Genomic DNA, 57,671 nt, shown 5'->3' with positions numbered 1-57,671 from the left:
AAATTTATGGAGTCCCCCAAAAATACTAAACTTCCATCATCAAAGTTTAATTCTACGTTAAATACTTTGGACTGATTTTTTAGTATTTTAGCTTTACAAAAATTGGTGAATGAACTATTTGCACTCCATTGGAGAATATTTTTTAATGCTGAAAGGGGTCTTTGGCAGAATGACCAAAAGATCGGTTTTAAAAGATCTTATTTTCAAAGAGATAGATGATCTTATAATAAGCTCTATCGGAATCGTAGCTTTTCTTTCCTTTTTCATCGGAGGTGTAGTGGCAATTCAAACTGCTCTAAATCTTACCAATCCTTTAATCCCTAAGACCCTGGTAGCCTATGCAGCAAGACAATCGGTAATATTGGAGTTCGCCCCGACTTTTATCTCCATAATTATGGCCGGAAAAGTGGGCTCTTATATTACTTCCAGCATTGGCTCTATGAACGTTACTGAACAAATAGATGCGCTGGAAGTAATGGGAATTAATTCCCTTAATTATCTGATTTTCCCTAAAGTGATAGCAATGCTCACTTATCCTTTCGTAATAGCTATTTCTATGTTTTTGGGAATCGTGGGAGCTTATGTAGCAGCGGTTCTCGGCGGATTTGTAGGGCCTGACGCTTTTGTTGAGGGACTCCAGGAAGATTTTGATCCCTTTCATCTTACTTATGCTTTTGTAAAAACCTTTTTATTTGCTTTTATCCTTGCCACAATCCCAGCATATCACGGATATTATATGAAAGGTGGAGCCCTAGAAGTTGGTCAGGCCAGCACCACATCGTTTGTATGGACCAGTGTAGTGATAATCGTAACCAATTATATTGTAACTCAATTATTATTAAGTTAGGCGATGATAGAAGTTAAAAATTTACATAAAGCATTTGACGGAGAAGAAGTTTTAAAGGGAATAGATTTCGTCTTTGAACGAGGGAAAACCAATTTAATCATCGGCCAGTCCGGATCGGGAAAAAGTGTTTTATTAAAATGCATGTTGGGCCTCTTTGTACCTGATCAAGGGTCCATTGAATATGATGGTAAACCTTTTTCGGAATTCAGTGAAGATGAAAAGAAAGATCTTAGCAAGGAAATTGGGATGGTTTTCCAGGGTGGAGCATTATTCGATTCGATGACAGTTGAAGAGAACGTACTTTTCCCCTTAAGAATGTTCACCAAACAGAGCAAAAAGAAGCTACTTGTCCGGGTTCGGGAAGTACTGGAAAGGGTGAACCTCAATGGAAGTGAACAAAAATATCCATCGGAAATCAGTGGAGGAATGCAAAAGCGTGTTTCCATTGCCAGGGCGATTGTAAACCGTCCAAAATACTTGTTTTGCGATGAACCAAATTCTGGACTAGATCCAAAAACCGCAACAGTAATCGATAACCTCATTCAGGAAATCACACGGGAATATGACATTACTACAGTTATTATTACCCATGATATGAACTCTGTTCTTGAAATAGGTGAAAATATAGCATTTTTAAAGGATGGCGTCTTAGCCTGGAAAGGCGACAAAAACCAAGTATTTAAAACGGAAGATGAATCAGTAACTGATTTTATCTACTCCTCCAACCTTTTTAAAAAAGTTCGTACGGCGCAGTTGAAAGGCCTTTAGTTCACTGTTTTTACCGAAAGGGTATCAAGCTGGAGTCGTACTTTAAGCCAGGATTCAATCTTTTCTTTCTCCTGGTTTCTTTTCACGGCTGACACACCTGGTTTCCATGATACCGTAAATGTTGGGATCGTATCGATCTTTTCAAAATTTGTAGAAATAAGATTCGAATATCCTAGCTCCTGAACCTCGCTGTAATTGATCTTAATTTCTCTACTTAAATCGGGAAATGAAAAATTATCACCCCGAAATTTACTAAGCTCATTTTCCAAAAGCACAATTCGGGCATCTTTATCCTCAATAATCTCCTGGTTTTTTACGTAGAGATCTTCCAGAATTCCACTTCGAACCTGGTTACTCAATTCATTAATATCACCACCTCTTTCCCCCTGATGAACAATAAGCTGAGATTCCTTTAAAGCCTCTACATTCCCCATTTGTTCCTTCCAGGTGTCAATGGTACCTTGAGGCACCCTTTGCCCAATTAGATAAACATCAATGGTCTTATCCTGATAATCGTGTGTATATTTTATAGTCTCTGCTCCACTATAACGAACTACCTGGTTGATGAACTCTCTTGATTTAGATTCAAAAAGTTGTTTCTGAAGAAGATTTACAAAAAGAATTACACTTGGAATCATTACAATGATAGCAATAGTTGATGCAATCTGGGCCGTACGTCGACGCTTTCGACTATTGGCATATTTCACAAGTGGAAAACCTAAAAGCTTGGTGACCACAAAAGTAGAAAGCGCAATAAAAACAGCATTTATGGAAAATAAATACAATGCCCCACCGGCATAAGACCAGTTCGCAATTGCAAGACCATAACCCACAGTACATAAAGGAGGCATAAGGGCAGTGGCGATAGCCACACCAAGAATTACACTAGCAATAGTGCCTTTTTTGGTTTTGGCAATTATTAAGGCCAAACCACCAAATATAGCTACCAGTACATCCAGAATAGTAGGATATGTACGCGCAATCAGTTCCGGTGTTTCTTCTTTTACTGGGGATATAAGAAAATAAATATAAGCGGTTAAAACACTTAGCCCGACCATTAACCCAAGATTAATGAAAGACTTTCGTAGGGTGATCACATCATTGATTGCTACAGACATACCTACCCCGACAATAGGACCCATTAAAGGGGAGATTAACATCGCCCCTATCACAACTGCAGTGCTACTTACATTTAGTCCAACAGAAGCCACGAAAATAGAAAAAATAAGGATCCAGGCGTTATGACCTTTAAAGGAGATGTCTTTTTTTACAGCTTCTACAGTAGATTCCCTATCAGTATCACCCCTAATTTCCAGAAGGTCAGTGATGAATATTTTTAGATTCTCAAAAAACCCATGTGCATTTTTCCGAAGTTCGGTGACATTGGCTTTATCATTCCCGGGTTGATTGTTTTCCATTTAATCAGCCTAAATTATTTCCAAACCGCTCCTGAACTTTTTCCCTGAGCTCTTTTATGGTTTGTTCCTTGTTTTTTGGAAGTAATAATAATACTTCCTGTGTTTCTACAATTATAAAGTCATTAACTCCATCGAGTACCACCACCTTTCCGCTTTGGGTACTCACAATATTACCGGAAGAGTCCATCGGCAACAATCTGGAGTTCACTACGGTATTTTTAAACTTATCCTGCGGAAGTTCTCTTTCAAGACTGCCCCAGGTGCCCAGATCGTTCCATTTAAAATTTACCGGGATTACAAAGACCTGATCTGATCTTTCTAAGACACCATAATCAATCGAAATATTATCTGCCCGACCATAATTTCTCTCAAGAAATTCCTCTTCCTCAGGGGTATTCCAGAGCTCGTTACCTTTTTCAAAGAGCCGACTCATTTCAGGAAGGTACTTTTCAAAAGATTCGATAATATAATTTGCACTCCAAATGAAAATTCCTGCATTCCAAAGATATTTACCACTCTTTAGAAATTCTTCTGCTTTTTTAAAGTTTGGTTTTTCAGTAAAATCGTCAACCTTGAAAAGTTTCTTATTCTCTTCAGGCTTATATTTAATGTAACCATATCCGGTATTAGGAAAATGAGGACTAATGCCCAGAGTAATTAACTTGTCATCTTCAGCCACTGCCTTAAATCCCATCGCTACGTTTTCAGAAAACTCTAAATCATTATCGATCCAATGATCACTCGGAGCCACCAGGATAAGTGCATCTTTATTTTTATTTTTTATCTTAAGAGCTCCTAGTAAAATACTTGGAGCTGTATTTCTCATCGCAGGTTCAGGAACTATTTGTTCATTCTTCACCTGGGGCAATTGTTCTTTTACAAGATGCGTATAATCCTTATTGGTCAGAATATAGATATTTTCCTGAGGAATAATTTTGGAGAGCCGGCCAAAGGTCGTTTGAATAAGACTTTTTCCAGAGCCTAAAATATCCTGAAATTGCTTGGGATTTGCCTGGGTACTCGCAGGCCAGAAACGGGAACCTACTCCCCCAGCCATAAGAATTGCATAATAATTTTTGTTTCTCATACATCAGGCTTTTAATAATTCTACTTCGGCATTTGGCTGAAACAGATAGATTCTACCTGTATTAATTTCCAGGCATTCATACCTTTTAATCCTTCTTGGGCCTTTTTTAAAGGTTTTACCATTGTAAATTCTGAAAATACCACCAGTAGGAATTTCAAAAATAAAATTTTTATCATTTTCAGGATCAAAATGCTTCAAGGCTACCGAAAGTTTTGCATCGGTATCACTACTGGCACGTGGATTTCGGAAATGATGGGCAATAACTGGTAAAAGACGTTGAGGAAATACCTCGGGCCTTATAAAAGGCAGCATCAATTCTCTAAAGGTGGATTTCCATTCAATTCCATGTGGTTTAATATTGCGACCATATTTTTCGAAAGCTAATAAATGTGATATTTCATGCACCAATGTTATCAGAAACCGGTATTTATTTAAATTAGCATTTACGGTTATTTGTTGCGAACCATTTGGAAGTCTCCTGTAATCACCGTGTCTTGTCTTGCGTTCATTGACAATTTTCAAATGAACATTGTTTTCCCTAATGAGGCTAAAAACAGCAGGTATAGCCTGCATAGGTAGATATTTCTCAAGGATTTGCTTCATTGAGTTTTATGGGGTACTATTGGAGACCTGGAGTAATTTTCCGTTATAATATTTATTACCAGTAAGGCTGAAATCCATTATATACTGTGCCATCTCCGCAGCCGTCAGGGGAGCCCTATATCCAGGGAAAGCTTCTTCCAACATTTCAGTCTGTACCGCTCCGAGAGCCAAAACATTAAAAGAGGGCCCGGTTTCCTTATATTCTTCAGCCAGTAATTCGGTTAAAGTAATAACTGCCGATTTACTAGAGCTATAGGCAGAAAGTCCAGGGAACTTCACGCTTCCCTGGACTCCTCCCATTGTACTGATATTTACTACATGAGAATTTTTATGAAAAAATGGAAGTAGTTTTTGAGTTAAACCTACCACCCCCATTACATTGGTTTTATAAATTTTTTCAAATTCCTCCAGGCTTATATCCTCAAATGCCTTCTTGACTAAAGCACCAGCATTATTGATAAGAATATCAACGGTATTTGTATGGTTTTGTAAATATTCAACGGCTTTTTCCAAACCAGCAGTTTCTGTTATATCGCAGGAAAGGCTGTACACATTTTCAAGCTTAAGATCCAACACCGGTTCTTGGTTTCTTGATAATGCTAAAACCTTGTGTCCAGCCTCGGCAAAAAGCTTTACTAGTTCAAAACCTATTCCTCGACTTGTTCCTGTTATTACAACTTGCTTCATTGCTTGTTTAATTTTATTTCTTTCTGCCGGGTATTGGCCATTTTTTCAATACCTGGTATAACCGATTTTATGAAATCGTTGAGGTGTTCATAATCCAAATTCCCCGCTTCGTCCATAACATGATGATAATATTGGTAATTGGTAAAATCAAAGGTGCTAATAGTCTGAGCGGGTACTTCAAATTCCATATAGAATGGATAATTATCACTCCTTTGAAATAACCTGTATTCCTTCGCCTGGGGAAGAAATCCTAATACCGCTTCTTCTGAATACTCATTGAATTTATCAGCAAGGTTAGAAGTTTCATAACCCGTTACATAGGCCAGGTAATCCTTACCATCCATTGGCACTCCCACCATCTCGAAATTAAGAACGGCATATAAGTCAATTCCTTCTTGTTTCATCTTTTCCGCAGCATATTTGGAACCGCGCAGCCCCATTTCTTCCGCAGAAAAAAGCATAAAAACCAGGCTCCTTTTATTATTTTCTATTTCAGCAAAATGCTTAGCAAGCTCTACAACGGCAACTGTTCCGGCAGCATTGTCATTAGCTCCATTTGCTATAATGTCCCCGTTTACCTCTTTCCCTTCTCCAATATGGTCATAATGAGCTCCAAGAATAATAATTTCATTTTTCAAATCAGGATCGGTACCTTCAACAAAGCCAACTAGATTGTAAGCATATCGATCTTCCACCTCGAATGTATCACGATAAGATTCATAAAAGGGTTGCACCCGATGCTCCCTAAAAATAGTCTCTATTTTTTGAGCAGCAAGGTCAATGCCTTTAGACCCGGTTTGGCGACCTCTCAATTCATCTGAAGCAAGGTAATGCAACAAGGATTTTGCTTGGTCACCCATAGCATTATAAGCTTCCGGTTGGGGGTTTGAACTTGTGGTCTGGGATATTCCCTTACAGGCAAAAAGGCTCAAACCTGCCGTTACTGTCAAAAAAAGTAGAAATTTTCTCATAAGGCTAAAGATAAAAAAATCCCGCAATTAAGCAGGATTTTAAAGTTATAGAATGTGCTCAGTACAGCTTTTAAGCCAGCATGGTCACCGGACTTTCAAGATAAGTTTTAAGGGTTTGCAAGAACACAGCTCCCGTTGCGCCATCTACAGTGCGATGGTCACATGCCAGGGTTAATTTCATGGTATTCCCGACCACTATCTGTCCATCTCTAACTACCGGTTTTTCCACGATGGTTCCCACCGACAGAATTGCAGAATTAGGTTGATTGATGATACTGGTAAATTCAACGATCCCAAACATTCCAAGGTTAGAAACTGTAAAGGTACTCCCTTCCATTTCGTTTGGCTGCAGTTTCTTATCCCGCGCTTTCCCAGCAAGATTTTTCACATTCCCTCCAATTTGGGTCAAGGACAACTGATCAGCAAATTTGAGTACAGGAACAACTAGACCTTCTTCAACAGCTACAGCAACCCCCATATGAATGTGTTTGGCTATTTTGGTAGAATCCCCAGTCCACTGACTATTTACTTTCGGATGTTTACGCAGAGCCATAGCGCTGGCCTTTATAACCATATCATTAAAGCTCACTTTAACATCTGGAATATTATTAATCTCTTTACGGGAGGCCATTGCATTTTCCATGTCAACCTCAATGGTCAGATAATAATGGGGGGCATTAAATTTGGATTCTGCTAAACGCTTAGCAATAGTCTTGCGCATTTGTGAGTTCTTGACCTCTTCAAAACTTTCTTCCCCAGCAGGTACATAGCTTTGGACCGCAGCCGCTTTTTTCTCAGCTGGAGCCTCAGCTTTTTCAACATGTTCTGAAGGTTTGAAATCTTCAATGTCCCGTTTCACAATACGTCCGTTCTCGCCACTTCCCTGAACATCAGAAAGGTCTATGCCTTTATCTTCTGCCATTTTTTTGGCAAGGGGAGAGACAAAAATCCTTCCTGAAGATTTTTTAGATTTCTCTTTCTCAGAAGTACTTTTAGAAGCTTCTTCTTTAGTCTCTTTCTTTTCTTTTGGCTCTTCGTCCTTTTCAGCAGCTTTAGGCTTAGGTTCGCCTGTTGAGATTCCCGAAACATCCGTTCCTTCAGGACCTATAATAGCTAAAAGACTGTCTACCTTGGCGGATTCTCCTTCCTGAATACCTATTTTAAGCAAAGTACCCGAGTAGAAAGATTCAAATTCCATAGTAGCCTTATCCGTTTCGATTTCGGCTAGGATATCTCCTTCTTCTACCTTATCTCCTTCCTTTTTAATCCATGAGGCTACAGTCCCTTCTTCCATAGTATCACTCAGCCTCGGCATCGTGATTACTTCCACACCTTCGGGAATTTCATTACCCTCCTGTTTTTTGTCATTTTCCTTATCTCCCGGAACATCTTCTTTTTCAGATGAAGTCTTTTCTTCTTGTTCATCACCTTTATCTGACGAGCCCCCACCTTCAATAAGCTCAGAAATATCCTCACCTTCTTCTCCTATTATCGCTAAAAGTGTATCAACAGGAGCGGTTTCACCTTCTTCAATACCAATATGCAAAAGCGTCCCCTCATGAAAGGATTCAAATTCCATAGTGGCCTTATCGGTTTCGATTTCGGCTAGGATATCTCCTTCCTCTACTTTATCTCCTTTTTTCTTTAACCACTTAGCTACCACACCTTCTTCCATGGTATCGCTCAAACGCGGCATATTAATTACTTCTGCCATAATTTATTCGGGTTTATGTGATAAAAACGGATAGTCTTTCTGCTCGTATACAACGTCATACATTACATCTTTCTCAGGCCAATCAGACTCTTCAGCGAATTTTTCGCATTCTGACACTTTATCCTTAACGCGCTTATTGATAGCTTTTATTTCGTCCTCGGAAGCATATTTCTTTTCCTTAATCACATCCAATACCTGGGTGATAGGATCTATTTTTTGATATTCTGCTACTTCTTCCTTTGTACGATATTTTTGAGCATCACTCATGGAGTGACCCCGATAACGGTAGGTTTTCAATTCCAGGAAGGTTGGGCCATCCCCTTTTCGCGCTCTTTTAATCGCTTCATCAAGGGCTTCAGCCACCTTAATTGGATTCATGGCATCGACAGGACCACAAGGCATCTCGTAAGCATTACCAAGTCTCCAAATATCCAAACTCTTTGAAGTTCTGGCAACTGAGGTCCCCATTGCGTAACCGTTATTCTCCACACAAAAGACGACCGGAAGATTCCATTTTACGGCCATATTAAGCGTCTCATGAAGTGAGCCCTGGCGAGCTGCACCATCTCCTAAAAAGGTCAGGGTAACAGCTTTTCGTTTAAAATATTTATCGGCAAAAGCCAATCCAGCACCAAGAGGAATTTGTCCCCCAACAATCCCGTGACCTCCATAAAATCGATGTTCTTTTGAGAAAATGTGCATGGAACCTCCAAGTCCTTGAGATGTACCTGTACCTTTCCCATACAGTTCAGCCATAACTTTTTTTGGATCTACACCCATTCCAATAGGCTGCACATGGTTACGATAGGCAGTAATCATCTTATCCTTCTCCAAGTCCATCACATGCAGGGCTCCGGCCAAAATAGCTTCCTGCCCATTATAAAGATGTAAAAAACCTCTTACTTTCTGCTGAATATATACTTGCGCAAGCTTGTCTTCAAATTTGCGCCAAAACAGCATATCCTCGTACCACTTTAAGTATGTGGCTTTTGTTATTTTTTTCATTTATCTCTATTAATTTTAGGCCAGACAGATAGGGTTTGTCAAGCGGGTAACAAAAATACTATTTTCAATAAGAATGGAAAACAGTTTTAACCCAAAAATCACGAAAACGTTATAAGTAGGAATTATCGAATAGAAGCGGAAGCAAATCTTTTATGGATTTAGCCTTTACTATAGCTCCAGACTCGCCCATAAAATAAACTTCGATATTTGACTTCTGTTTGACCTCGTATTCCACAAGAGTCTGCCTACATGCTCCACAGGGAGGCACGGGAGACCTAACAGGTCGTTTTAATGAAGCAGCCGAGATTGCTAAATATTCTATTGTGGCTTCTGGAAATTTAGCTCCAGCATAATACACCGCGGTACGTTCAGCACACAGTCCGGAAGGATAAGAGGCGTTTTCCTGGTTACTTCCGGTTATAATCTCTCCATTATCTAGTATCAGGGCCGCTCCCACTTGAAACTTAGAATATGGTGCATATGCATTATCCCTGGCTTCAAAGGCTTTTTTCATCAACTCACTTATATTATCAGGCAGCTCCTCAAGGGAATCGAACATTTCAAATTCAGCAGATATATTAAAAGACTTCATTTATTTTATTAAGCATTATAAGACACTTCGTATACATACGAAAGTACCATGGAAAGGAGAAAAACCAAAAAGAATCAACCACTAAAGCTCATTGTAAAAATCTTCGAACCGGGTTCTTTTTAATAGGAATATTGTTCCCCGAAATTAAAAGTAAGACCAAACCTTAAAGTACCTTCTAGAGGACTCTGTACTTTAGATGTCGAAAATAAATAGGAAATATCCACATCAATCATCTCATAAGCAAATCCAGCTCCGAAAGAAAGAAACCTGCGGGAACCTTTGGTTTCACTTTCATTAAAATATCCGGCTCTGAAAGCAAAAGCATCACGATAAATATATTCAGCGCCCAAGGCCCAGGTCACTTCTCTTATTTCTTCACCAAAACCGCCTGGCGCGTCTCCAAATGATTTAAAAATCCCAGAAATTGAACCAATATCATTGTATTCAGTATCATCTTCGGCATTTATAGTTCCATCATTATTAAAATCTTGAGGTGTAGGCACTAAAAGTTTATTGAATTCAACATAAGTACCCAGCCGGTTTTCCGTATCAAAAATAAAATCAAACCCCCCTCCTAACTTTAAGTTTGTAGGGATAAAATTCTCCTGCCCTGCATCATCATATTTCATCTTGGGACCTATATTGGAAATATTCACGCCAGCTTTCCATTGTCCATCAAAAGCTGTGTAGGTCACTTGATTACTGCGGAAGTATGCAGCGATATCGACGCCAAAACTATTGGCTGCACCAAGATCAGCTTCATCCTGCAGACCGAGATCAGAATGCAGGTATCTACCAGCAACAGCCATAGAAAAATGATCACTAAGCCTCAATGCATAAGAGAGGTCCAAAGTGAGTTCATTAGGATTTACCAAAAGCGGCTCCTGTTCTCTTGTACCTCTTGTTTCTATTGACCCAAGACTAAAATAACGCAGACTCGCCCCAAAAGCGCTCCTTTCATTGAAACGATTGAAGTAATTTATATTTCCAAGAAAGATATCATTGACGATATCACTTAAATAGGGAGTGTAGGAAACCCCTACTCCGTGCTCAGAATCAGCAAAGGCATATTTGGCAGGGTTCCATTGCTGGGAGAATACATCGGGAGAAGTAGCCACACCCTGGTCACCCATTCCCGCCGCACGAGCGTCAGCCGCTACCATTAAAAACGGTACTGCTGTGGTTATCACCCTGTCTCTTTCCTCATCCTGGCCGATGGCCATAAAACTATTTCCAAGAAAGACCCCAAGCAGTAAGATTGTAATTTTTCTCATCACATTAGTTAATGATTAACAAATATATATTAATATTCTAGTTAAGAAAGTGCCTTTGCGCTAAAATATACATCATAAGCTTATATCTGTTGTAGATAAACTTGGGGAGATCATTGGGCACTGGTAATTAATAATAACTTAAATTACAGATAATTATTGTATTCTTTATAAATACACCATATAAATTTTTATTCTTTCTAAGTAGCTTCGATAAAAAACCATTAATTTTGCGCCACCTTAAGCGAAAACCGGCTGTAATATAAAGCTTATGGCATGGTGTATAAAAAGTGTCAAAGTCTCAACAACATCAGGGACTTATAAGATTTGAAGGTATTCTGATTAAAATAAAATAATCTTGTACATTTATCGTTAATTACTATATTGCAAAGCCTAAATTTCTACCAAAAGAGAGGATTAATATGAGAATCAATGTTGCTTTAAAAGCCTTAATAGCTGTCGCTTTAGCGGGTAGTTTCATAGGCTGTAACAATTCGCGGGATTATAAGAATAATTCCCGGGCTACCGGTTGGGACATCAACTCTAAAGACGGTGGTTTCCAATACAAAACCGATTATAAGGAACAAGAAACCGGTCCCGGCCTCGTCTTTGTTGAAGGTGGAACATTTACCATGGGACGGGTTCAGGATGATGTAATGCATGATTGGAATAACACCCCTACCCAACAGCATGTTCAGTCTTTTTATATGGATGAGACCGAAGTAACCAATATGATGTATATGGAATACCTTGATTGGTTAAAGAATGTTTTTCCTCCCAGCGAAGAAAATTACAGAAACATATATAACGGAGCCTTACCAGATACTTTAGTATGGAGAAATCGACTGGGCTTTAACGAGACCATGGTAAACAATTACCTGCGTCATCCGGCTTATGCCAATTACCCTGTAGTGGGAGTGAGCTGGATCCAGGCCGTCGAATTCAGTAAATGGCGAACAGACAGAGTCAACGAATTAATGTTGGAAGAGGAAGGATATATCAAAGAAGATGCAAGATATACCGATGTAAACGCTGGCTCAACATTTAATACAGAAACCTACCTCAACGCTCCAAGTCAGGTCTACGGCGGTAATACAGAAATTAGCCAGGGAGGCCGGGAATCAGAAAGAATGATAGAGCGCAACGAGAGCAATACAGATGCTGAAGGCAATACTCTTGGAGGACAGACTTTTGTTCAACGAAAAGACGGAATAATCTTACCGGAATATCGCCTACCTACCGAAGCCGAATGGGAATATGCGGCCTTAGGTCTTGTAGGGATCAGGGACTACAATGTTTACCGGGGAAGAAAAAAATACCCCTGGGATGGACAGTATACCCGGTCCGGTGATATTAAAAGTCAGGGTGATCAACTAGCAAACTTCAAACAAGGAGACGGGGACTATGGAGGAATCGCTGGATGGAGTGATGATGGCGCCGATATTACAGCGGAAGTGAAATCATATGAACCAAACGATTTTGGATTATATGATATGGCCGGAAATGTATCTGAATGGGTAGCTGATGTGTACCGACCCATTGTAGACGATGAATTCAATGATTTTAATTACTACAGAGGAAATGTTTACACAAAACATGAAATCAATGAAGATGGAAGTGTGAAAATTGTTACACCCGAAGATGTTCGTTTTGATACCCTTAGTAACGGACAGATCGTAGCCAGAAACCTGCCTGGGGAGATTCTTGAAACACCAGTCACTGAAGAGGACACCTATATGCGCACCAATTATACCGATAGCGACCAGAGAAGCTTCCGTGATGGAGATAAGAGTTCTTCAAGGTATTTCCAACCTTTTCAGGAAATAGATGATCCATCCAAAAGGATGTACAATTCCCCAACCTACGATAATATTACCTTTAACGACAGTACAGGGGCTGCAACCGGAGGCTATGATTCGGAGCGACGTACAACCCTAATCAGTGATGAAGTAAGAGTGTATAAAGGAGGTTCCTGGAGGGACCGGGCCTACTGGTTAGATCCGGCACAACGAAGATTTTTCCCCCAAGATATGGCAACGGATTATATTGGATTTAGAAATGCGATGTCCCGAGTTGGATCAAAATCCAAGGATAAAAATAAAAAAGCTCGGAACTAAAGCTATTTTGTTTAAAATATTCTAAAAAAGCCCAATTTATTTAGGGCTTTTTTTTAGCTTTAATTTTATGAATATAGCCAAACTCCACCAACGCTATCTGGTTTGCAGCGGCGTAAGCACCGACACCCGTAAGATCCTCCCGGGGAGTATCTTTTTTGCCCTAAAGGGCCCAAACTTCAATGGAAACCATTATGCAGCTGAAGCCTTGGAAAAAGGGGCAGCTTGTGTAGTGATAGACCAGAAGGAATTAGCAGTAAAATCGGACAAGTACATCCTTGTTAAGGATACTCTGCAAGCCTTACAAAATCTGGCTACTTTTCATCGAAAATTCCTTGACATTCCGATTTTAGCAATAACCGGAAGCAACGGAAAAACAACCACAAAGGAACTTTTAGAAGCTGTACTTTCTAAAAAGTATAAAACCGTAGCTACGAAGGGCAACCTTAATAATCATATCGGCGTTCCTCTCACCCTCCTAGAAATGGATGAAAACACAGAGATGGGAATAGTTGAAATGGGAGCAAACCATCCAGGAGAAATAGCATTCTTATGCAGGATCAGCAAACCAGATTATGGGTATATCACCAATTTTGGTAAGGCACATCTGGAAGGTTTCGGCAGCCTGGAAGGAGTCATCCAGGCAAAAAGTGAGTTATATAATCATTTGAAAGAAAATAAAAAACTAATTTTCTTACATCTTGATGATGAAAACCAAAGAGCTCAACTACCATACAATCACTATTTTAGTTTTGGTACCGGAAGAACATCCCATGTTCAGGTAGCCTATGGTTCGGGAACTCAAACTGCGAGACTTCACTTTAATCAAACCGATATCACTAGCAAATTAACAGGAATTTACAATGCCTACAATATGGCCGCCGCACTCTGTATAGGCCTTTACTTCAAAGTCTCACAGGATAAGATTAAAGCAGCAATTGAGGAATATACCCCGGAAAATAATCGTTCTCAGATCCTAAAAAAAAATAGCAATACAATTTTTTTGGATGCCTATAACGCCAACCCAACAAGTATGCGAGCTTCCATAGAAAACTTCAGAGAAATGAAGATTCAAGGACAAAAGATCGCAGTTCTAGGAGATATGTTGGAACTGGGAACAACCTCTGAAACAGAACATCAAGATATCGTCAATCTCGTCGAATCCTGCAGCTTCGATGAAGTTTACCTTGTAGGTAATAATTTTAAGAAGACTAAAACTGCAGCTCCCACCATAATTAAATTTGAAACCACCGAAAATCTGAAAAAACATTTCAGCATGACAGAATTCAGGAATTGTAATTTTTTTATAAAAGGTTCCCGCGCAATGGCCCTTGAAAATCTGGTAAGTGTTTTATAAAACTAATTAATTTATTAGAAAAAGGGAGTCCCCCTTTGGGCATTCAAGAACTCCCTCGATACTCAAATAAAAACTTATAAAATAAACATTTCTATATCTGTTCAAATTTTTGCTGTACGCAGCCTTAGGGCATTTGCAATTACTGAAACAGAACTAAAGCTCATAGCTAATGCAGCAATCATTGGTGATAATAAAAGTCCGAAAACCGGGAATAAGACACCAGCAGCAATAGGCACACCAAGAGTATTATAAATAAGAGCAAAAAACAGGTTCTCTTTAATATTACGCATTACTTTTTTACTTAAAGTTTTGGCTTTTTTTACAGATTTCAAATCGCCTTTAACCAAAGTTATTTCTGCACTTTCTATAGCAACATCGGTTCCCGTACCCATTGCAATACCTATATCTGCCTGTGCCAGGGCCGGGGCATCGTTAATTCCATCTCCAGCCATAGCCACTTTTTTACCCTTCTCTTGCAGTTTTTTAATTTGATTTTGTTTGTCCTCTGGAAGCATACCTGCTTTATACCCGGAAAGACCGAGTTCATCAGCAACCGATTTTGCCGTTTTTTCATTATCACCGGTAAACATAAAAACTTCAACACCATCATCCATTAAGGACTTTAAAGCTTCTCGGCTAGTTTTCTTTATAGGGTCGGTAATGGTTAAATACCCTGCAATTTTTCCATCTACAGCCACATAAGAGACAGTTTTACCTTTTTGTTGTTCAGCAATTACTTTTTCTTCTATTTCCGAAGAAATATGTACTCCTTCCGACTGCATTAATTTTTCATTTCCAATAGCTACTTTCTCATTGGAAACCACCCCAGAAACTCCCTTTCCCGTTACGGCATTAAAATCTGAAGCCTCTTTAAAATTCAAGTCATTTTCCCTGGCAAATTCCACAGTTGCTTTAGCCAAAGGGTGCTCGCTCTGGGAATTTATCGATGCGATTAACCTAATTAATTCTTCCTTTTTTACCTCTAAAGTGGGCTCGACCTTCTCCACTTTTGGTTTTCCCTCAGTTATAGTTCCGGTTTTATCGATAATTAAGGTATCGATATCATCCATATGTTCAAGAGCACGAGCATTTTTGATTAAAACTCCATTTTGTGCTCCTTTTCCAACACCAACCATCACCGACATGGGAGTGGCAAGACCCAGGGCACAAGGACAGGCAATGATTAAAACAGCGATTGCATTAACAAGAGCGTATACATAGGAAGGTTCAGGCCCGAAAATCGCCCATACAATAAAAGTGATTACGGAAATTATCACTACTACTGGTACAAAATAACTGGAAATCCTGTCAGCCAGTTTCTGAATGGGAGCTTGAGAGCGACTGGCATCATTTACCATTTTAATTATCTGAGAAAGTAAAGTTTGCTCCCCAACTTTTTCAGCTTTCATAGTAAAACTTCGATTCCCATTAATGGTTCCAGAACTTACCTTATCTCCTTCACTTTTATCTACCGGAATAGGTTCTCCGGTAATCATCGATTCATCAATACTCGAATTCCCTTTTTCAATAATCCCATCTACCGGGATCTTATCCCCAGGCTTAACTCTTAAAATATTTCCAGTATGGATCTCGTTGATGGAAACCTCCTTTTCCTCCCCATTCACCACCTTAATGGCCTTATTAGGAGCCAGTTTCAGCAATTCTTTTATTGCAGAATTAGTCTTGCTGTGAGCCCGCGCTTCGAGTACCTGGCCTAGTAAGACTAAAGTCAGTATCACCGTTGCCGCTTCAAAATAAACGTGCACTGTACCCATTTCGGTCTTAAATTGTTCAGGAAAGAAACCGGGGAAAACCAGGCCAAAAACACTGAACACCCAGGCAATACCCGCTCCAATTCCAATAAGTGTAAACATATTAAGATTCCAGGTCTTAACGGAGCGCCATGCACGCTCGAAAAACATCCAGGTGGCATAAAAAACTACTGGTATTGAAAAGACCAACTGCACCCAATTCCAATATTTCATTTCCATAAGATCATAAAGCGGATTGCCCGGGATCATTTCAGACATCGCTATTATGAAAATAGGTAAAGTAAAGCCAACAGCTATTTTGAATTTTTTCAGAAGTTTTTTATAAGATTTACTTTCTGAAGATTCCGGCTCCATGGGCACTAGTTCCATTCCACATTTAGGGCAGGATCCCGGCTCATTTTCCACAATCTCGGGATGCATTGGGCAAGTATATTGCGTAGAGGCCGGTGTTAGGCGGGCTTCCTCCACAAGGTCCATCCCGCATACCGGGCAGTCTCCGGGCTGATCATAAGTTTTATCTCCTTCGCAGTGCATGGGACAATAATACACCCCGGCACCTCCTCCCTGAGTTTTTTTCTTTTCAGTCTTTACCTCTTCCCCATGCTTATGAATCTGATAAGTTCCAGCATCATCTTTCAGTTCCTTTTGAAACTTCTTTAGCGGGATGTGTTTCTTCATTCTTATTTCCACCTCAGCTTTCTCCAAATCTACCTTAGCATCCTCAACGCCATCCACTTTCTTAAGGATTTCCTCCACATGGGAACGACAACCATTACAGCTCATCCCACTAACGGAAAAATTCTTTGTAACAGGCGCTGGTGGGTAAATTTCATATTTACCCCCATCCTCCTTAAATGCTTGCTGTAACTTCTCAAGAGGAATTTGGCTTTTCATTTTGATCGTAGCTTCCGCCTCTTCCAGGTCGACCTTTGCTTGCTCAACACCCTCTACCTGGTTCAAAATTTCTTCAACATGGGAACGACAGCCATTACACGTCATCCCGCTGACTGCATAGGTGTGAGTCACGGGGCCAGGTTCCTGAATCCCATAATTTCCTGGAATATTTTTAAGAGCCTGTTGGAATTTTTCAATTTGAATATGGTTTTTCATCTCAATTTCAGCCTCTTGGTTTTCGAGATCTACCCAGGCATCCTTAACGCCTTCGACATTCCTAAGCGTTGTTTCCACCTGTGACCTGCAACCAAGACAGGTCATTCCAGTTATTTTATAGCTGTGCTTCATTTTATATTTATACTTAAAAAAACCCCTTTTTATCGGGGTTTGAATTAATTCCGGTTTTATGCCAAATAGGCCCTGCACGCATCCACGCAATGCTGGCAAGCTTTTGCGCATTCCTGGCAGTGATCGTGTTCGTGTTTACTGCATTCATCTGCACAGTCCATACAAACTTCAATGCAATAATTCACCAATGCCTCTACATTTTTGTAATTAGTGACTAGTACCTGGTTCAGGGTTGAACAGACCTCGGCACACACCTTATCAATTCTAATGCAGGTCGTCATGGCTTTAACATCCTCTTCATCCAAACAGGCATCGGCACAATAATTACAATGATTTATACAATTTCCCAATGCATGAATCAACTTCTCATTTCTCATAACTTTCATTTTTATTGGTTTACATCAAAGATAACCACCCAAAACCGAAAAGGGTTTTAAAATTATGGTAAGAAGTTATAAGAAAATCGAAAATAAATCTGTCTCCTAAAGTGTATCCATCTGAAAATCAAAGTGGCTGACACGACAGCAAGCAGTAGATTAAAATATGATGTTTTCAGAAATTACAAAACCCCAGATTCTGAAGTTAAATACTATCCAGGGTATCTCGGGAAGTAAATTCCTGTTTATATTCCGAGGGTTTTAATCCAGTCTCTTTTTTAAAAAAAGTAGATAGGTAAGCTGCGCTACTGTATCCCATTTCATCAGCAATTGCAGTCATACTCAGTTCATCATATTCAAGAAATTCCTTGATCCTTTCAATTTTAATCTTATTCAGAAAGCTCTGAATACTTTGATTCTCTGCTTTTGAAAAAATTCCGGTTAAATGACTGTAATCGTAATGAAGTCTTTGGCTTAATATTTCTGAAAGTTTCTTGTTTTCGAAATCATGCCGATGGTAAACCATTTCAATAATTACAGCCTTAATTTCGTTAACGATTTTTTCACTACGCTCTAAGACCAGCTCAAAACCGGTGCTATTCAGTTCTCTTTCAAGGTTTCTCAATTGTTCAATGGAAATTTCCTCTTGCAACTCAATCCTGCCAAGGCTTACATTTTTATATGATAAATTTTGGGCCACCAGTATATTTTTCACACTGGTGAGGCAGCGGTCACAGACCATATTTTTAATATGCAGGATTTTATAAGTCAAATTTCCAAAAGATTAAAGAAAACCTTCAGGGCCTTCCCACCCTGAAGGTTAATCAAATTATTTAATGGTAGCATCAACCCTACCGCATTTCAACATTTTTTCACCATAATAAGGGTTGAAGATGTCTTTGGAGTTAGAAAACCAGTAATCACCTTTTCCCTCAAAGGCCATTGGACAGTATTGTTTGTAAATTTCACCTGAAGCAAGGGCTCCTTCAAGTTGTTTTTCCATAGCTGCTGTAAGATCAGAAAAAGCCTCTCTTTGTTTATTTATCTCCTCAGAAGATGCGATTTCCTCCGCAGCTGCAATAACCTCTGCTGTGGCTTTAGTCTGGCTTAATTCCTGAGCCTTGTCCTTGGTGGTTTTAGCATCAGTATTAACCAAGGCATCCTTTATTCCCACATATAAGGTATAAACTTTAGCTGTGGTTTCATCCTTGAATTCTGCGTTCATTGCTTCACCGCCATATTGCTTCCCTTCCATACTGCTATGGTCCATTCCTTCCATATCCTCTTCCTGGTGCATTTCGTTTTGCATAGGTTCTGCCGGTTCATCTTTTTTATCCGCTGAATCACGGCATGAATTCATGGTTAGCGCTCCTGCCACCAGGCTAAGCATCATTAGATTTTTTAAATTCTTTTTCATCGTTTCTGTTTTTGTTATTATTTGTATTTAAAATTACTCTTATTTGAATCGTTTCTGAAGTTTTCTAACTGAAGGCGAGGAAATATACCATAGTACAAATCCGCTGATTACCGTAATTAATCCCATTAGAGAAAAAATACGAAGTACAAGATTATTAAAATCATCCCTACCTTCATAATCCATAGTATGTGTCATCCAAAGAAAATCGAACCAACGCCAATCTCGGTGACGGACAGATCGGAAGCTAGCATCCTGCACCGAGATATAAGCCTTAAGATCGGACGGTTCCGTATAGGAGATTACATAAGCCGGCAAAGGGCCACCTCGGTATTCGTGATGTTTACCGGTTTCATTAATCAAATCGATACCAGCTACTTCCAAATCTTCCCTCATGTATTTTTTAGCAATTTTTAAGGCCTCCTCCTTGGTCACCCCCTGCCTTTTTTCGCCTGTTTGAGCATCTATCAGACTTTTCCCATTGACAAGATAGAAAGCTTCTCCTCCAATCTCCTTTAGTTCCAGTGAACTAACCGGGATCTCGGATAACACTTCTCCCGGTCCTGAAAGAGTGGAAAAAGAAAGGTTTTTTACAGTTTCCTTCTTGAAATGATCTCCATGGATTTCATCTAGATCTGTCCAGCTGAAGTACATACCACTAACTGTCCACATAATGAACTGAATTCCTATAAAGAGCCCAAGATATCTATGGGCTTGCCTAAGCTTAAGCGCTGTTTTTCGTTTAACCACTTTTCGGTTTTTAGTTCAACAAACTTATATATTTTTTTACTTAAGTGTAACTATTTATTCTACAGTCCCAGTTACTTCCCCACAACTTAGCATGGCACTACCATAGTAAGGGTTTCTTATCTCTTCTGAAAGACTTAACCAATCAGCTCCTCTATCACTATTAGCCATCGGACAATGTTGTACATATAATGTTTCGTTAAAAGGTTTAAAGCTCTGAGCCATTCTTATCATTACTAAGGAAAGCGCATCAAAATCACCTCTCAGTGCTGAAATATCTTTTGCCGAAGCAAGATCTTCAATGTTATTCTCAAGCTGTATTTTATAGCTTTCCATAGCGCTCCAAACCGAATTATTAAACCTGGACATATCCAACTGACCTAGGCTATTCTCAAGTGCTTCAACTTCTTTTTTAGCGCTTTTAAAATTGTCATCTACCAAAGCATTCTTCAGACTTAAATAATTATCAAAAACAGGTTGAAGTGCTGCCTTTTCTTCCTCAGATAGTGCTATTTCTAAAATATTCTCCGGGGAATCTTCATTTTCCGGAGGGTTCATCATACTGGGTTTACCGGCCAATTGCACAGCAGCATCAACGGTAAAAGTGCCATTAACCACAATCTGATCACCCGTCTCCAATCCCTGTTCCACTACATAGGCATCACCCAGGGATGGCCCAAGGGTTATTTCCCTGATTCTGAACCCTGCGCCATTAGAGACTTCTTCCTTCAAATACACTAAACTACGTTTCCCGGTCCATAAGACTGCAGACTTAGGAATAATAATTTCCTTGCTCCCAGATTTCCCAATATTATTTTTCACCACCCCTGATGCGAACATCCCTGGCTTCAACCTGCCGTCACTATTATCTACCTCGATTCTGGCAGTGGCAACCCTAGTTTGAGCATCCAAGACTGGATCAACAAAACTTACTTCCCCAGTAAAGGTCTTACCGGGGAGTGACCGTATTGTATACTGCACTTTACTGCCTTCCTCTATCCAGCCCATATTACTTTCGTAAATATCGAATAGTATCCAAACTTTAGAAAGATCTGAGATCTCATAAATGGGCATTCCTCGTTCTACGTAATCACCAAGATCTACCTTTTTCTCAGTTACTATTCCACTTACATCGGCAGTTATAGGGAAGCGCTCCATTGCTTTACCATTAGATAAGATCTGCTGAATCTGACTTTCACTTATCTTCCAGGTTCGCAATTTCTCTTTTGCCGCTTCAAACAAATCAGGTTGATGCTCTCTAATTGAATATGATTGCAGTAATTCCTCTTGGGCCGTTACCAGTTCTGGGCTGTAAACCACGCCAAGTCTCTGGCCTCGATTTACCTTTTCTCCGGTAAAGTTCACTCCTAAAGCTTCAATTCTCCCGGGAACATGAGTCGACTGGGAGTAAGCATTTCTTTCATCAATCACCACTTTCCCATTTAATCTTATTTCACGAGAAATACTGCCTTGCCCCACCTCTATTGTACGTACATTAGCAAGTTTCATAGCATCCTCACTCATCTTGTAAACCCTGGAATCGGTGGAATTTTCCTCACCTTCGAGAGGAATGAGATCCATTCCACATATTGGACAGGCCCCAGGCTCATTTTGCCTAACGGAGGGGTGCATGGAGCAGGTCCAGATAGTTTCCTCTCCGGTATCTGTATGATCATGTTGAGAAGCTTCGTCAGAACTTTCACCGAAAATTGCCCAGCCTAGCAAGACTCCAATAACCAGGATTCCAACTCCTCTAATTATATTATTTGTTTTCATTGTAATTTTCTGTTTTAGTAGCTAAATATTCTAGTTTTGCCTGAGCGATAAACCCGTTTCTTAGTGCAGCCAATTTCTGGGTATTCAACAATAAAATATCCTGATTCATCCCAAGCACCTCTTCAAAATCTTCAGTATTATTACCAAAGCCCGAAACAAGTAAATCATTGGCCTGATTTGAGCTTTTGATCTGCCGGTTATAAAGTTCCAGGAGCTTCTCAGCTTTATTGAGTTCATAGCGGGCTTGTTCGTACATACCTAAGAGTTCGTTCTCTCGAGCTTCCCGATTCTGAAGGGTCGCTGTTTGCATCAATTCAGCCTCTTTTTCCGCGGCTTTATATTTCTTTCTAAAAATTGGTATGCTCACTGAAAACATAGGCATAATGGCATCCTCTCCATTTCGTCGAGGATTAGAATCCGTACGTCTGGAAATAATGGAATAATCCACCCCCAAGCCCAGTTTCGGTAAGCCATCCTTTTGAGCAACTTCAGCCCTGTATTGATAAGCCTCGAATTCCTGGTCATATTTTACCAGTTCAGGATGGAACTTTAAGTCTATCTCTTCAATATTTGAGACTCCCTCAGTATTTAGCACCAATGTGTCCTGAATATTCACAGTTGCTTCGGCCTTACGATTGAGCAAATAATTAAATTGTCTTTTGAGATTTTCCAATGCCTCTTTCTCTAACTCGATCTCAGTTATGGCCTGCTCTCGTTCAATATCTACCCTTACCACATTTACCATCGAGGAACTCCCGCTTCTAAACTTACTAAGGGAAAGCTCCCTGTAAGAATCCAGTATGTTAAGGTTATCTTCTTTTAGTTGAATCGTATTTTCCAACTCATAAAGTTTCGCATAAGCCTTTTTCACCTTATAAAATAGGTCTCCACGTATCGCTAGAAATTCCTGAAACCTAGCCCCTGCCATTAGGTCAGCCGCTCTGGATTTGGCCTTTAGGGTTCCAAACCAAGGGAACATCTGCATGAGGTTAAATCGGGCTTCCTGGGCTCCCAGTCTAGTCTCTATCATTCTTCCAAAAGCACTTACAGTAAGTGTGGGATCGGGAAGTGAAGCGACTTGCGGTGATTCCAATAAAGCAGATTCAAATTTAGTATAAGCCGATTGCACCTCTGGATTGTTTTCGGCCGCTATCTGAAGATAGGTCTCCATTTCCTGTGCCTGAGTCTTATTTCCTAAGAAAAGGACCAGAAATACCCATATTATTTTTACTGACTTTTTCATCTTAAATAATAGTTTTCTCAGTTTTATTTACCACTGTTTCCCTCCAATATGCCTGTAAAACCGGTACTACGAAAATCGTCATAATTTGAATAACCATACCGCCCACAATGGGAATGGCCATGGGAACCATAATATCCGATCCCTTCCCGGTGGAAGTAAGAACTGGAAATAGCGCAATAATTGTCACTGCGGTAGTCATCATTGCTGGGCGCACTCTCTTTAAACCAGCCTCCATAACCGCAGATCTGACTTCTGGAACAGTTTTCGGATTTTTCCTCTCAAAAACCTGATGAATATAAGTTCCCATAAGAACTCCGTCATCAGTGGCAATACCAAATAGTGCGATGAATCCAACCCAGACTGCCACACTCAAATTGATTGTGCCCATCTGGAAAAGATCACGAATATTGGTGCCTGCAATACTAAAATCCATAAACCATCCCTGGCCATAGAGCCAAATCATTATAAACCCACCTGCAAAAGCCACAAAAACCCCTGAAAAATGAATGGTTGAAGCAATTATGGTCTTAAATTGAAAATACAGCAAAAGGAAGATGATGAGCAAACAGATCGGGATAAGGATGGCCAACCGCTTTACTGCCCTTACTTGGTTTTCATAATTCCCCGAAAATTTATAACTCAGCCCGGCAGGTACTTTTAATTCCCCCGAAGCTATCTTATTCTCAATATGTTCACGTGCATCATTCACCACATTAACCTCAGCGAAACCATCGCGTTTATCGAAGAGCACATAACTAGTAAGGAAGGTATCTTCACTTTTTATCATTTGCGGCCCCCTCATATAATTGAGATCAGCTAACTCCCCCAGCGGGATTTGAGCGCCTTTAGGAGTAGGAATCAAGATTCTCTCCAGGCTAGAGGGGTCATCCCGTAATTCACGGGGGTAGCGTACCCTGACCGGAAAACGCTCGCGACCTTCAACCGTAGAAGTTATTTCCATCCCCCCAATTGCAGTCTCTATTGTTTGCTGCACGGCTTCAATACTAAGCCCGTAACGAGCAATGGCGTTTCGGTCGATTTCGATCTCCAGGTAGGGTTTCCCAACCACGCGATCCGCAAAAACAGCTTCTGCTTTAACGGAAGGGACTTCCTTGAGGACACTTTCAAGTTCCATTCCAAAATCCTGGATAGTTTGAAGATCGGGACCAAATACCTTAATCCCCATAGGAGCCCGCATCCCGGTTTGTAGCATTACCAAGCGGGTTTCTATAGGTTGCAGTTTGGGCGCCGAGGTCACTCCCGGAAGCTTGGTGCGTTGCACGATTTCATCCCATATGTCATCAGGATCTTTAATATGCTCTCGCCAATTCCGATAGTATTCCCCGTCCTTATCAATTATCAAGTCATCTATAGAAATATTTCGTTGGATTGCCTCTTCATTGGTTAAACTGTCACCGCTTTTGGTGATGAAACGCTCCTTTTGATCCACCTTAAATGACTGAAGTTTTCCAGTCTCATTAAGGATATATTCAGGTTTATAATTGATAATATTCTCGAACATAGAGATAGGCGCTGGATCCAGAGCGCTTTCTACCCTTCCTAATTTTCCTACTGAAATCTCGACTTCCGGAATACTGGTTACCGCAATATCGAGCTGCCGGACTGTTTTCTTCGTTTCTTCAATCCCGGCATGTGGCATGGTTGTAGGCATAAGAAGGAAACTACCTTCATTAAGCGAAGGCATAAATTCCTTTCCAACTCCTGGAAAAGTATGAACCATTCCACTCCATACTGAGGTAGTTCTTACATTCCAACCTACCTTATCAAAACCATTAGCTACAAAACCGAAAATCTTCGGAAACCCAAACCAGATCATTACTCCAAAAAATATGGTGATCACTGGCAAAAGAAGGAATGTCCCCTTATTGAGCAGACACCAGTTTAGAATGGGTCGGTAGAATCTTACAACTGCCATTAGTACTGCCAGGGTAATCCCCAGAAGGATGATCACGAAAAAATAATTCGTAAACAATGAAATACCAAAGCCAAGGGGCATCCATTCCTCTGCCAAAAACAGAATGGTAACCAAAAGAATGACCACCATTGTAATTTTTTCTGAATATCTTCCCAGAAATTCAGGATTACGGCTTTCCAGTAGTTTTAATGTGCCTATTAAGGTAAGCGCAAGGGGAAGCCAGAACATAAACCAAATGGCCAGGATAATGCCTGAAGCGATTAAAATTATATACCATGTCTTACGGCTTCTTTCTTTGGTCACTTTGGTATTGAAAGCAAAATAAGAAAGCATTGGAAGAACAAGGACTCCAACTAGAAAGGCAGCTACTAAGGCAAAAGTTTTTGTAAAAGCCAAAGGCCGAAAGAGTTTACCTTCTGCATTTTCCATAAAGAAAACCGGGATAAAACTTACAATAGTTGTTGCCAGTGCTGTAGTAACTGCAGGAGCTACCTCGATTGTAGCTTTTTTAATCACTCCCAGGAGCTTTTCACCTCTGGCCCTTTTATTTTTCTGCATTTCCAGATGACGTATGGTGTTTTCTACAAACACAATACCCACATCTACCATTACCCCTATGGCAATAGCTATCCCTGAGAGAGCTACAACGTTGGCATCCACACCAAAGTAGCGCATGGCAATGAAGGTCATAAGCACTCCTATAGGAAGTAGCGTCGAAATTAGAACGGAAGCTCTTAGATTGAGCACCAAAACCAATATCACTATAATACTTATGAGTACCTCGTGGGAGAGGGCTCTCTCTAATGTACCGATAGTTTCGTGAATAAGCTGTGTACGATCATAAAAAGGTACAACCGTGAGTTGACTTTCAGTGCCATCGGCAAGCGTTTTATTTGGGAGCCCGGAAGAGATTTCATTGATCTTTTCTTTAGTATTCTCTATCACCTTAAGAGGATTTGAACCATAACGAGCTACTACAACTCCACCAGTTACATCAGCTCCTCCTTTATCCAGAATACCACGTCTTTCAGACGGGCCCAGTTGAACTTCGGCAATATCACGAATCAACACCGGAGTGTTTTCGGAAACCGAAACCACGGTATTTTCAACATCCTCGACAGATTCGATATATCCAAGCCCCCGTACCAGGTATTCCACTTTATTTATTTCCAAAGTCTTTGCCCCTACATCCCTATTGGAATTTTTAACCGCCTTCATAACCTGGTCGATTCCAATATTATAAGCCTTCAAAGCATCTGGATTTACATCGATCTGGTATTCCTGGACGTAACCGCCCACCGAAGCTACCTCAGCAACCCCTTCTACCGCACTAAGCGCTGGTTTAATATAATAATCCTGAATTGTGCGTAGTTCATGAAGATCCCATCCGCCAGTTACGTTACCTTCACGATCTCTTCCTTCAAGGGTATACCAGAAAACCTGGCCTAAAGCTGTTGCATCAGGTCCTAAAGCAGGCTTAGCATCATCCGGTAAAAGACCAGAAGGGAGGGAATTGAGTTTTTCCAAAACCCGGGAACGGGACCAATAGAATTCGACATCCTCCTCAAAAATGATGTAGATACTTGAAAACCCAAACATAGAATTTGAACGCACCGATTTCACTCCAGGAATCCCCAAAAGAGAGCTGGTAAGCGGATAAGTGATCTGGTCTTCGATATCCTGTGGTGACCGCCCAGGCCAATCGGTAAAAACAATTTGTTGATTTTCACCAATATCCGGAATGGCATCTACAGGTACAGGATCATTAGGAAGAAATCCAGTATCCCAGTTAAATGGTGCAGTAACTAGTCCCCAGCCGATCAAAAAGACAAGTAAAATTACTGAGACCAGACGGTTATAAAGAAAGTATTGTATAAGTTTATTGAACATTATTCATATAATTTATTGACGTGATCCTAAAAAAGCGGATCTCTGATTATAAAAAGTCAGTACGGAGCTGATTTCCTGAAGAGGGAAAAGCTACGATCATCAATAAAATCAAATAAGAAAAACCTGGTCTACCAACTGTATGTTAGTGACCAAAAGAGGAGGGGAATAATCTTTAAAGGGAACTTCTTCTTTTGGAAGCGTTTCAAAAAGATTGAAGTAAAAAATACTAAAACTGGCAATAAATAACTTTTGTCCAAAATCGAGAGACTCCAAAGAAGGTTTGAGTTCATCCTGTCCATCTACCACCACTTTTTCATTAGTGCAGCAGTTATCTGCAGCATTCTCCATATCCATTCCACAGGTATCAGCCTCAGCAAAGATTGCTTTGTCTACCAAAAAACTTCCACAGAAATGCTTATCTACCGTAAAAGAAAAGGTAGAAAACAACACCAATAGTGCTAGTACGACAGAACCACTATTTTGAAAAGCTTTTTTCATCAGGTACAAAAATAGATAATTTTTTGATATAAAGGCATTTTCAAAGATACATACATTCTTTTTAATTGGAACTTCGGGATTATGGGGAATAAATTTAAAATTATGGCTTGGCTCTTCCTTTAAGCCGATAATAATAAAAGGCAGGAAGCAAGATGAGTATAAAAATCGGATGAATGAGAAACCTCCGCACATAAAACAGACTCATGACATGCCCACTATCAAGGTTTAGCAGTAAATACCAATAAGCGGTTACGCCAAAGAGGTAAAAAGCAAAGAATAAAATAGCAGCAAACTTGACAATATTCTTATCCAAGAATGCTATATATAGTATGAATAGGGAAATCAGCGAATTCAACCAGAATCTGAAACTTAAATTAATTAATAATTTGGGCCATTGATAATCAGGTAATTGATCCAGCATATACAAACCACTTCGATAGAATTCATTAATAGGATCGTAAAAAAGTTGCTCTTCGAAAACCCTTACCAGAGCTAGAACAACAACCAGTAAGAAGATAATTAATATACGGTAGCCTGGTTTCATTTCGCAGGATTTTTAGAATAGATATAAACCCAAAGAATCCAGAGAAGGAAAACTGTTCCGTAGATAATGAGAGGGAATATAATGGTATGAAGAAATTCTGCATGGTGGGGCAATTCGTATATACCTATTGAAAGAACGGCAATACGAACTATATTCATTAAATAAATAATCACCAGTCCAGCAATTAGAAAGAAAAAAGTCGTTCTTGGTTTACCAAAAAAAGCGAGGATAAAGGCTACAAAAAGCACCATTATACTCATCGCATTACATCCTTCAACGATTTGGGCCAAATATTTATCGTTGATCAGCAATTTCATGGAAAGATGATATTGATGTGGCTCAATCTGGGCGGCATATCCAAAAGCTTTTATTAACATTTCCGTTTGCCGAGCGACCATATGCGTAACATAGTCCGGGTAATAAACCTCAGACCTAAAAAGATCCAGATACCAACTATAGAAAAGACTTAAAATAAAATAGCTCCCCAGAAAAATGAGGATAAACCGAAGAACCGATTTATATTTTATGAATAGTTTAAGCAAGGCTAATTAAAGGCTTTTTAACAAATTTATACAAATAAGCCAGCCAGCCTGCGCAAATTTTTAAATACTTTTGCAGTAAAACACATTGTTATGCCATTTCAGAAATTAAAACCCGCAGTAGAGAAGATTTTAAGTAACGAAGAACTTTCTGTAGACCATCGTTTGGAGCAGGTGTGTGATCTTCTAAAGGAAAACATTCCTTATTATGACTGGGTAGGTTTTTATTTTAAAAACGGCGACAAGGAAGAATTAAAACTTCGTGCTTTTGCAGGGGAGCCCACCGACCATACGATCATCCCTTTTGGAAAAGGTATTTGTGGCCAAGTGGCCGTTTCTAATAATAATTTTGTTGTCCCTGATGTTAAAACACAAACGAACTATATTGCTTGTAGTATCAATGTTAGGGCTGAAATTGTTATCCCTTTATTTTTAAATGGTGAAAACATAGGTCAGATCGATATCGATTCACACACCGAAGATCCTTTCAATATCGAGGATGAAAGATTTTTGGAATGGGTGAATGAGAAAGTAGCAGAAGTATTAAAGTCTCCCTCCACCTAAGAGAATACTAGAGTAAAGAGATAATTGCCTTACATACCTGTTCTTATGGCTTCCACAGGATCTAATTTTGAAGCAGAGATTGCGGGAATTATTCCTGAAATTAGCCCGATGACGGCAGCAACAATTGTTCCCAGCATAAGATTCCAGGGAGAGAGTACAAATTCGAAATCACCAGTAAATTGGGAGGCGATAATTGAAACAACCCATACCAGAAACAGGCCTATTAATCCCCCAATTACAGATAAAATAACGGCTTCAAACAAGAATTGAAAAAGGATAAATTTATTTTTAGCTCCTAATGATTTCTGTATCCCGATAAGATTAGTGCGTTCCTTAACACTGACAAACATAATATTGGCAATCCCAAATCCCCCAACCAGTAAAGAAAAACCACTAATTATTAATCCAATGATATTCATTTGCCCTGTTATATTATCTATAAAATCCGCGAAACCTTGAAGTTGATTAATAAAGAAAGTGTTGGTTTCTCCGGGTTTGATTGCACGATAATTTCTAAGTTGTTGTTCCACAATAGCCATAAATTCGGCATTATCAACTCCCTCTTCTGGTTTAAGTATGATTTGTGGGAAGACCCCTTTATTGTTATCGCCATAAATTCTTCTTACCAGATTGACCGGCAGAAATGCCTGGCCATCCCGGGAATTTCCAAAAAGAGAGGCGCCTTGTTTCTCTAAAACACCAATGACCTGTAGCTTGCGACCATAGAGTCTTACTTCTTTCCCCAGGGGACTGGAATTTCCAAACAGATTAATGGCTATTTCATGACCTAATACCACCACAGCCGAACCACTCACGGATTCAGATTCATTAAAAAATCGCCCTTCATTCAATTCGAAAGCTTCAATATCATAATATTCACTGGTGACAGCACCTACATCAACATTTTCGCTGGTTACATCCTGGTACTTTATCGATTCAGAAGGGACACCAATGACGTAACTTACTGCATCAAGCTCAGGCAGGCTCCTTTTCAAATGCTGATATTCATCATAAGAGACATCCGGGAATTGCTGACGCTTCCATTGTGGAACATCAGTAGGACCAAATGAGAAACGCATAATAATAATAGTGCTGTTATCCAATGAACTCAAACTGCCTTTTATCTCCTTTTCCAGAGAATCTACAGCAGCCAAAACTGCGATTATTGAGAAAATACCAATGGTAACCCCCAATAAGGAAAGAAAAGTCCGCAGCTTATTATTTCTAAGCGCATTTACTGCAAAAGTGAAACTTTCTTTTAAAAGTCTAAGATATATAAACATACAGTTATCTGCCGTATTTAAAGGAATCCTAAGATAAGACGATGATGTTGAAAATTCGTTACAATTTTATTGATAAATAAATTCATTCGCTTTTATGTTTGCCCGTGAAATACTTACTTTTGCCACTTCATCAAACACAACAAAATGAGCGACTTAAAACAAGCAAAATCTGCTTTAATTTCTGTATTCAATAAGGACGGCCTGGCCCCTATCGTCAAAAAACTTAATGAGCTAGGTATCACCATTTATTCTACTGGAGGAACTGAAAATTTTATCAAAGAATTAGCAATAGAAGTTATACCTGTGGAAGATATTACTTCCTACCCATCCATTCTTGGAGGCCGAGTGAAAACATTACATCCAAAAGTATTTGGAGGGATATTGAACCGTCAGGAAAACCAAAGTGATATAAAAGAACTTGCCCAATACGAAATCCCGCAGATAGACATTGTGATTGTGGATCTTTACCCTTTTGAAAAAACCGTTGCTTCCGGGGCTTCTCAAGGAGATATTATTGAGAAGATCGATATTGGAGGAATCTCGTTGATTCGAGCAGCGGCCAAAAACTTTAAAGATGTCTTGTGTGTATCTTCAGTTCAAGATTATAAAGAATTTGAAGATTTACTTAACGAGAAAAAAGGAGAAACCAGCCTAGCTGACCGGAAAAGATTTGCTGCCAAGGCTTTTAATATTTCGTCTCATTATGACACCTCGATATTCAACTATTTCAATACTGAAAATGAAGTAAGCGTATATAAGGAAAGCATTCAACAAGGCACAGAACTTCGCTATGGGGAAAACCCACATCAACAAGGATTCTTCTTTGGTGATTTTGATGCAATCTTCGATAAGATTCACGGGAAAGAACTATCTTACAATAATCTTCTGGATGTTGATGCAGCAGTAAATCTTATGAATGAATTCAAGGGCGAAGCCCCCACTTTTGCTATCTTAAAACACAACAATGCCTGCGGACTTGCCCAACGTGATACCCTGCACAAGGCATATAATGATGCCCTGGCAGGAGACCCTGTTTCGGCGTTCGGCGGAATTCTTATAAGCAATGTTGAAATTGACAAAGCCACAGCTGAGGAGATTCACAAACTCTTTTGTGAAGTAGTGATCGCTCCATCCTTTTCAGCAGAGGCTGAAGAAATTCTAAAGGGAAAGAAAAACAGAATTCTGTTAGTTCAGAAGGAATTAAATCTTCCTGAAAAACAAGTTAGAACCTGCCTGAACGGAGTTTTAGTTCAGGACAAAGATCTAAAAACAGATGCACCTGAAGATTTAAAGCAGGTTACCAACAATAATCCCACCGAAGCTGAGTTATCTGATTTGTTATTTGCTTCCAAAATTTGCAAGCATACCAAATCGAATACTATTGTTTTGGCTAAAAACAAGCAGCTTTGCGCCAGCGGTACGGGTCAAACCTCACGTGTAGATGCGCTTAATCAAAGCATAGAAAAAGCCCGTTCTTTTAACTTTGATCTAAAGGGAGCCGTGATGGCAAGTGATGCTTTTTTTCCATTCCCAGATTGCGTGGAAATTGCAGGAAATGCTGGAATTACTGCAGTAATACAGCCGGGAGGATCCATTAAGGACCAATTAAGTATAGACTATTGCAACGAAAATGATATTGCTATGGTGATTACGGGAACACGCCATTTTAAACATTAATTTTAGTACATTTACCAAACCTCAACACTTAACATACTATGGGATTTTTTGACTTTCTCATTGAAGAAATAGCGATAGATTTAGGAACCGCAAACACTTTGATTATTCACAACGATAAAGTTGTTGTCGATAGTCCTTCAATAGTAGCCCGCGACCGGACATCAGGGAAGATAACCGCGGTAGGGAAAGAAGCTGCCATGATGCAGGGAAAAACCCACGAAAACATAAAAACCATACGTCCTTTAAAAGACGGAGTAATTGCGGATTTTGATGCTAGTGAAAAAATGCTCACTATGTTTATCAAAGAGATCCCGGCGCTGAAGAAAAAAATGTTCACTCCAGCTTTAAGGATGGTGATCTGTATTCCTTCAGGAATTACTGAAGTCGAGATGAGGGCGGTAAAAGAAAGCGCCGAACGCGTTAACGGTAAAGAAGTTTATCTTATTCACGAACCAATGGCTGCTGCAATAGGAATTGGCGTAGATATCATGCAACCCAAGGGTAATATGATTGTAGACATTGGGGGAGGTACTACCGAGATCGCGGTTATCGCGCTGGGGGGGATAGTTTGCGACAAATCCATAAAAATCGCCGGAGATGTGTTCACCAACGACATCGTCTATTATATGCGTACCCAGCACAACCTGTATGTGGGAGAGAGAACCGCCGAAAAAATCAAGATACAGATAGGTGCAGCCACTGAAGATCTTGAGGTTCCGCCGGAAGAAATGAGTGTACAGGGTAGGGACCTGTTAACAGGGAAACCGAAACAGGTCAATATTTCTTACCGTGAAATAGCCAAGGCTTTAGATAAATCCATTCTTCGTATTGAAGATGCGGTTATGGAAACCCTGTCTCAAACTCCACCTGAACTTGCGGCCGACATCTACAACACCGGAATTTATCTTGCCGGGGGTGGCTCGATGTTACGGGGACTAGACAAACGTTTATCACAAAAAACAGATCTACCAGTTTATATCGCTGAAGATCCACTGAGAGCGGTAGTAAGAGGAACCGGAATAACCTTAAAAACACTGAATCGATATAAGGGAATCCTGATCAAGTAGGAGAAGATAGTTTATGCAGCAAATTTTCAATTTTCTTATCCGCAATAAGAATAATTTACTTTTCTTATTCCTGCTGGCATTATCTGTCTTTTTTACGGTCCAAACTCATTCTTTCCATAAAAGCAAATTTATAAGTTCTGCCAATGCTGTTACCGGTGGGATATTCTCCTGGACAAGTGATATTAAAGACTACCTTTATCTGGAAGAATACAATAAACGCTTACTCGAAGAGAACAAAGAGTTACGTAACATCCTTACTAATCTTAACGATACTCTTTCAATTGAAAATTATCAAGATAGCACTTCCTTTGACGGGACCTATTATTTTAGAGCCGCTAGAGTGATCAATAATAATTACGCCAAGGCAGATAATTATCTTACCATTAATCAAGGGGAGGAAGACGGCATTAAACCTGAATTTGGCGTAGTAACCAGCAAGGGGGTAATAGGTATCGTAGATCGTGTTAACAGCAGGTTTTCAAGGGTGATTTCAATTTTGCATACCGAATCCAGGATCAATGCGCAACTGAATAAGACAAATCATTTTGGAAGCCTGATATGGGATGGCAGAGACCCTAATCTGGTTCAACTTATAGATGTACCAAGACAAGCTCCTGTAAAACAAGGAGACACAATAACAACCGGAGGACGATCGCTGATATTCCCTGAAGGTTTACCTATTGGAAGTATTGAGGATTTTGAGATGGATGAAAGCGGAAGCTATTATAAAATTAATGTACGCTTATTTAACGACATGACTAATATTGGTTTTGTATACGTTATAGAAAACCTGGATCGAGATTTAATTCAATCATTAGAAACCGAGGATGAGTAATAGTATATTTTCAAATACCGCCCGTTTTGTTGGTTTGATTTTACTTCAGGTTCTGATTCTCAACAATATTAATTTTATGGGTTATATAAATCCATACCTGTATGTGCTTTTTATTCTTTTATATCCTTTTAATAGTAATCAGAGTATATTTTTAATCCTTTCATTTTTACTGGGACTCGGCATCGATATCTTTGAGGACAGCGGGGGGATACACGCTGCTGCCTGTTTAATTGCGGCTTTTGTGCGCCCAAACCTATTAAGGTTTTCTTTTGGGGTAAGTTATGACCACCAGAATATCAGGCTTTCTGCAACCCCGTTTGGGGCCCGATTAAGCTATATTCTTTTAATGATCCTCATCCATCATTTTGTCTTATTTTCTTTGGAAATGTTCAGCTTAAGTCATATAATATTGATCTTGAAAAAGACGTTATTTTCAAGTATATTCACCGTGATTCTGGTGATCTTAAGCCTAAGCCTTTTCAGCAAAAAATATAGATGAGAAAGTTACTTCTCTACATAATAATTCTTACAACCGGCCTGATCTTTTTGGCAAGAGTCTTCTATCTTCAAATCATTGATACCTCCCTTGTCCTCCGCTCCCAGGATAATGCTATAGAAATTAATTACGATTATCCACAGCGCGGCTACATTTACGATCGTAATGGAGAACTGATGGTTTCAAATCAACCTTCCTATGATGTGATGGTTATCCCCCGAAACCTAAAACCATTTGATACCCTGGAGTTTTCAGAAATACTCAATATCACGCCGGAAGAACTGGGCAAAAAACTGGATAAAGCTAAGATCTATTCTCCCCTGCTGCCATCGGTAGTCATACCTCAGCTCACTAAAAGTGAGTATGCTTTTTTGCAAGAAAAGATGAGAAAATATGAAGGTTTTTATATTCAGAAACGTTCTTTAAGAGATTACCAGGTAGATCACAGCGCCAATGTACTTGGATATATCGCTCAGGTGAACAAACAAATCATTAAAGATAATCCCTATTACATTTCTGGTGACCTTATTGGGCGTAGCGGTGTGGAAAGTGTATATGAGGAAATACTACGAGGTGTAAAGGGAGTAAAATACATTCAAAAAGATCGGTTTAATAGGGATATTGGCCCTTATAAAGATGGAATTTTCGATACCCTGCCTGAAAAAGGTAAGGATATTAATATCACAATTGATTCCAAGTTACAGGAATACGGGGAAAAACTTATGCAGAATAAGCGCGGAGGAATTGTAGCCCTTGAACCTTCCACCGGGGAAATCTTAGCCTTAGTGACGGCTCCAAGTTATGATCCCTCCTTGCTTGTAGGCCGAAAGAGATCACCTAATTACACAAAATTATATTATGACTCTATTGCCCGCCCATTGTATGATCGAGGCCTTTTAGCCGAATATCCCCCAGGGTCACCCTTTAAAGCAGTCAATGCTCTTATTGCACTCCAGGAGGGAGTGGTAACCACCCAGGACAGGTTCTATTGCAATAATGGATACACTTACGGAAGAGGTCGTAGAATGGGTTGCCATCCCCATGATAGCCCTTTAAATATGATTCCTGGGATCGCAACTTCCTGCAATGCCTATTTTGCCAATGTCTACCGAAGAGTTATTGAGAAATACCCAAGCCCACAGGAAGGAATTGACACATGGAAAAATCATTTAGAGAGTTTTGGCCTGGGCCAATTCATGGGAAATGACCTTAGTACGGGACGACCGGGTAAAGTTCCGGATTCTGATTATTATAATAAGATATACAACTATCCAACTTATAAATGGTATTCGACGGCCACCATTTCTAACGCAATCGGACAGGGTGAAGTCCTTATGACCCCAATTCAACTGGCTAATATGACGGCTACAATTGCCAATCGCGGTTGGTATTATACTCCGCATATTTTAAAAGAAATTGAAGGGGAGCCGATTAAAGAAGAAAAATTCACCGTAAAAAATCATACCACTATCGACCCACGACACTTTGACCCCGTGGTGGAAGGAATGCACCAAGTATATAAAAAAGGTACAGCCAGCAGGCTTCAGATTCCCGGCATTGAAATAGCGGGGAAAACCGGGACCGCGGAGAACTTCACTAAAATTGATGGAAAACGAGTTCAGCTTACCGATCATTCAATTTTTGTAGCTTTTGCTCCTGTAGATAATCCTAAAATAGCTATTGCAGTCTTTGTAGAAAATGGGTACTGGGGAAGTCGTTATGCCGGCCGTATTGCTAGTCTTATGATTGAGAACTATATTAAAGGTGAGATCACTCGCAAAGATATGGAAGAGTGGATTCTTAAAAACAGCCTTGAAGATGAATATGCCAAACCCTTAAGTGGCGAACCCTTTACAATTAACCGATAAATGGCCAAAAGCATAACAGGTTACGACTGGATTACAATTTTTATTTTCTTACTACTGGTTGGCTTTGGTTGGGCTAATATTTATTCAGCCTCCCTGGGTGTAAATACAGGAACCTTTTTTGACCTGGAACAGGTATATGGCCGGCAAGGTTTATGGATCGTACTTAGTTTTTTCATTCTGATTATCATACTTTCAATAGAACCTAAATTCTATCAGCGGTTCTCGAGTGTAATTTATATAATTAGCCTCCTAAGTCTCGCAGGGCTATTCATTTTTGGTAAGACCATTGCTGGACAGACCGCCTGGTATGTGATGGGTCCTGTAAGTCTCCAACCGGCCGAATTTGCGAAAGCCGCCACCGCTCTTGCGGTAGCTAAGTATGTAAGTGGCATCCAGGTAAATCTCAATGAATTTGAGCACCAGCTCAAGGTCTTTGTCATAATAAGCTTACCGGTATTACTTGTAATGATGCAACCCGATGCCGGTAGTGCAATGGTTTATTTTGCTTTTATTTTTCCACTTTACAGAGAAGGTTTGCACTTCGCTTATTTACTGTTAGGTTTTTTTGCCGCCATTCTTTTTGTTGCCACCCTGGCATTTGGAGTTCCGTGGGTTATCGGAGGTATTCTGACCATCGGACTTTTAATGTTTTGGAGGAATCGAAAAAAAAGACCTAATACCCTAAAATATATCTTTTTGATGTTGATAGCTGCCGGCTTTTCGCTATCGGTTAATTATGTGTTTGAAAATGTTTTCAAACAACATCACCGGGACCGCTTCAATATTGTACTGGGAAAAGAAGTTGATGCCAGGGGCATTGGATATAATACCAATCAAAGCGAAATTGCCATTGGAAGTGGGGGCTGGTTTGGAAAAGGCTGGACGGAAGGCACCCAAACCAAAGGTCATTTTGTCCCCGAGCAACATACTGATTATATTTTTAGTACAGTAGGAGAAGAATGGGGATTCCTAGGAAGTAGTTTTGTAATAATCCTATTTGTCTTGCTTTTGGTGAGATTATTATTTCTAGCAGAAAGGCAGCGATCACAGTTTAACCGGGTATATGGTTACAGTGTAATAGGAATAATATTTATACATTTTCTGGTCAATATTGGAATGGTAATAGGAATTTTCCCCACAGTGGGAATTCCACTTCCCTTTTTTAGTTATGGTGGCTCAGGACTTTGGGCTTTCACCATTCTTTTATTTATATTTATTAAACTAGATGCCGAGAGGATCTCTTACCATTAATTACAACGTTCGACCAGAAGTAACAAGGCGGCAACCAATAGAATAATAACAGGATAGACATATTTACGTTTCATAGATAAATTTTGATTTTTAAATAAAAAAAATGCCCCGGAATTATCGGAGCATTTATTAAGTTCTACCTTAAATTAATCATTAAGTCTTGCTACTTTGCTTCTTCTCATCTTATCAACATTAAGATCAGAAAGAACGTTAAGAGCTTCCTCAATATAGATGTCTTTACTTAAATTGGTATGCCATCGCTCTCTCTTTTCTTTTAAAATCGTATCGGTTTCAAATAGTTGCTCTTCAAAAGGGAGTGAAGTATAGGTGAGGTTTGTAGCATATTCCTTTAAAGAATCAAATCGTTTGGCTACACGATTATTCTCTTTGGCAGTTTCACTGTATTCCTCAAAATTAAGCGAGTGAATGTTATTATCACTCTGAGTCTTTATCCATCTCGCGTTTTCCTCAATAAGCTCCAACTGCTCATTTTCACTCATTCTTTTTTTGCTGTTTTCTATGGTTTCTTCAAGATTTGTATAACCGTCCCATTCATCATATTCGGCAGGATCAATTTTATCCCAGGGCAATGGGTTCTCCATATCCTTTTCACCAATATCTACAAAACTGTAGCGGTCCGGAACTACAACGTCACTTTTGACACCTTCTAATTGTGTGGAACCTCCATTAACCCTGTAGAACTTTTGAGTAGTCAATTTAAGCGCACCTAAATCGCCATACTCATTGTTTCTCAACCAACGGTTAAGGTCTATTACATTTTGTACGGTTCCCTTTCCGTAGGTCTGTTTACTACCTATGATAACAGCTCTTTTATAATCCTGCATAGCAGCGGCTAATATTTCTGAGGCAGAAGCAGAGAGTTCATTTACAAGAATCACAAGAGGACCATCCCACAATACCGATGAATCTTTATCCTTTAATATTTCTTTTTTCTGTCCGCTTGATTTTACTTGAACAACAGGACCTTTTTCAATAAACAATCCCGCGATATCCACTACGGTTTTAAGTGAACCTCCACCATTATTTCTCAAATCCAAAACAAGACCGTCCATACCTTCTTTTTTAAGGCGAATGACATCTTTTTCAATATCAGATGCCGCATTCCGCTCCGCGTAATTCTCCATATCAAAATAAAATTTTGGCAGGTTAATTACTCCGAAATTTTTACCATCCTTCTTTACCATAGAAGTTTTGGCATAGGTCTCCTCAATTTCTACAATATCCCGGGTAAGGGTAATATTTTCTATGGTTCCCAATAATTTCTTTCTAACGGTAAGGGTGACTTTGGAATCCTTCGGACCTTTTATAAGTTTAACGGCATCGTCCAGACGCATTCCTACTATACTGACAGCTTCTTCTTCATCCTCCTGCTTTACTTTAAGGATCACATCACCTTCACTCAATTCCTCACTCCTCCAGGCCGGTCCACCAGAGATGACTTCCATTATGGTAATATTATCGCTCTTTTTCTGAAGCCGGGCCCCAATCCCTTCAAGTTTACCAGACATTGCCATATCGAACCTATCCTTGTCCTGAGGGGCGAAATAAAAAGTGTGGGGATCAAATTCCTCTACAATTGCATTGATATATACTGAGAAGTAATCCTTTCGTTCAAGATCATCTGTAAAATCATAATATTCCTCAAGAGAGTTAAGCGTAACTTCGCGGGATTCTTTTTCAAGTTCTTCATCGGATTTTACGGAGTATTCTGGGTCTTTTTCCTTTTTTTGTTCCTCCTCTTCTTTCTTGTCATGAAAGGTAATAAGGGTAGAAAACTTAAGTTGTTTTCTCCATCTTTCTTTCATTTCTTTTTTTGAATCGACATAATCCAGGTCTTCAAAACTTGTATTGAGTTCTTCTTTTTTACCGAAATCGAAAGGAGTAGACAAAATTTCCTTATAGATTTCCCGCGATTCATCAGAACGCTTCATCAAACGCTGGTAGGTGAGATCAAAAAAACTGATATCCTTTGCTTTAATATGATCATCAATTCGTTCTTCATATTCGCTAAATTCCTCAATATCACTTTCATAGAAAAACCTTTTAGATCCATCCAGATTTTTTAGGTAATCTTTATAAACTCCTTTTGAGAATTCATCATTAATATCTTTAGCGTCATAATGTCCCTGATTAAGCACATAGGTTATAAGGTCTATTAGCACTTTATCTTTATTAGGGTCATCAAAACTTTTTGTAGTAAAACTACAGGAGGCAACTGCCATTAACAGCAGTACTACAAGAATTTTAGGGTTCCTTTTCATAAATCGCATAAATTTCATCATAATGGCTTACCAAAATACATTAAAAATTGTGCCAAGACACAGGACAGACACTAATAATTTGTTAAACTACTAAGATAGGCTTTCCTTAGGAAATTACTATTTTAGCCATAATAATTTTTAAATGCATGGATAAAGAAAAACCATTGATTCTTGTGACCAATGATGATGGGATCACTGCTCCAGGAATCAGGGCTTTAATCGAAGTGATGAAGGAGCTCGGAGACGTTATTGTGGTGGCTCCGGATAGCCCGCAAAGTGGAATGGGCCATGCCATTACAATTAGTGACACCCTGTTTTGTGAACCGGTGACCATAAAAGAGAACTACAAACATAAAGAGTTCAGTTGTTCCGGAACACCTGCCGATTGTGTAAAAATTGCCACTCAGGAAATTCTTCATCGCAAACCTGATCTTTGTGTAAGCGGTATAAATCATGGATCCAATTCCTCTATAAATGTCATTTATTCAGGGACAATGAGTGCAGCGGTAGAAGCAGGAATTGAAGGAATTCCAGCCATTGGTTTTTCCTTGCTGGATTATTCCCTAACGGCCGATTTCGAGCCCTCAAAAAAATATGTAAAGGCCATTACACGAAAAGTTTTAAAACATGGACTCCCAAAAGGAGTAGTACTAAATGTTAATTTACCTAAATTACAGTCTTCAGCAATTAAAGGAATGAAAGTTTGTCGACAGGCCAACGCTCACTGGGAGGAAGAATTCGATAAGAGGACCAATCCACAGGGTCGTGATTATTACTGGCTTTCTGGAAAGTTTGTCAACAAGGATAAAGGGGAGGACACCGATGAATGGGCGCTTGCCAACGGATATGTTTCAGTGGTTCCAGTTCAATTCGACCTTACCGCACACCATTTTATGGATGATCTTAATAACTGGGAACTCAATGATTAAGCAGAACATATTAATAGGATTTCTTGTTGGACTAGCATTCAATATTGGAGGCATTATTCTTTATATCCTTATTTTTTCAGAACAAGGAATAGACCGAACAATAAATGATGCCATTCTCAATGATTATATCGGAAAGATTATCGCTCTTGGAGCCATTGTTAATTTTCTGCCATTTTTTGTATTCTTGAGAAAGAAACAGCACTACCACGCCAGGGGTGTATTACTGGCCACTATTGTGGCGGCTATAGCTATCGCAATTTCAAAAATATTCTAAATGAAATACTATCTCATTGCCGGGGAAGCTTCCGGGGACCTCCACGCTTCAAACCTTATGAAGGCCCTGAAAGAAATAGATCCAAGGGCCCAATTTCGGTATTGGGGAGGTGATCTTATGGCCCAGCAAGGAGGGGAATTAGTCAAACATTATCGGGAGTTAGCTTTTATGGGGTTTGCTGAGGTAATTGCAAATTTAAAAACCATACTTCGCAATATAAATTTGTGTAAAGATGATATAAGTAAATTTCAGCCCGACGTTATCATATTTGTCGATTATCCGGGATTTAATATGCGCATTGCAAAATGGGCCAGGACAAAGCATTTTAAAACCCATTATTATATTTCGCCCCAAATATGGGCCTGGAAAGAAAACCGCATCAAGGCGATAAAAAGGGATATAGACCAGATGTACGTAATTCTTCCTTTCGAAAAGGAATTCTATGAAAAGAAACATAATTTCCCTGTGCATTTTGTAGGGCATCCACTAATCGATGCCATTTCCAGTCAAAAACTAGTTGATGCCCAGGATTTTAAAAAAGAGCATAATTTAAATGATAAACCAATCATTGCTTTGCTCCCTGGAAGCCGTAAACAGGAAATAGCAAAAATGTTAGAGATTATGCTTAGTGTTAGAGATTATTTTCCTGACTACCAGTTTGTTATTGCCGGAGCGCCTAGCCAGGAAGAAAATTTCTACTTACCTTTTTTGAAGAAAAACAAAGTTGAACTGGTAATGAATAAAACCTATGAAATACTAAGTCTCTCCCACGCAGCGTTAGTTACCTCAGGGACAGCAACCTTAGAGACAGCCCTTTTTAAGGTTCCCGAGGTGGTTTGTTACAAAGGAAGTTTTGTCTCTTACCATATTGCCAAGCAGATCGTGAAATTGGATTTTATTTCCCTGGTAAACCTGATTATGAAACGTGAAGTAGTAACAGAATTAATCCAGCGAAAGTTTAACAGGAATTCCTTAAAAAGGGAGCTTGCTAAGATTTTGGAGGATAGGCATAGAAAAAAGATTTTTGAAGATTATTACCAGCTGGAACAAAAATTAGGCGGAAAAGGCGCTAGTAAAAAGACCGCTCAACTGATCTATGCCAGTTTAAAAACGAACTGAAATGCAGTCAGAGTTAAAAATTTTATTACTCATATTTTCGGGGGTATTGCTCACCTCCTGTGGAGCTTCAAGATCGAAAGAATTATCCACTAACACCCAAGAAAACCATCAGATAACACCGGCAAATAAGCAGGTTTATAATATCATCTCCTATGCCAGGGAATTTGAAGGAACCCGCTACAAATACGGTGGCACCACTAAAAAAGGAATGGACTGTTCAGGCCTTATCTATGTTTCTTTTCTTAAAGAAGATATTCCTATGCCCCGTACTGCCCGTGATCTTTCCCTGGAGGGCAAAAGACTTTTTCTTCGGGAAGTCTCCCCAGGAGATCTATTGTTTTTTGAAACCAACAAAAAAAGAAGGGTTATAAATCACGTTGGCCTGGTGGTGGAAGTCAGCGATGAAATTCGGTTTATTCATTCCTCAACCTCAAAAGGAGTAATCATTTCATCACTGGAGAACAATTATTGGAAAAATAACTTTGTCATGGCCAGAAGGGTGCTATAGATTATAAACTCATCCTAAGCTTTTAACACCAATGGCTATTTACATTTGAGACGGTATGTCTCTTACTGAAATCATTAAAGCGGAGTATTTGGTCTAGCTTTACCCGCCAAAAACAGAAAGTCCCTTTTTACCGGTGGTAAAAAGGGAGCTTTTCCGCATTTCTACAGAACCAAAGGCTCTATATCAACTAACACTTAAACTTTAACTAAAAAGTACCTTCAAAGCTCTCCTGATACTCAGAGAAAGCTTTTTTTGTTGTCATTTTTTTATAATCATCAGTAGCGAATAACTTTAAATAAATCTCCAGTTGTTGAGGAGTACGATAGCCTGTTATCGGGGCAATTAATTTTGCTTCCTCATCGAAAAACACCAGAGAAGGATACCCTCTTACTCCTAATGCTGCCGTAAACTGATGGGTTGTATTTCGCCCCCTCTTTTGAGGATCAAAATTCGGATTGGAAAATTCCTTATCCTGATAATTGATTTTTTCATCTCCTTCGGCGTTAAACTTAACTGCATAAAAATTCTCATTCACATATTCAATCACATTCTCATTGGAAAAGGTATTTCTATCCAGCATTTTACATGGGCCACACCAGGTAGTATAGGCATCCATAAATATTTTTTTAGGTTCTTTTTTCTGTGCCTCCAGCGCTTCGTTCATAGACATCCAATTAATCTCCTGAGCCTGGAGAAAACTTGTAGACATAAAAAAAATAAGAAGGAAAATTTTATACATATAAAAATAATTTAGGTCTTAGTCGTTTCTCAACCATAACCTAACAAAAAGCGCTCCTCAAATTTAAGGAACGCTTCTTTAATTATAAAACCTTTTAACTTAATGCTTTTTTTCGGTATCAGCAATCTCATAATTTTCATGCTCCAGCATTTCATGCTCTTCATCCTCCACTCCATGAGTAAGACGCTTTAAAGGCTTCAACATAATTAAAACAATTACAGCAAAGCTTACTGTAAATATGGTTATTCCTGAGAATATTGCAAAATCCCCTGCTTCGGCGGCAAATTCTCCGAGAATACCCGCTAATTTATTTCCGAGACCAGTAGCCGCGAAATAAACCCCCATCATTAAGGAAGCATATTTCATAGGCGCTAATTTTGTAATGAAAGATAGCGCAACCGGCGAACTACTAAGTTCCCCGATGGTATGGAAAAGATATGCAAGGACTAACCAGTACATTGCAGAAGACCCGTTCGACTCAAACTGCACTGAAGCTGCAGCCATAAAAACAAATCCCAATCCCATTATTATCACCCCTACTGCCATTTTAAAAATGCTCGAGGCCTCCTTATTCTTCAATTTTCTCCTGGCCCAGAAATTAGCCACCAAAACTCCAAAAGTAATTATAAAAAGAGCATTTAAAGACTGAAACCAGGAAGCAGGAACTTCATTCCCTATACCTGGAAGGGAAAATGGCAGAGCCCTATTGGTTTTATCCAGGGCATAAATATTCATCAGTCCACCAGCCTGCTCAAAGGCTCCCCAGAAGACTATTACCAGGATAAAAGATAGCAGCATAACCACATAACGATCCTTCATGACCTGTGTAGTAAGATCCTTATAAACCATAAGCATCATTGCTGTTACAAGGGTAAGAAAGATAAATAACAAACCATAAGCCCAGGATTGAAACACCAGAACATATAAGGAAACCAGCATTAATATCGAGGTAATTACCAATTGAAGTGGAGACTTAAGTAAGTCCGAAAAAAGCCCGGTAAGAGAAGCTCCTTCATCCCTTTCAGCTTTAGACAGAAGGTTTCCTACATTTACTAAATATTTTTGGCCCCAAAGATATACAAGAAGACCAAGAGCCATTGCTATTCCAGCCAAACCAAAGCCCCAGTGCCAGCCAACTTGTTCTCCTACATAACCCACAATCAAACTAGAAAGAAATGCCCCGAGATTTATTCCAATGTAAAAAATAGTAAAGCCTTTATCCCTTCTAATATCACCAGGTTTGTAGAGTCCTCCAACCATTGTGGAAATATTGGGTTTAAGCATTCCCACTCCGGCAATGATAAGACCTAAACCACTATAAAAGGCCCACATTTCTTCAACAGCTAGTATGGTATGACCCGCTACCAGTATAATTCCGCCCCATAGAACTGTTTTTTTCTGCCCAAGGAGTTTATCGGCTATTATACCACCGGGAATAGAAACGATATAAACAAGCATGGTATACCAACCGTATAGCGCCAGAGCCTCTCCCTGGGTCCAGCCAAGACCGGCATTTCCATCAGTCGTTGCACTAACCAGATATAAAACAAGGATTGCGCGCATTCCATAATAGGAAAAACGCTCCCACATTTCTGTAAAAAACAAAATATAAAGCCCAATTGGATGTCCAAATAACTCCTTTTGAGGTGCTGGGGTTGTTGTCGTAGCCATTAACTTAGATTTGATTAAAGATTCTCAGTGATGAAATTGGTCATTTTAGTATAAAGATGACGCCTGGTGTTACCACCATAGATTCCATGGTTTTTATCAGGATATATTGCCCAATCAAACTGTTTGTTTGCCTGAATAAGAGCTTCCACCATTCTCATGGTATTTTGAAGATGCACATTATCGTCTCCTCCTCCATGTATTAATAAATAATCCCCTTTAAGTTTTTCGACATGATTTATCGGGGAATTTTCATCATATCCCGATGGGTTTTCCTGAGGAGTAGTCATGTATCTTTCCGTATAAATAGTATCATAGAACCTCCAACTTGTAACAGGGGCGACTGCAATAGCCAGAGAAAACACATCATTACCTTTGAGAATGGCGTTTGAAGACATAAAGCCTCCGTAGCTCCAACCCCAGATACCTATGCGATCTTCATCGATATATTCCCTATCACCTAGCATTCTTGCCGCTTCTATCTGATCTTCCACTTCGTATTTCCCCAGTTCTTTTTGAGTCACTTTTTTAAATTCGGCCCCTTTAAGACCAGTTCCTCTTCCGTCTACGGCTGCTATGATATAACCTCTATCTGCAAGAAGTTGATACCAGTAATCATTTGTACCAAAGTATGAATTTGAAACAGACTGCGATCCCGGCCCGGAATATTGAAACATCAATAATGGGTAGGCCTTACTGGCATCAAAATCTGAAGGTTTGATCATCCACATATTGAGTTCGTTGCCATTGACCTCAATGGTACTTAATTCCTTCGGAGAGAAATTATAAGCTTCTTCCTTTTCCAGTAAAGCTGTATTATCCTTAATTTTTCTAACCAATTTGCCGTTTTTAGCATGGTGAAGACTGTATTGATATGGAGTCTGTGTATTGGTAAAAGAATTAATGAAATAAGTAAAGTCTGCACTGAAATCTGCACTATTCATCCCCGTTTTATCAGTTAAACGGGTCTTCCTTTTTCCGTTAGGCTTTATAGAATAAACATCCCGGTTCACGCTTCCATTCTCCGTACTCTGATAAAAGATCCTGTTAGACTTTTTATCATAACCATAGTAGTCTGTTACTTCCCACTGACCGGAAGTGACCTGGTTTTCCAATTCGCCATCTTCGTCATATAAATAGATATGATTCCAACCATCTCTTTCACTGGTCCATATAAAATTATTATCTTCAAGAAATGTGAGGTTATCAGTAATATCAATATAAGCCTCATCGGTTTCGGTCATCACTACCTCAGTCTCATTATCCTCGGCATCCACAAAGATCAGATCCAGTTTATTCTGATGTCTATTCAACACCTGTACACTCAACACCTCCGGATCTTTAGTCCACTTTATCCGAGGAATGTAAAAATCCTTGTAATCCGTTAGGGCTACATCCTCCGTTTTTGCTGAAGCCAGATCATACAAATGCAAACTTACCTCAGAATTGGTTTCACCAGCTTTTGGATACTTGAAAACTTCCTGTCTTGGGTAAAGTTCTTCTCCAAATATATCCATAGAGAATTCGGGAACATCTTCTTCATCGAACCTTAGAAAAGCGATCCGATTTCCATTTTTGTTCCATTGGAAGGCTCTTACGAAAGCAAATTCCTCTTCGTATACCCAATCTGTAATCCCATTAATAATTTTGTTCTTCTCTCCATCGGAGGTTACTCTGGTTTGCTCACCTGAATTGAGGTTGTAAATAAAAATATCATTTTCAAAAACATAGGCTACTTTCGAAGCATCCGGGGAGAATGTGGGCTCCTGAACTTTATGATCAGATAGTTTTGTAAGGCTTCCATCGCTTATATCGTAGATATAGTAAATACCTCGCGAGGATCTCCTGTAGATCTGTTCTACTTCCGTTGAAAGCAAAACTTTGCTTTCATCATCGCTAAGCACAAAATCCTGGAAGGAGGAAATTCCATCTATTTCAGTCGTTGAAAGCAAGCTTCTTGATTTCCTTCCGGTTTTATAATCGTACACATCAATGCTGGCAGTCCCATTTTCCCGGTTTAAAACGACATATTCCTTACCATTATTGAGGGATTGAAGTGATTGTAATCGTTCCTGCCTAAAGGTACCATCCCATATCTCTTCTTGCGTGATTTGTTTGTCCTGTCCATAAACAACTGAGGATGCAGCAATTATCAACCCCAGTATAATATTTTTAAATTTCATATTTTTTTAAAATAGGTATCAATGCCCAAGTTTACTAAAATTTCAGCAAAATATGTTAATGAAAAATGTTAAATACTAAGAATTTGTTAAAGAAAATTGAGGTCAAGATGTTTTCAATTTTGCTTGGTAATTTTCTTATTCTGCTATCTAAACATAAGCTTTGTATCTTTGGCCTTCGAAAATTTCATGAACTATGATCTCACCTATAAGCGGTTTTTCCAAATTAACAAAAAAGGAAAAAATAGACTGGCTTGCTAAGACCTATTTAAAAGATCAACCGGAGGATGTGCGGATACTCAGGCAATACTGGAATGAAGACTCCCGCCTGCAACAACTACACGATGAATTCACAGAGAACACCCTTTCGAATTTCTATCTTCCTTTTGGTCTGGCACCTAATTTTCTCATTAATGATGAACTTTTGGCCATACCTATGGCTATCGAAGAAAGTTCAGTGATTGCAGCCGCCAGCAAGGCAGCCAAATACTGGAGATCACGTGGTGGCTTTAAAGCGGAAGTGATTGACACTCAAAAGATCGGGCAGGTACATTTTATTTATTCAGGGAATCCGGTGAAACTTTCCGACTTCTTTGAAATGGTCAAACCGAAAATGATCCAAGCCGTCAAGCCCATTACAAGAAATATGGAAAAACGGGGAGGTGGGATTTTAAATATTAAACTTCAAAATAGAACTGAAAGCTTGAATAATTATTTTCAGTTGCACTGTACTTTTGACACCCAGGATTCTATGGGAGCAAATTTTATCAATTCCTGTCTCGAGAAGTTTGCTGAAGTTTTCCAGGAAGAGGCCAAGGAATATAAAGCTTTTACTGCAGAAGAAAAGCAGATCCAGATTATTATGAGCATACTTTCCAATTACGTACCTCAATGCCTGGTAAGAACAGAGGTTTCCTGCTCTGTAGATGAGCTTTCAGAAGGCGCCCAATTAAGCGGCCAGGAATTCGCTGAGAAATTTATTCAGGCGATCCAGATCGCCGAAGTGGAACCTTATCGGGCCGTGACACATAATAAAGGAATTATGAATGGTATTGATGCCGTTGTACTGGCCACTGGGAATGATTTTCGGGCAGTAGAGGCCGGAATGCACGCCTTTGCCGCCAGGAGTGGAAACTACACCAGTTTATCTCATGCCAAAGTAGAGGACGGGATTTTCACTTTTTGGATGGAAATTCCTCTGGCCCTAGGTACGGTTGGCGGACTCACAAGTTTACATCCACTGGTTAAATTGGCGCTGGACATTCTCCAGCAACCCTCAGCAAAAAAACTCATGAAAATTGTTGCTGTTGCAGGATTGGCGCAGAATTTTGCTGCTGTTCGTTCACTGATCACCACGGGTATCCAACACGGTCATATGAAGATGCACTTAATGAACATTTTGAATCAACAAAATGCAACGCCGGAAGAAAAACTTGCATTAACGGAATACTTTAAGCACCATACTGTAACCCACAGTAGTGTTATGGAGCAACTCGCAAAAATACGCGCACAATGAAACAGTATTACAGCCATGGAAAATTACTGATCACTGGGGAATATGCAATTCTCGATGGCGCAAAAGCTCTGGCTTTGCCCACAAAATATGGTCAAGAAATGCAGGTAAATAGTTCCGAAACCCAGGGAATTTCATGGGTAAGCCTTGATGAAAAAGGGGAACCGTGGTTGAAAGCTAGTTTCATTTTGAAAGATGATAAAGTTATTCTGAGAAAAGATAGTAACAAAGATTCAGGGGCAGTAACCCGACTGCTCCAGATATTAAATGCAGCCAGGAACCTAAATCCTGATTTCCTTTCTAACAACAAAGGTTACCAAATCACTACCAAACTTGAATTTAACCGGAGTTGGGGCTTGGGTAGTTCCTCAACCTTAATAAATAATATCTCAACCTGGCTTGATATTGATGCCTTTAGCTTATTAGAAAACACATTTGGCGGAAGTGGATATGATGTTGCCGCTGCTCAGGAAAATACGGCATTCACCTATCAATTAATACAGGGACAGCCATCGATATTAAAAAGCCATTTTAATCCATCCTTTAAGGACGAACTCTTTTTTGTTTACTTAAATAAAAAACAAAACAGTCGGGAAGCAATTGCTCATTACCGCAAACAACCAGTGAAGAATATTGAAGTCCTTACAGATAAGATTTCAGGACTTACAGAGCAATTCCTTCATTGTGACAGCCTGACTGAGTTTCGTATCTTAATGGATCTTCACGAAACCCTTATTTCAAAAGCGGTCAATTTAACTAAAATCAAAACCAGACTTTTTCCTGATTTCTCAGGTAGCATAAAGAGCCTTGGAGGTTGGGGTGGAGATTTTATTCTCGCAACAGGTTCAGAAGAAGCCCAGCAATACTTCAGAGATAAAAACTATAAAACCATCATTCCTTTCAGTGAAATGATGCTATAAAAAAACGCCTCTTCAGAAAAGAGGTGTTTTTTAATCCATTTTTTTTTTTAAATTAATAGAATCTCGCCCGGTTATCTTCGATATCGGCTTTTTCCTTAAGTGCCTCAAAAGCCCGTTGAGCAGCCTCCTGACGTCGTCTGACAGTCTCCTGATCAGCAAAGCTCTTATAAGAATCCAGGGCAGGAGCTTCATTTTTACTTAACAACTCCACTACATAAACGCCATTTTCTCCCGTAAGGGGCTTACTTACCTGACCAGGTTCCATGGCAAAAACCGAACCTACTACTGCAGGCTCACTTCCAGCACCTGGAAGGGTTGGACTATTCAGGTTGATCGCGTTTGCAGACTGAACCATAGTGTTTTGCGCAGCAGCGATCTCTTCAAGACTATTCCCGCTAATTCTGCTTTTGATGATTTCCGCCTTCTTTTGTCTAGTTAAAATCGGAATTACTTCAGCCGATGCATTCTCTGCACTCATAAGACCAGCATCTCTTTTTGCAGTAACTTGAGCTACAACGTATCCTTGAGAAATATCAAATCTTTTCACCTCGCCTACTTTAACCTCATCTTCAAATGCCCATTGCACAATTCTTCTTTGGCTACCTAATCCCGGAATATTCTCCTCCAAAGCCTTAACATCCCTGACAGTTCTTAACTGAAGATTTTCCGATTTGGTCTGTTCGCCGAAGTCTCCTTCACGAGCAGCGATTTCAAATTTGGTCACCTCATTAAAAAGATTGTTTCTTGAACGTTCAGAAGGTTCAATTTCTCGGGCAAGAGTTGCAATTTTTACAGCTCTTTTCCTGTCACTCTGTTCTTCTATATGAATTACATGATAACCAAAATCGGTTTCAATCACTCCTATATCTCCGGCATTGTTATCAAAAATATACGCATCAAATTCAGGCACCATATCCCCAGGTCCGAAATACCCAAGATCCCCACCATTAGCTTTGTTGGATTCATCCGAAGAGTATTGTGCAGCTAAAGCAGCAAACTGGGATTTATCGCTACGGACCACATTAGCAATGCTATCAGCCAGTTGCTGAGCCTCTTCTTTGCTTCTAGTCACATCAGGAGCAAACTGCAAGCCCTGATAGGACACCAAAATATGACTGGCTTTGGCAGAATCTGCAATTTGCTTTGCCTCTATCAACTTGCTTATTTTGAAATACCCGTCGTGCTGGTAAGGGCCGAAGCTCTCACCCACCTCGAGGTTATATAGATCATCACGAAAATCGGCTGGAAGATCTTCTCTGAACATATAGCGGTCCTGATAAGGAAGATCAGAGTTTGAATTAACAAAACCTTCGTAATCTGTAGTTTCGTTAAAGCCAGGCAAGGTATCGTTTGCTTGTGCCGCAGAATTGTATTCTATCCTGGTTTCCATTAAAGCGGTAAGAGATTCTCTTGCCTCCTTGCGATCCTCTTCTGAGGCATCTTCTTCAAAGAAAACATACTGGATATTTCTTGAGGCCTCAGTTTTAAATTTGGCAGGATTTTTCTTGATATATTCACGGATCTCCTCTTTGCTTACTTCCACATTTTCATCTGGAACGGAGGTATAAGGAACCTGCACAAAATTCATATTTATATTATCATTCTCAAAACGGTATGCCTGTTCACCTTCTGTTAAGGTTGCCCCGACCCCAGCTGCCACCAAAGAGAAATATATATTCTCACGGGCAGAATTACCTAGGCTGTTTTCAAAATCTAACCATTGGCGATAGGCTTCCGGAGAAGTAGCTTTCATAGTAGCAACATATTCCCGAACTCTGTTTTCATCGAACATCCCTGCTTCATTGGTGAAATTGGGATTATTCCCCATTTGTGCACGCATCATCTCCCTGATTTGCGCTTGCTCTGCTCTAATTCCTAACTCTTCCAGTTCCTCACTGATGATTATCTCTCGCAATTTATTTTCCCAAACTTGGTTTACAGCTTGGGTCGTACTTGCATTGGCTCCCATATTTCGCTGGAAGTTCTCTACATTACGGGCAAATTCTTCCCGGTCGATTTCTTCTCCATTTACGGTTGCAATTACATTTTGAGATTTAGCGGAAGAAAAACCCCCGTTACGGATCACATCGGCTAACACGAAAGAAAAAAGTGCTAATGCAATGATAATGATCAAGAAAACAGAACGCTGTCTGATTTTATTTAATACTGCCATTTGTAATTATTATTTATCGGAATATAGGGGGCGAAAATAGCGTTTTTAAGCTAATTATAAAACTTATAATTAGCAAAATATTAAGGAACTCGGATTTAATCTGTAGGTTTGATTATAAGTTCCACTAATTCTATTTTAGTATTGGAAACTTCTTTGATTTCGAACTGGAAATCCTCAATAGAAAGGAGCTCCCCTTGCTGAGGGATTTCTTCGGTGCGGTTCACTATAAACCCTCCAAGAGTCTCATAATTTTCACCTTCGGGAATATTAATCTTGTAAGCCTCATTGAGATAATCTACCTCCAGCCTGGCTGAGAATAAAAAGTGATTGTCGCTTAAGCGTTCTTCAATGAGCACCGGTGAGTCGTGTTCATCTTCTATTTCCCCAAATAGTTCTTCCACAATATCCTCTACGGTTATCATTCCACTGGTACCGCCGTATTCATCAATCACCACGGCAATACTCTTCCGTTTTTTTATCAAACTATTCAATACATCCTTTACCCACATGGTCTCTGGGACGAAAACCACTGGAAGCAATATAGAATTTAATGATTTTGGTCTTTTGAATAATTCAAAACTATGAATATAACCAATAATATCATCTATGGTCTCGTTATAGACCAGGATTTTGGATAAACCTGTTTCTGTAAAGGTTTCAATAAGATCTTTGGGAGCCTTGTCCTTATCGACCGCAATTATTTCGGTTCTGGGAATCATGACCTCCCTGGCTTTAATTTCAGAAAATTCCAGTGCGTTCTGAAATATTTGGATTTCAGTATCTACCTCTTCATCGTTTTCCACTGTTTCCATTTGTTCATTGATAAAATTCCCTAAATCAATTTTGCTAAAAGCCAGCTGGACTTCATCTCCTTCGGTTTTAAAGAATTTTTTCAATACCAAATCTGAAATCCATATGACAAAATCGGAAATAAAGGTGAAGAGGACATAGAAAAAATATGCGGGTATGGCGAAAAATTTCAACATAGAATTCGCATAAATTTGAAAAAAGACTTTCGGAAGGAATTCAGCAGTAAAAAGAATAACTAAAGTGGAAATAACTGTTTGGGTTAGCAGATTAAGATCAGTTATTAAATATTGAAAAAAACCACTTTCTATCGGCTGCAGGGCAATCAACCACTTCATAAGAAGATCTCCCATGAAAAATCCGTAAACCACAAGCGCGATGTTGTTGCCCACTAACATAGTAGCAATAAACTTTGAGGGTTTCCGGGTAAGCCTCCTTAATACATTAGCTAAAAGGTCATTTTGACGCTTTTCAATCTCGATGTAAATTTTGTTGGAAGAAACGTAAGCAATTTCCATCCCAGAAAAGAATGCTGAAAAAATCAGGGAAAGGATGATAATAAATACCTCGTTTTGCATTAGAGTTATTTGTTGCGCTCCTCAAACTTACGCCTAAAACGCCTTTTAAAGAAGAACATAAATATAGAAATTACAACAAAAAAGATGAAAAGGTAGGCTCTGCCGCGTTCAGTGTTCCAGATCCGTATACTTTCAAAAAGAAAAAATGCCCCAATAACTAGGTAAGCATATTCAAAAAACTTATAATATTTACTCATCTTCTTTATCTTCTATAATTTGAACCCCTACGTTGGTACGGGAACGAAAATTACCGAAATTTTGATTAGAATCAAAACCCTGCCCTTCGTTGAGTGCTCCATTGGGGAAGCGTATCCTGTTTGGCCTGTCTGTAAAGACCCATCCTTGGTTTTGATCCCAATAAAGTTGACTGGCCTCCAATCGAGTACTGTCACTGGTATAAATCACTACATCCCCTTGTAAATCTATAAGACCGGTTTTCTCATAGATAACCCCATAATTTGCTCTTACAGTGCTGCGTTTATTCTCCGGGTCAAAAAACTCAACCTCAAGTCCCTCGGGAAATTCACGATAAGGGAAGTGCTTGTTAGTAAAATCCAGCATACGCTCACTTTTCAGAGTAGCCACCAGCCTTCCCGAATCCGTGTATTTAAGATTTAAATCCAGGGCTTCGGCCTGCGGAGCATCACCTTCAAGATCAAGGGCCCTGATTTCACTTAAATTGCCCTGACATGAAAAAAGCATTGTCACGCCGATTAGCGTGACAATGCCTGAAATTATTTGGTTATATGTAATTACCATTTTACAAATTAGGAATGCGAACTGTCTCGCCTATCCAGCAACCAATCTGAATTGCCTCTCCGGCACTTCTTCCTTCCTGGAAGACATCAGATTTTTGGGGCGCTCTTCCCATATAACTACTTGCAGCCTGGCTGGCGTTACTAGCTATAGAAGGATCGACACTGGCAGCTCTTCTTGCATAATCAGCAGCGGCCCAGTAAACAGCTCTTTTCTCAAAGGTTGTATTCCCACAATTGTTGGCACTTTGAGCATACATACTGGCAATCTGAAGGTAGGCGCTACCCAAAGAAGGTCTGGCGTTAACCGCTTTTCTATAGAAGTTTCTAGCTTGAGAAAAACTCCCCTGGTCCTTATAGTTCCCAGCAATTCTATAATAAATTCTTGCTTTCGCAGAGTTATCATTTTCAAGTTCGGCAGCCTCATTATAATATTGAAGGGCTTTAGATCTGTTTCCTTCTGCTTCTGCTAACTGTCCTAAAGAGAATGCTGATTTTGCAGAAGGATCAAGTTTGTGTAGTGCTTCAGAAACCTTCATGAATAAAGGGTCTTCAGTACAATCTTTTGCAGAAAGACGGGCGTTGGCATTTCTCAGCCAATCCACATCAGTTTTCTTACTATCAAAATCTTTGGTATAAAGAGGGATAAGGTTATCACAATCCGCCCGTTGTCCCAGTTTCGCGTTAATAGCATTTTTTACCTGGTTATAAGCTCTTAGATTAATTTCAGAATTCTTCACAAGGGTTTTCTCTTTTGAAGAAAGTTCCTCGGCTTGCTCCTGCTTCTCCAATAGTGGAGCTAGTCTTTCTGCAAGTGCATTTTCTTCAGATTCAACCTTGGCGATAACATCATCATACTTTGAAAACACTTCTTCCAGGCTACGCTCTCCTTCATCCTGCATATCTACAAGAAGGGAAAAGTAAGCATATATTCCTTTTGGACTTGTAAAGTTTTCACGATCTTCGGTGAAGGCTTTATCGAAAGCTTCATATTGATCCTCTTTATCTCCAATCTTATAATCAAATCTTAGCTGAGCAATATCTCCGTAAACTTTACCCTTTGAAGTTTTTTGAGGAAAAAGTTCTAACCGCTCTTCCCAAAGTTCGATGAGCTCTTCAATAAATTCTTCTTTTTCTTCGCCTTCCGCATTATCGATTTTATATTTAAGGGCTCTCTCTCCATACTGGAAAGTAGCTAGACTATATTTTGGACATTCCTTTCTAACCTTCATTAGAGGTTCGTAGGCTGCATCATAATTTTTTGCTTTTGCATCGTCATAAGCCAATGCCGCCATAGTCGCACAATCATTGGATTGTGCATTTACTACACTTGAACCGAATACGGCTCCAAATACTAATGCTATTAACTTCGCTTTCATTTTCTTTAGTTATAGTGGTTAATCAAATTTTCTTCTTTCAAACCATTTTCTGGCTTCCGTCAGGGAAAACCCCACAGAAACCCTGAAAATATCCTCTTTTATCAATCCGGAATCTGTTGTACCGCGCTGTCCATACTCTAATCCAAGGTTGATATTTGAGAAACCTGGTCCTATAGGCAATCCCAATCCAAAAGTAATGCCAAACTCATTGATGTCTTCATTATTGAGACTAAGACCGGTTTCCTCATACCTGAATCCTCCTCTAATTACAACCCTTTTAAAATAGCTGGTAAGGGAATTGTATTGAGGAATATAGTAACCTCCCAACTTATATTGTGTTGCTTCATTATACACTGCGGCCTCATTTATAGTATTGGATCGATCAAGATAAGCATTGCGTCCCATTTTAATATACTCTCCCCCAAAGAACCATTTATTGGGGCGACCAAGTCCTCCACCAACAGTAATTCTTTCTGCAAGATTGTATTTGGAATCGGGTACTTCAAGGTCTCTAACTTCTACCGGTATTTCTCCATTTTGGGTAAAGGCAATTGTAGCTACTTCTCTTTTGTTCTCTGAAGTAAGACTGGTTTCAGGAGAATATGTAGCAGAGGCATGAAGTTTTAGACCATTCGTAAGTCTCATCTGGAAATCACCACCAAAATTAAAACTCAATCCTTTAAGATCTGATCGGCTTATATCCCGGCTACCAAGTTGAATCTCTTCTCTAACTAAGGTTCTTCTATTCTGGAAATTACCGAAATTATAGCGAGCATCTATTCCAATGCTGAAATTTCTATTTATTTCGTAACCACCAGAAAGGTACACCCGATTAAGACCTCCGCGTCCCTGCAGCCTTGTGGCAACATCCTCCTGAATATCAAGAATACGGTAACCTACAGAAGTTTCAGGAATAAGACCAAAACCAAAGCCGAATTTTCCAACTGGGATACCTAAAGAAAGATAATCCAAAGAGGTGATCTTTGCCTTATCACTTTCCATATCTGACTTCAAACTGCTCCGTTCGTGACTTCCTGCTATGGCATAAGTTGTACGTCGTAAGCGTCCATAGCCAGCAGGGTTATTAAGATTAAGGTGAATACTATCCGAAAACACGCTTAAACCACCCATCGAGCGATTTTCTATGGTCCCTTTAAACTTAGTTAAACCAATTCCGTAATATGAATAAGGGGAAGAGATATTTTCCTGTGCCGCGGCAAATGCCGTAGTTAATACAGCTACGATTACTATAAATCGTTTAATCATTGAGTCTTGTTAAATTCTAAAATGTAGTTTAAACCCTCAAATAGAAAATTAGGGTTGGCAAATATGCCATTTTTTAATTGCTTTGACAAAAATAGCATATCCCCACCTGTTAAAATAATTGTTAAATCTTTATTTTCAGTTTTATACGAATTAATAAAGCCGTCGATTTCATAAAGCACCCCATTAACAACACCTGAATTCATAGCATCTATGGTGGAATTCCCTGTAATTCCGGGCTCTGCCGCAGCCTGTCCCATTGGTAAATTACTAGTAAACTCATGCATGGCCCGGAATCTCATTGTGAGTCCTGGAGAGATAGCTCCTCCCAAATATTCATCATCTTTATTCTTAAAATCGTATGTAATACAACTACCAGCATCAATAACCAGAACATTTTCACCCGGATAATTCCTAACCGCAGCAGCAATTAGTGCAATTCTGTCCTTTCCTAATGTTGTGGGGGTAGCGTAATGATTGGAAAAAGGCTGCTTTATATCCATGGTCAAAATCACAAGTGTACTGCGTTGTTCAAGGAAGCGCTCTTCCCTTTCGGTGTTTTTAATCACCGAAGAAAGAATAGAATATTCGATATGAGGGAAAGATTTAAAAATTTCTTCAGTTTTTTTAAAAAAATCTTTTCCCGGTACTGAAACTTTATACTGAAGGCTAGAATTTTGAAAGACAGCCATTTTCACTAGAGTGTTTCCTATGTCTATTACTAAATTCACCGGTTTTTTTTTGAAATAGCTAAATTACAAAAGCATTTTTTCATAAAATCCTTTGTGGGTTAATAAAATTGAAATTATATTTGCAACCGCTTAAAACAAGCAACTGGTGCCTTAGCTCAGTTGGTAGAGCAAAGGACTGAAAATCCTTGTGTCCCTGGTTCGATTCCTGGAGGCACCACTTAAAAACCCGAGACGAAAGTCTTGGGTTTTTTCGTTTATCTACTTCTGACATTGCTTCATTTAGCAGGAAAACGAAGCTTTAAAATGCCGGAGAACAGAGAACAAAAAGGATCAAGCCTAATAGTTGTGTTTAAGCAAAGATTGGATCAAGCCTAATAGTTGTGTTTAAGCAAAGATTGTGGTTAATCTGTATAGAAAGAATTCTACATTTTTCACTCCT

48 protein-coding genes and 1 tRNA gene are annotated in these 57,671 nt (G+C 39.5%); 18 read left to right on the top strand and 31 right to left on the bottom strand.

Going from position 1 to position 57,671, the window contains the following annotated elements:
- The first annotated feature begins 109 nt into the window (after nucleotides 1-109).
- Both ACW6NC_RS14510 and ACW6NC_RS14505 read left to right on the top strand, forming a co-directional pair.
- Nucleotides 110-847, top strand: a complete 738-nt coding sequence (locus tag ACW6NC_RS14510; protein WP_457867101.1) for an MlaE family ABC transporter permease — start codon at nucleotides 110-112, stop codon at nucleotides 845-847.
- A gap of 3 nt (nucleotides 848-850) precedes the next feature.
- On the top strand, nucleotides 851-1,615 hold the full coding sequence (locus ACW6NC_RS14505; RefSeq protein WP_457867099.1) for an ABC transporter ATP-binding protein: 765 nt from the start codon (nucleotides 851-853) through the stop codon (nucleotides 1,613-1,615).
- Here the strand turns inward: ACW6NC_RS14505 and ACW6NC_RS14500 are convergent.
- From ACW6NC_RS14500 to porV, 9 genes are all read right to left on the bottom strand, one after another.
- Nucleotides 1,612-3,033, bottom strand: a complete 1,422-nt coding sequence (locus ACW6NC_RS14500) for a DUF389 domain-containing protein (protein WP_457867097.1) — start codon at nucleotides 3,031-3,033, stop codon at nucleotides 1,612-1,614. The genes ACW6NC_RS14505 and ACW6NC_RS14500 overlap by 4 nt on opposite strands.
- Before the next feature lie 4 nt (nucleotides 3,034-3,037).
- A complete protein-coding gene (locus ACW6NC_RS14495; RefSeq protein ID WP_457867096.1) occupies nucleotides 3,038-4,120 on the bottom strand; it encodes a mannose-1-phosphate guanylyltransferase in 1,083 nt (360 codons plus the stop codon).
- 3 nt (nucleotides 4,121-4,123) lie between these two features.
- Nucleotides 4,124-4,723: a SprT-like domain-containing protein gene (locus ACW6NC_RS14490; protein ID WP_457867094.1), complete on the bottom strand. Its 600-nt coding sequence runs from the start codon at nucleotides 4,721-4,723 to the stop codon at nucleotides 4,124-4,126.
- A 6-nt stretch (nucleotides 4,724-4,729) separates the two neighbouring features.
- A complete protein-coding gene (locus ACW6NC_RS14485) occupies nucleotides 4,730-5,410 on the bottom strand; it encodes an SDR family NAD(P)-dependent oxidoreductase (RefSeq protein WP_457867092.1) in 681 nt (226 codons plus the stop codon).
- The gene (locus ACW6NC_RS14480) at nucleotides 5,407-6,381 is read right to left on the bottom strand and encodes a M20/M25/M40 family metallo-hydrolase (protein ID WP_457867090.1); all 975 of its coding nucleotides are present in this window, start codon (nucleotides 6,379-6,381) and stop codon (nucleotides 5,407-5,409) included. Before ACW6NC_RS14480 ends, ACW6NC_RS14485 begins: the two co-directional genes overlap by 4 nt.
- A 70-nt stretch (nucleotides 6,382-6,451) precedes the next feature.
- Nucleotides 6,452-8,095 (bottom strand): pyruvate dehydrogenase complex dihydrolipoamide acetyltransferase, encoded by a 1,644-nt coding sequence (locus ACW6NC_RS14475; protein ID WP_457867088.1) that lies wholly within the window; start codon nucleotides 8,093-8,095, stop codon nucleotides 6,452-6,454.
- Nucleotides 8,096-8,098: 3 nt separating this feature from the next.
- The gene (gene pdhA, locus ACW6NC_RS14470) at nucleotides 8,099-9,100 is read right to left on the bottom strand and encodes a pyruvate dehydrogenase (acetyl-transferring) E1 component subunit alpha (RefSeq protein ID WP_457867087.1); all 1,002 of its coding nucleotides are present in this window, start codon (nucleotides 9,098-9,100) and stop codon (nucleotides 8,099-8,101) included.
- A gap of 109 nt (nucleotides 9,101-9,209) precedes the next feature.
- Nucleotides 9,210-9,692, bottom strand: coding sequence for a cytidine deaminase (cdd, locus tag ACW6NC_RS14465; RefSeq protein ID WP_457867085.1), 483 nt, complete (start codon nucleotides 9,690-9,692; stop codon nucleotides 9,210-9,212).
- Between the two features lie 119 nt (nucleotides 9,693-9,811).
- Nucleotides 9,812-10,966: a type IX secretion system outer membrane channel protein PorV gene (gene porV / locus ACW6NC_RS14460; RefSeq protein WP_457867083.1), complete on the bottom strand. Its 1,155-nt coding sequence runs from the start codon at nucleotides 10,964-10,966 to the stop codon at nucleotides 9,812-9,814.
- Nucleotides 10,967-11,385: 419 nt separating this feature from the next.
- On the opposite strand from porV, the gene gldJ reads away from it, so the two are divergent.
- Both gldJ and ACW6NC_RS14450 read left to right on the top strand, forming a co-directional pair.
- Nucleotides 11,386-13,080, top strand: a complete 1,695-nt coding sequence (gene gldJ, locus ACW6NC_RS14455; protein ID WP_457867081.1) for a gliding motility lipoprotein GldJ — start codon at nucleotides 11,386-11,388, stop codon at nucleotides 13,078-13,080.
- Between the two features lie 67 nt (nucleotides 13,081-13,147).
- On the top strand, nucleotides 13,148-14,434 hold the full coding sequence (locus ACW6NC_RS14450; protein ID WP_457867079.1) for a UDP-N-acetylmuramoyl-tripeptide--D-alanyl-D-alanine ligase: 1,287 nt from the start codon (nucleotides 13,148-13,150) through the stop codon (nucleotides 14,432-14,434).
- 101 nt (nucleotides 14,435-14,535) lie between these two features.
- Here ACW6NC_RS14450 and ACW6NC_RS14445 read toward each other — a convergent pair whose 3' ends face one another.
- The 11 genes from ACW6NC_RS14445 to xrtF form a co-directional block, all read right to left on the bottom strand.
- Nucleotides 14,536-17,448: a heavy metal translocating P-type ATPase gene (locus tag ACW6NC_RS14445; protein WP_457867077.1), complete on the bottom strand. Its 2,913-nt coding sequence runs from the start codon at nucleotides 17,446-17,448 to the stop codon at nucleotides 14,536-14,538.
- Between the two features lie 56 nt (nucleotides 17,449-17,504).
- The gene (locus ACW6NC_RS14440; protein ID WP_457867076.1) at nucleotides 17,505-17,825 is read right to left on the bottom strand and encodes a four-helix bundle copper-binding protein; all 321 of its coding nucleotides are present in this window, start codon (nucleotides 17,823-17,825) and stop codon (nucleotides 17,505-17,507) included.
- Nucleotides 17,826-18,030: 205 nt separating this feature from the next.
- Nucleotides 18,031-18,525: a helix-turn-helix domain-containing protein gene (locus ACW6NC_RS14435; RefSeq protein WP_457867075.1), complete on the bottom strand. Its 495-nt coding sequence runs from the start codon at nucleotides 18,523-18,525 to the stop codon at nucleotides 18,031-18,033.
- A gap of 129 nt (nucleotides 18,526-18,654) precedes the next feature.
- On the bottom strand, nucleotides 18,655-19,242 hold the full coding sequence (locus tag ACW6NC_RS14430; RefSeq protein ID WP_457867074.1) for a DUF3347 domain-containing protein: 588 nt from the start codon (nucleotides 19,240-19,242) through the stop codon (nucleotides 18,655-18,657).
- 39 nt (nucleotides 19,243-19,281) lie between these two features.
- Nucleotides 19,282-19,989: a PepSY domain-containing protein gene (locus tag ACW6NC_RS14425; protein ID WP_457867072.1), complete on the bottom strand. Its 708-nt coding sequence runs from the start codon at nucleotides 19,987-19,989 to the stop codon at nucleotides 19,282-19,284.
- 54 nt (nucleotides 19,990-20,043) lie between these two features.
- Complete coding sequence (locus tag ACW6NC_RS14420; protein ID WP_457867070.1) at nucleotides 20,044-21,762, bottom strand: efflux RND transporter periplasmic adaptor subunit; 1,719 nt, start codon at nucleotides 21,760-21,762, stop codon at nucleotides 20,044-20,046.
- Nucleotides 21,749-23,005: a TolC family protein gene (locus ACW6NC_RS14415; RefSeq protein WP_457867068.1), complete on the bottom strand. Its 1,257-nt coding sequence runs from the start codon at nucleotides 23,003-23,005 to the stop codon at nucleotides 21,749-21,751. The genes ACW6NC_RS14420 and ACW6NC_RS14415 overlap by 14 nt, the downstream gene beginning before the upstream one ends.
- Nucleotide 23,006: 1 nt before the next feature.
- Nucleotides 23,007-26,831, bottom strand: coding sequence for an efflux RND transporter permease subunit (locus ACW6NC_RS14410; protein WP_457867066.1), 3,825 nt, complete (start codon nucleotides 26,829-26,831; stop codon nucleotides 23,007-23,009).
- 108 nt (nucleotides 26,832-26,939) lie between these two features.
- Complete coding sequence (locus ACW6NC_RS14405; RefSeq protein ID WP_457867065.1) at nucleotides 26,940-27,329, bottom strand: HYC_CC_PP family protein; 390 nt, start codon at nucleotides 27,327-27,329, stop codon at nucleotides 26,940-26,942.
- A gap of 100 nt (nucleotides 27,330-27,429) precedes the next feature.
- Nucleotides 27,430-27,873 (bottom strand): exosortase F system-associated membrane protein, encoded by a 444-nt coding sequence (locus ACW6NC_RS14400; RefSeq protein WP_457867063.1) that lies wholly within the window; start codon nucleotides 27,871-27,873, stop codon nucleotides 27,430-27,432.
- Complete coding sequence (gene xrtF / locus ACW6NC_RS14395) at nucleotides 27,870-28,415, bottom strand: exosortase family protein XrtF (RefSeq protein WP_457867061.1); 546 nt, start codon at nucleotides 28,413-28,415, stop codon at nucleotides 27,870-27,872. Before xrtF ends, ACW6NC_RS14400 begins: the two co-directional genes overlap by 4 nt.
- 90 nt (nucleotides 28,416-28,505) lie before the next feature.
- Between xrtF and ACW6NC_RS14390 the strand changes: the two genes are divergently transcribed.
- Nucleotides 28,506-28,976, top strand: a complete 471-nt coding sequence (locus ACW6NC_RS14390) for a GAF domain-containing protein (protein WP_457867060.1) — start codon at nucleotides 28,506-28,508, stop codon at nucleotides 28,974-28,976.
- 29 nt (nucleotides 28,977-29,005) lie between these two features.
- Here the strand turns inward: ACW6NC_RS14390 and ACW6NC_RS14385 are convergent, their stop codons facing one another.
- Nucleotides 29,006-30,259, bottom strand: a complete 1,254-nt coding sequence (locus ACW6NC_RS14385) for an ABC transporter permease (RefSeq protein WP_457867058.1) — start codon at nucleotides 30,257-30,259, stop codon at nucleotides 29,006-29,008.
- A gap of 144 nt (nucleotides 30,260-30,403) precedes the next feature.
- Here ACW6NC_RS14385 and purH point away from each other — a divergent pair, with 144 nt between their 5' ends.
- The 6 genes from purH to rodA are packed head-to-tail and all read left to right on the top strand — an operon-like array spanning nucleotide 30,404 to nucleotide 37,453.
- Nucleotides 30,404-31,936 carry a bifunctional phosphoribosylaminoimidazolecarboxamide formyltransferase/IMP cyclohydrolase gene (gene purH / locus ACW6NC_RS14380; protein ID WP_457867056.1) on the top strand — a complete coding sequence of 511 codons (1,533 nt, stop codon included), beginning with the start codon at nucleotides 30,404-30,406 and terminating at the stop codon, nucleotides 31,934-31,936.
- 38 nt (nucleotides 31,937-31,974) lie between these two features.
- Complete coding sequence (locus ACW6NC_RS14375) at nucleotides 31,975-33,003, top strand: rod shape-determining protein (RefSeq protein WP_081211824.1); 1,029 nt, start codon at nucleotides 31,975-31,977, stop codon at nucleotides 33,001-33,003.
- Nucleotides 33,004-33,016: 13 nt separating this feature from the next.
- The gene (gene mreC / locus ACW6NC_RS14370) at nucleotides 33,017-33,838 is read left to right on the top strand and encodes a rod shape-determining protein MreC (RefSeq protein ID WP_457867053.1); all 822 of its coding nucleotides are present in this window, start codon (nucleotides 33,017-33,019) and stop codon (nucleotides 33,836-33,838) included.
- The gene (locus ACW6NC_RS14365) at nucleotides 33,831-34,337 is read left to right on the top strand and encodes a rod shape-determining protein MreD (RefSeq protein ID WP_457867051.1); all 507 of its coding nucleotides are present in this window, start codon (nucleotides 33,831-33,833) and stop codon (nucleotides 34,335-34,337) included. Before mreC ends, ACW6NC_RS14365 begins: the two co-directional genes overlap by 8 nt.
- Nucleotides 34,334-36,202, top strand: a complete 1,869-nt coding sequence (gene mrdA / locus ACW6NC_RS14360) for a penicillin-binding protein 2 (RefSeq protein WP_457867049.1) — start codon at nucleotides 34,334-34,336, stop codon at nucleotides 36,200-36,202. Before ACW6NC_RS14365 ends, mrdA begins: the two co-directional genes overlap by 4 nt.
- Entirely contained in the window at nucleotides 36,203-37,453 is a 1,251-nt protein-coding gene (gene rodA / locus ACW6NC_RS14355) for a rod shape-determining protein RodA (protein WP_457867047.1), read from the top strand.
- A 146-nt stretch (nucleotides 37,454-37,599) separates the two neighbouring features.
- On the opposite strand, the gene ACW6NC_RS14350 is transcribed toward rodA, so the two are convergent.
- On the bottom strand, nucleotides 37,600-39,735 hold the full coding sequence (locus ACW6NC_RS14350; protein ID WP_457867045.1) for a carboxy terminal-processing peptidase: 2,136 nt from the start codon (nucleotides 39,733-39,735) through the stop codon (nucleotides 37,600-37,602).
- A 146-nt stretch (nucleotides 39,736-39,881) separates the two neighbouring features.
- On the opposite strand from ACW6NC_RS14350, the gene surE reads away from it, so the two are divergent.
- From surE to ACW6NC_RS14330, 4 genes are read left to right on the top strand one after another with little or no spacing between them, the layout of a single operon-like run.
- Nucleotides 39,882-40,664, top strand: a complete 783-nt coding sequence (gene surE, locus ACW6NC_RS14345) for a 5'/3'-nucleotidase SurE (protein WP_457867043.1) — start codon at nucleotides 39,882-39,884, stop codon at nucleotides 40,662-40,664.
- Nucleotides 40,657-40,938 (top strand): hypothetical protein, encoded by a 282-nt coding sequence (locus tag ACW6NC_RS14340; protein WP_457867041.1) that lies wholly within the window; start codon nucleotides 40,657-40,659, stop codon nucleotides 40,936-40,938. Before surE ends, ACW6NC_RS14340 begins: the two co-directional genes overlap by 8 nt.
- Nucleotides 40,939-42,057 (top strand): lipid-A-disaccharide synthase, encoded by a 1,119-nt coding sequence (gene lpxB, locus ACW6NC_RS14335; protein ID WP_457867039.1) that lies wholly within the window; start codon nucleotides 40,939-40,941, stop codon nucleotides 42,055-42,057.
- Nucleotide 42,058: 1 nt separating this feature from the next.
- Nucleotides 42,059-42,565 (top strand): C40 family peptidase, encoded by a 507-nt coding sequence (locus tag ACW6NC_RS14330; RefSeq protein WP_457867038.1) that lies wholly within the window; start codon nucleotides 42,059-42,061, stop codon nucleotides 42,563-42,565.
- A 205-nt stretch (nucleotides 42,566-42,770) separates the two neighbouring features.
- On the opposite strand, the gene ACW6NC_RS14325 is transcribed toward ACW6NC_RS14330, so the two are convergent.
- The 3 genes from ACW6NC_RS14325 to ACW6NC_RS14315 form a co-directional block, all read right to left on the bottom strand.
- Nucleotides 42,771-43,304 (bottom strand): thioredoxin family protein, encoded by a 534-nt coding sequence (locus ACW6NC_RS14325; RefSeq protein WP_457867036.1) that lies wholly within the window; start codon nucleotides 43,302-43,304, stop codon nucleotides 42,771-42,773.
- A gap of 99 nt (nucleotides 43,305-43,403) precedes the next feature.
- The gene (locus ACW6NC_RS14320) at nucleotides 43,404-44,975 is read right to left on the bottom strand and encodes a peptide MFS transporter (protein WP_457867034.1); all 1,572 of its coding nucleotides are present in this window, start codon (nucleotides 44,973-44,975) and stop codon (nucleotides 43,404-43,406) included.
- A gap of 14 nt (nucleotides 44,976-44,989) precedes the next feature.
- Complete coding sequence (locus tag ACW6NC_RS14315; RefSeq protein WP_457867032.1) at nucleotides 44,990-47,155, bottom strand: S9 family peptidase; 2,166 nt, start codon at nucleotides 47,153-47,155, stop codon at nucleotides 44,990-44,992.
- Nucleotides 47,156-47,348: 193 nt separating this feature from the next.
- On the opposite strand from ACW6NC_RS14315, the gene ACW6NC_RS14310 reads away from it, so the two are divergent.
- Nucleotides 47,349-48,668, top strand: a complete 1,320-nt coding sequence (locus ACW6NC_RS14310; RefSeq protein ID WP_457867030.1) for a hydroxymethylglutaryl-CoA reductase, degradative — start codon at nucleotides 47,349-47,351, stop codon at nucleotides 48,666-48,668.
- The gene (locus tag ACW6NC_RS14305; RefSeq protein ID WP_457867028.1) at nucleotides 48,665-49,585 is read left to right on the top strand and encodes a GYDIA family GHMP kinase; all 921 of its coding nucleotides are present in this window, start codon (nucleotides 48,665-48,667) and stop codon (nucleotides 49,583-49,585) included. Before ACW6NC_RS14310 ends, ACW6NC_RS14305 begins: the two co-directional genes overlap by 4 nt.
- 52 nt (nucleotides 49,586-49,637) lie before the next feature.
- On the opposite strand, the gene ACW6NC_RS14300 is transcribed toward ACW6NC_RS14305, so the two are convergent.
- From ACW6NC_RS14300 to ACW6NC_RS14275, 6 genes are all read right to left on the bottom strand, one after another.
- Entirely contained in the window at nucleotides 49,638-51,758 is a 2,121-nt protein-coding gene (locus ACW6NC_RS14300; RefSeq protein ID WP_457867027.1) for a peptidylprolyl isomerase, read from the bottom strand.
- A 95-nt stretch (nucleotides 51,759-51,853) separates the two neighbouring features.
- A complete protein-coding gene (locus ACW6NC_RS14295) occupies nucleotides 51,854-53,143 on the bottom strand; it encodes a hemolysin family protein (protein ID WP_457867025.1) in 1,290 nt (429 codons plus the stop codon).
- Between the two features lie 189 nt (nucleotides 53,144-53,332).
- Nucleotides 53,333-53,902 (bottom strand): LPS export ABC transporter periplasmic protein LptC, encoded by a 570-nt coding sequence (lptC, locus tag ACW6NC_RS14290; protein WP_457867023.1) that lies wholly within the window; start codon nucleotides 53,900-53,902, stop codon nucleotides 53,333-53,335.
- A 1-nt stretch (nucleotide 53,903) separates the two neighbouring features.
- Complete coding sequence (locus ACW6NC_RS14285; protein ID WP_457867021.1) at nucleotides 53,904-55,277, bottom strand: hypothetical protein; 1,374 nt, start codon at nucleotides 55,275-55,277, stop codon at nucleotides 53,904-53,906.
- A gap of 18 nt (nucleotides 55,278-55,295) precedes the next feature.
- A complete protein-coding gene (locus ACW6NC_RS14280) occupies nucleotides 55,296-56,543 on the bottom strand; it encodes a hypothetical protein (RefSeq protein ID WP_457867020.1) in 1,248 nt (415 codons plus the stop codon).
- Nucleotides 56,540-57,271, bottom strand: a complete 732-nt coding sequence (locus ACW6NC_RS14275; protein ID WP_457867018.1) for a type III pantothenate kinase — start codon at nucleotides 57,269-57,271, stop codon at nucleotides 56,540-56,542. The genes ACW6NC_RS14280 and ACW6NC_RS14275 overlap by 4 nt, the downstream gene beginning before the upstream one ends.
- Before the next feature lie 105 nt (nucleotides 57,272-57,376).
- Here ACW6NC_RS14275 and ACW6NC_RS14270 point away from each other — a divergent pair.
- Nucleotides 57,377-57,449: transfer RNA gene (locus ACW6NC_RS14270), tRNA-Phe, on the top strand.
- Nucleotides 57,450-57,671: the final 222 nt, after the last annotated feature.

The organism is Salegentibacter profundi (genome assembly GCF_054121475.1).
This window is presented reverse-complemented; position numbering and strand designations above follow the sequence as displayed.

Bases quoted from the DNA above. Each gene is read 5' to 3' on its own strand.
- ACW6NC_RS14510 (WP_457867101.1), top strand. From the start codon at position 110: ATGAACTATTTGCACTCCATTGGAGAATATTTTTTAATGCTGAAAGGG.
- ACW6NC_RS14505 (WP_457867099.1), top strand. From the start codon at position 851: ATGATAGAAGTTAAAAATTTACATAAAGCATTTGACGGAGAAGAAGTT.
- ACW6NC_RS14500 (WP_457867097.1), bottom strand. From the start codon at position 3,033: ATGGAAAACAATCAACCCGGGAATGATAAAGCCAATGTCACCGAACTT.
- ACW6NC_RS14495 (WP_457867096.1), bottom strand. From the start codon at position 4,120: ATGAGAAACAAAAATTATTATGCAATTCTTATGGCTGGGGGAGTAGGT.
- ACW6NC_RS14490 (WP_457867094.1), bottom strand. From the start codon at position 4,723: ATGAAGCAAATCCTTGAGAAATATCTACCTATGCAGGCTATACCTGCT.
- ACW6NC_RS14485 (WP_457867092.1), bottom strand. From the start codon at position 5,410: ATGAAGCAAGTTGTAATAACAGGAACAAGTCGAGGAATAGGTTTTGAA.
- ACW6NC_RS14480 (WP_457867090.1), bottom strand. From the start codon at position 6,381: ATGAGAAAATTTCTACTTTTTTTGACAGTAACGGCAGGTTTGAGCCTT.
- ACW6NC_RS14475 (WP_457867088.1), bottom strand. From the start codon at position 8,095: ATGGCAGAAGTAATTAATATGCCGCGTTTGAGCGATACCATGGAAGAA.
- pdhA (WP_457867087.1), bottom strand. From the start codon at position 9,100: ATGAAAAAAATAACAAAAGCCACATACTTAAAGTGGTACGAGGATATG.
- cdd (WP_457867085.1), bottom strand. From the start codon at position 9,692: ATGAAGTCTTTTAATATATCTGCTGAATTTGAAATGTTCGATTCCCTT.
- porV (WP_457867083.1), bottom strand. From the start codon at position 10,966: ATGAGAAAAATTACAATCTTACTGCTTGGGGTCTTTCTTGGAAATAGT.
- gldJ (WP_457867081.1), top strand. From the start codon at position 11,386: ATGAGAATCAATGTTGCTTTAAAAGCCTTAATAGCTGTCGCTTTAGCG.
- ACW6NC_RS14450 (WP_457867079.1), top strand. From the start codon at position 13,148: ATGAATATAGCCAAACTCCACCAACGCTATCTGGTTTGCAGCGGCGTA.
- ACW6NC_RS14445 (WP_457867077.1), bottom strand. From the start codon at position 17,448: ATGAAGCACAGCTATAAAATAACTGGAATGACCTGTCTTGGTTGCAGG.
- ACW6NC_RS14440 (WP_457867076.1), bottom strand. From the start codon at position 17,825: ATGAGAAATGAGAAGTTGATTCATGCATTGGGAAATTGTATAAATCAT.
- ACW6NC_RS14430 (WP_457867074.1), bottom strand. From the start codon at position 19,242: ATGAAAAAGAATTTAAAAAATCTAATGATGCTTAGCCTGGTGGCAGGA.
- ACW6NC_RS14420 (WP_457867070.1), bottom strand. From the start codon at position 21,762: ATGAAAACAAATAATATAATTAGAGGAGTTGGAATCCTGGTTATTGGA.
- ACW6NC_RS14415 (WP_457867068.1), bottom strand. From the start codon at position 23,005: ATGAAAAAGTCAGTAAAAATAATATGGGTATTTCTGGTCCTTTTCTTA.
- ACW6NC_RS14410 (WP_457867066.1), bottom strand. From the start codon at position 26,831: ATGTTCAATAAACTTATACAATACTTTCTTTATAACCGTCTGGTCTCA.
- ACW6NC_RS14405 (WP_457867065.1), bottom strand. From the start codon at position 27,329: ATGAAAAAAGCTTTTCAAAATAGTGGTTCTGTCGTACTAGCACTATTG.
- ACW6NC_RS14400 (WP_457867063.1), bottom strand. From the start codon at position 27,873: ATGAAACCAGGCTACCGTATATTAATTATCTTCTTACTGGTTGTTGTT.
- ACW6NC_RS14390 (WP_457867060.1), top strand. From the start codon at position 28,506: ATGCCATTTCAGAAATTAAAACCCGCAGTAGAGAAGATTTTAAGTAAC.
- ACW6NC_RS14385 (WP_457867058.1), bottom strand. From the start codon at position 30,259: ATGTTTATATATCTTAGACTTTTAAAAGAAAGTTTCACTTTTGCAGTA.
- purH (WP_457867056.1), top strand. From the start codon at position 30,404: ATGAGCGACTTAAAACAAGCAAAATCTGCTTTAATTTCTGTATTCAAT.
- ACW6NC_RS14375 (WP_081211824.1), top strand. From the start codon at position 31,975: ATGGGATTTTTTGACTTTCTCATTGAAGAAATAGCGATAGATTTAGGA.
- mreC (WP_457867053.1), top strand. From the start codon at position 33,017: ATGCAGCAAATTTTCAATTTTCTTATCCGCAATAAGAATAATTTACTT.
- ACW6NC_RS14365 (WP_457867051.1), top strand. From the start codon at position 33,831: ATGAGTAATAGTATATTTTCAAATACCGCCCGTTTTGTTGGTTTGATT.
- mrdA (WP_457867049.1), top strand. From the start codon at position 34,334: ATGAGAAAGTTACTTCTCTACATAATAATTCTTACAACCGGCCTGATC.
- rodA (WP_457867047.1), top strand. From the start codon at position 36,203: ATGGCCAAAAGCATAACAGGTTACGACTGGATTACAATTTTTATTTTC.
- ACW6NC_RS14350 (WP_457867045.1), bottom strand. From the start codon at position 39,735: ATGAAAAGGAACCCTAAAATTCTTGTAGTACTGCTGTTAATGGCAGTT.
- surE (WP_457867043.1), top strand. From the start codon at position 39,882: ATGGATAAAGAAAAACCATTGATTCTTGTGACCAATGATGATGGGATC.
- ACW6NC_RS14340 (WP_457867041.1), top strand. From the start codon at position 40,657: ATGATTAAGCAGAACATATTAATAGGATTTCTTGTTGGACTAGCATTC.
- lpxB (WP_457867039.1), top strand. From the start codon at position 40,939: ATGAAATACTATCTCATTGCCGGGGAAGCTTCCGGGGACCTCCACGCT.
- ACW6NC_RS14330 (WP_457867038.1), top strand. From the start codon at position 42,059: ATGCAGTCAGAGTTAAAAATTTTATTACTCATATTTTCGGGGGTATTG.
- ACW6NC_RS14325 (WP_457867036.1), bottom strand. From the start codon at position 43,304: ATGTATAAAATTTTCCTTCTTATTTTTTTTATGTCTACAAGTTTTCTC.
- ACW6NC_RS14320 (WP_457867034.1), bottom strand. From the start codon at position 44,975: ATGGCTACGACAACAACCCCAGCACCTCAAAAGGAGTTATTTGGACAT.
- ACW6NC_RS14315 (WP_457867032.1), bottom strand. From the start codon at position 47,155: ATGAAATTTAAAAATATTATACTGGGGTTGATAATTGCTGCATCCTCA.
- ACW6NC_RS14310 (WP_457867030.1), top strand. From the start codon at position 47,349: ATGATCTCACCTATAAGCGGTTTTTCCAAATTAACAAAAAAGGAAAAA.
- ACW6NC_RS14305 (WP_457867028.1), top strand. From the start codon at position 48,665: ATGAAACAGTATTACAGCCATGGAAAATTACTGATCACTGGGGAATAT.
- ACW6NC_RS14300 (WP_457867027.1), bottom strand. From the start codon at position 51,758: ATGGCAGTATTAAATAAAATCAGACAGCGTTCTGTTTTCTTGATCATT.
- ACW6NC_RS14295 (WP_457867025.1), bottom strand. From the start codon at position 53,143: ATGCAAAACGAGGTATTTATTATCATCCTTTCCCTGATTTTTTCAGCA.
- lptC (WP_457867023.1), bottom strand. From the start codon at position 53,902: ATGGTAATTACATATAACCAAATAATTTCAGGCATTGTCACGCTAATC.
- ACW6NC_RS14285 (WP_457867021.1), bottom strand. From the start codon at position 55,277: ATGAAAGCGAAGTTAATAGCATTAGTATTTGGAGCCGTATTCGGTTCA.
- ACW6NC_RS14280 (WP_457867020.1), bottom strand. From the start codon at position 56,543: ATGATTAAACGATTTATAGTAATCGTAGCTGTATTAACTACGGCATTT.